The following is a 55,228-nucleotide window of genomic DNA, read 5'->3' as shown; positions in this document are numbered from 1 at the left end:
GATGAAGGGCGACGACGTGCTCTGGCAGCCGGGCACCGACCACGCCGGCATCGCGACGCAAATGGTCGTCGAGCGCCAGCTCATGGAGCGCCAGGAACATCGCCGCGAACTCGGACGCGAGAAATTCGTCGAGCGCGTGTGGGAATGGAAGGCGGAGTCCGGCGGCAAGATCGTCGAGCAGCTGAAGCGGCTCGGCGCCAGCTGCGACTGGTCGCGCGAACGCTTCACGCTCGATGAAGGACTCTCGCGCGCCGTCGTCAAGGTCTTCGTGCAGCTCTATCGCGACGGCCTGCTCTACAAGGATAAGCGTCTCGTCAATTGGGACCCGGCGTTGCACACTGCGATCTCCGATCTCGAAGTCCAGCAGGTCGAAGTGAAGGGCCACCTCTGGCGCTTCAAATATCCGATCGTCGACGACGCTGGGAACGAGACCGGCGAATATATCGTCGTCGCCACGACGCGCCCCGAGACGATGCTTGGCGACACGGCGGTCGCCGTGCATCCGGAAGACGAGCGCTATACGGCGCTCGTCGGCAAGCGGGTGCGTCTGCCATTGGTCGGCAGGCTGATCCCGATCGTCGCCGACGAATATTCCGATCCCGAGAAGGGCACCGGCGCGGTGAAAATCACCCCGGCGCACGACTTCAACGATTTCGAAGTCGGCAAGCGGCATGGCCTGCGGCTCGTCAATGTGCTCGACCCGCAGGCGCAGATGATGCTTGCGGCCAGCGCCGAGTTTCACGAAGGCGTCGACCCTTCTCCCGAACTTGCGGCGACGGTCTCCGCGCTCGACGGGCTCGACCGTTTCGCGGCGCGCAAGCGCGTCGTCGAAATGATGGAGGCGCGCGAGCTGCTCGAGGGCGTCGACGACCATAAGCACATGGTCCCGCACGGCGACCGCTCGGGCGCGGTGCTCGAGCCGCGCCTCACCGACCAGTGGTATGTCGACGCCAAGACTCTGGCGCAGCCGGCGCTCAAAGCCGTGCGCGAAGGCCGCACGGCTTTCGTGCCGAAGAATTGGGAAAAAACCTATTTCGAGTGGCTGGAGAATATCCAGCCCTGGTGCGTGTCGCGTCAGCTCTGGTGGGGTCATCGCATCCCCGCCTGGTATGACGAGGACGGCAACGCCTATGTCGAAGAGACGGAAGACGCGGCGCTTGCGGCGGCGCGCGCCAAACGCGGCGATGGCGTGACGCTCACGCGCGACGAAGACGTGCTCGACACCTGGTTTTCGTCCGCGCTCTGGCCCTTCTCGACTCTCGGCTGGCCGGAGAAGACGCCGGAGCTCGCGCGCTATTATCCGACGAGCGCCCTCGTCACCGGCTTCGACATCATCTTCTTCTGGGTCGCCCGCATGATGATGATGGGCCTCTATTTCATGGACGAGGTCCCCTTCCGCGACGTCTATATCCATGCGCTCGTTCGCGACGAGAAGGGCGCGAAGATGAGTAAGTCGAAGGGCAATGTCATCGATCCGCTGCGCCTCATCGACGAATATGGGGCCGACGCGCTGCGCTTCACGCTCGCGGCGATGGCGGCGCAGGGACGCGACATCAAGCTCTCGACGCAGCGCGTCGAAGGCTATCGCAATTTCGCGACGAAGCTGTGGAACGCCTCGCGCTTCGCCGAAATCAACGGCTGCGCGCGCGTGTCCAACTACGATCCGCGCGCCAATCAGATTACGCTCAACCGCTGGATTATCGGCGAAGCGGCGCGCACGGTCGCGGACGTTAGCGCGGCGATCGAAGCCTATCGCTTCAATGACGCGGCGAACGCCGTCTATCGCTTCGTCTGGAGCGTCTTCTGCGACTGGTATGTCGAACTCGCCAAGCCGCTGCTGCAAGGCGCCGATGGCGCGGAAAAGGACGAGACGCGCGCGACGACCGCCTTCGTTCTCGACCAGATTTATGCGCTGCTGCATCCCTTCATGCCCTTCCTCACCGAGGAGCTTTGGGCGATCAAGGGCGCGGAGGGTCCCAAGCGCGAGACGATGCTGGCGCTCGCCAGTTGGCCGTCGCTCGAAGGACTCGAAGATGCGGAAGCCGAAAGCGAGATCGGCTGGGTCGTCGACCTCATCTCCGAGGTGCGCTCGCTGCGTGCGGAAATGAATTTGACCAGCGAGACGGAGCTGCTGCTGATCGGCGCAGACGACGCGCTGAAAGCGCGCGCGACGCGCTGGGATGAGACGATCCGCAAGCTCGCGCGCCTCTCGCACATCGGCTTCGCCGAGGCGGCGCCAAAGAGCAGCGCCCAGATCATCGTGCGCGGCGGCGTCGCCGCCATGCCGCTCGAAGGCGTGATCGACCTTGGCGCCGAACGCGCGCGGCTGGCGAAAGAGATCGGCAAGCTCGAAGGGGAGGTGAAGAAGCTCGACGCCAAACTCGCCAATGAGGGCTTCCTCGCCAAGGCCGAAGAAGAGGTGATCGACGAGCACCGCGATCGGCGCGAAGAGACGGCGGCGCGCGTCGAAAAACTTAATGCGGCGCTTACGCGACTGAGCTAGCGGTTCGCCTTCTCGACCACCCCAAGGATCGGCCCCATGGTCGGCGCGAAACGGTCGTGACGCGAGAGCGACGGCGCATAGAGCGCCGACGCCGAGCCGCCATCGAGAAAGAGCGCGTCGGGGCAATGCAGGCGATCGCGAAAAAGCAGCGCGAATTGATGAAACGTCACGGGCTGGTTGGAGATCGCGAAGCGCGCGATATGGCCGTCCTCGACGCAGACGCCGTTGCGAAATTTCTGCGACATGCCGTTCCCATGAATGCGCGGATGAATGCGCCCGCCGATGACGAGCATCGGTCCCGATTGCGAGGCGAATTGCGCCCGCTGCGGGCTTTTTAAGAAGCGCGCGGTCTCGGTGACGCCGGCGCGCCCATCATTGACCCAGAACACGCCATTGGGCTTCAGATGGAAGTTGCCGGCGCCCGGGCGCGTATTGGCGCCGTTGAGCGTGCGGCCGTTTTCGACATAGAGGCCGACCGGCGTGCGGTCCTCCGCATACATGCCGGCGTTCATCGCGAAAACGAGCGTTTCGCCCTTATTCGCCAATCCGTCCGCCAGCCGTGCGAAAGAGCCATAGATTTCGCCTTTCTCGTCGCGCAGAAAGAGCCGAATGTCGCGCTTGCGCGCATCGAAGTCGCAAACTGTGTAGGCGGCGCCGCCCTCCTCGATATCGGCGCAAGGGCTTGCGCCCGCGCGCGCTGGCGGCGATAAGAACGCCAGCGCGGCCGCGACAGCCGACATCCCCAAGAAACTTGAGTTCACGCGCGTCTTCAATTTCGCGTCGAGCAACCGAGTCTCCTTTCTTCCTGGCCCTGGGCCATGTCATTCCCGGCAGACGACGGCCTGATCGAAACTCGAGCGCGCCGTCAGGAACGCTGGTCTTTATTCCGATCGCACGCCGCGCGTCGGGAATGACAATTGCGAAAGCTGCGCAGCCGCCCGTTTGAAACGTCGCTGCGGCAAGGCTAGATATGCGACGCAGGCGCCGCAAGCGGCGGGTTCCGGAGATCTCATTGTCCCATTCCATCACTGAAGCCGTCGAGGCCGTAGCCCGAGGCGAAATCGTCGTCGTCACCGATGACGACGATCGCGAGAACGAAGGCGACCTCGTCGTCGCCGCGTCGCTCTGCACGCCCGAGAAAATGGCCTTCATTATCCGCCATACGAGCGGCATCGTCTGCGCGCCGCTCACGCTCGAGGAGGCGCGCCGTCTGCATCTTGCGCCCATGGTCGCGGAAAACGACGCGCCGCTCGCCACGGCCTTCACCATTACCGTCGATGCGCGCCACGGGCTCACCACCGGCATTTCCGCCGAGCAGCGCTGCAATACGGTGCGCGCGCTCGCCAACGGCAATATGGGCGCGAGCGACTTCGTGCGGCCCGGCCATGTCTTCCCGCTGATCGCCAAGGACGGCGGGGTGCTGATGCGCTCCGGACATACGGAAGCCGCCGTCGATCTGTGCAAGCTCGCCGGCCTGCCGCCGGTCGGCGTCATCTGCGAGCTCGCCAATGACGACGGCACGGTGATGACCGGACGCCAGATCGAGGAATTCGCGCGCGCGCATAATCTCAAACTCGTGTCGGTTTCCGATCTTATCGCCTTTCGGCAGGCGCGCGAAAAGCTCGTCGAACGCGTCGCGACGTTTTCCGTCCAGACAGAGGCCGGGGAAATGATCGGCCACGCCTATGTGACGCCTTTCGACAGCGTGCAGCACTTCGCCTTCGTGCTGGGCGCGATCGGCGACGGACGCGACGTGCCGACGCGACTGCATCGCGCCGATATTCTCGCGGATGTGTTCGGTGGCGCCGACACGATCAAGAAGACGCTGCATCGCTTTGCGCGCGAAGGGCGCGGCGTGCTCGTCTATCTGCGCGACGGCGCGGCGGGTGTGCCGGCGAATATCGTCGGACGGGGCCAGGAGGAGAATGCCGAAGAGACGCGCAAGCGGCAGTGGCTCGACGTCGGCCTCGGCGCGCAGATCCTGAAGGACCTCGGCGTCTCGTCGATCCGGCTGCGCTCCTCGTCCTCTAAGCCCCGCGCTTTCGTCGGGCTCTCGGGCTTTGGAATCGAGATCAGCGCGGTGGAGCCAGTGGAGTGAGAGTTGCGCACGCTGCACAAAATTGAGCGGCGTCGACCGTGCCACCCTCCCCTTGAGGGGGAGGGTCGGCGTGAAGCGCCGGGGTGGGGTGAGGCGACGTCCCCAGTCTTTGTCGTTGAGGCCCTCCGCTCGACCATCTGCTGTCTCTCGCAAAACCACCCCACCCCGCATGGCTTTGCCATGCGACCCTCCCCCTCAAGGGGAGGGTGGGTTTGCTGCTCACCAATATCTTTAGGATTCCTCACTTCGCGCGCGGATGCGCCGAGCGATAAGCATCGAGCAGCCGCGTCTTATCGACGGCGGTATAGATCTGCGTCGTCGAGAGCGAGGCGTGGCCGAGCAATTCCTGGATCGTGCGCAGATCGCCGCCGCGACCCAGAAGATGCGTGGCAAAGGAATGACGCAGCGCATGCGGCGTCGCGCTCTCTGGCAGGCCGAGCGCCCCGCGCAGGCGCTGGACGGCGAGCTGGATGATGCGCGGCGAGAGCGGCCCGCCTCGCGCGCCCACAAACAGCGGCCCGCCGGCAAGATCATAGGGACAGAGCGCGAGATAGGCCTCGATCGCCGAGCGCACCGGCGCGATGACCGGCACGGTCCGGCTCTTGCCGCCCTTCCCCAGGATCGTGACCCGATCGGCGGCGCCAACCGGCGCCGCGTCGCTCCCGATCGACAGCGCCTCGGAAATTCGCAGGCCGGCGCCATAGAGCAGCGCCAGCACGGCGGCGTCGCGAGCGATCACCCAGGGCTCTCGCGCCTCGCCGGCTCTTTGTTCGGGGTCCACGACGTCGCGGGCGTCGGTCACGGTAAGCGCCTTGGGTAGGCTGTGCGGGCGCTTGGGCGGACGCACGGCGCCAAAGACGTCCGTGCGGGCGAGGCCCTTCTTCTCGATGGAGCGCAGAAAATTGCGCACCGCGGCGAGCGCCCGCAGCAGCGAACGGCTTTCCAAGCCATCGCGGCGACGCTTGGCCATGAAGGCGCGCAGATCGGCGGGTTGGAGAGACTTAAGCGCGGCCGCGTCAGGCCGCTCTCCGGTATGTTGCGCCAGAAAGCCCAAGAACGTGGCGAGGTCCCGGCCATAGGCCTCAACTGTGTGCCGGGAGGCGCGCCGCTCGCCGGCAAGATAGCGCAGCCATAGCGCCGCTTCCTCGGCGATCGTCGGCGCCGCCTGAAAATAGGAGGCGTCGGGAAGCGGCTTCTGTCGGGGCGCTCTTAAGGACGAATCGCGCATAAGCGACTATCGCCCGAGAAAATGAATAAAGGCCGGCTATTGGCCCGACTTGATCTCGGCTTTCGCCTTGGTCAGCATCTCGTCCATGGTGCGGCGGATTTGATGCTCGGACTGGTTCACGCCCGCCGCTTCAAAATCCTTCTTGACCAAGGCCACGACCCGCTCATCGGCGTCGGCGGTCACTTCCGCTGCGACCAAGGCGTCCGCGTAGGCCTGCGCCTCGGCGCCCGTCTTGCCGAGCTTTTCGGCCGCCCAGAGGCCAAGCAGCTTGTTGCGGCGCGCTTCGGCGCGAAACTGCAGCTCCTCTTCATGGACAAAGCGTTTTTCGAAGGAATCTTCGCGCTGGTCGAACGTGCTCATGTCCATCCTCGGCCGGGTTGTTCTTAAATCAGGACTCGGCGATCATGCGCCGCATCGGCGTGGGCTCGATATATGCGTATTTGCGCGCAAAGCCAATGCCGGAAAGCGTGATCCTGGCCGCGACGAAACCGCCCCCTACCCTGCCCGCCACGGTGCGAGGGCGAACAGAGCCGCGCGCCGCGCCGAATTGCAATAAGCGCGCCGGTGCGGCTATTTGTCGAGGCGTAATGTTTTCCGTCCGGCGATCGGACGAAACGGGGGCGCTTCATGAAGAAATTTGCATGCGTTATTTTGTCCGCCTTGGCGCTTACGAGCCCGGCCTTCGCCCAGAAAATGACGAGCGACGACCTCAAATGGATCAATCAGTGCATCAGCGATAACAAAGGCGAGGAAGGCGGGAAGCCCGACATTATCCGCGCCTATTGCATATGCATGAACGAGAAGATGGACGATAACGAAACCCGGTCCGTCACCCAATGGGAAAAGGCCAATCCTGAGGCCCAGCAGGACTGCGAGAAGAAGGCCGGCTGGAAGTAGCGAAAACGCCAAGGCCACGTCCGTTTGCGCCATGAGCGTCGCAGGGGCGAACTGGCGCGGCGGAAAATCGTCGACCAGATGCTCAAATTACGGGCGCCGGCGCGAGCGAGAGGAACCAACACGGCGACGGCGCCGCTGGGCCGCCGCCCTCTCAGTTTCATTGTATCGTCTTTCCCTTTGCGATAGAGTGTGGTGTCGGCTTGTCACTGGCCGCCAAAGACGCTAGGACCGCCGGTGCTCGCGGCAGGGCGCACGCCCGCCGCCGCTCCCTCAGAGCCGCCCAGAAGCCGGCATGCGTTCACACTTCGGAGGAGCGACGACCCGCCATATGGACTTCCTCAAGCCCCGGTTGATCCCAATGAACCGCCGACGCCGCATCTACGAGGGCAAGGCCAAGGTCCTCTATGAGGGCCCGGAGCCCGGCACTTTGATTCAGCACTTCAAGGACGACGCCACGGCCTTCAACGCGAAGAAACACGAGGTGATCGACGGGAAGGGCGTGCTCAACAACCGGATCTCCGAGTATATCTTCCAGCATTTGAACAGCATCGGCGTGCCGACCCACTTCATCCGCCGGCTGAACATGCGCGAGCAGCTCATCCGCGAGGTGGAAATCATTCCGCTCGAGGTCGTCGTGCGCAATGTCGCTGCCGGTTCGCTCGCCAAGCGCCTCGGGATGGAAGAGGGCACGCAGCTGCCCCGCTCGATCATCGAATTCTACTATAAGAACGACGCGCTCGACGACCCGATGGTGTCCGAGGAGCATATCACCGCCTTCGGCTGGGCGACTCCCCAGGAGATCGACGACGTCATGGCGCTCGCCATCCGCGTCAACGATTTTCTCTCCGGGCTCTTCCTCGGCGTCGGCATCCGCCTCGTCGACTTCAAGATGGAATGCGGTCGGCTCTGGGAAGGCGACATGATGCGAATCGTCGTCGCCGACGAGATTTCGCCCGACAGCTGCCGGCTGTGGGACATCAAGTCGAACGACAAACTCGACAAGGATCGCTTTCGCCGCGACTTGGGCGGGCTGGTCGAGGCTTATACCGAAGTCGCGCGCCGTCTCGGCATCATGCAAGAAAACGAGACGATCCGCACCGGCGCGCCGAAGCTCGTGCAGTAGGCAATCCCGAAGGGCCGCCATGGGCGTTCCTCATCTCGATTCAGGTCCGATGCGCGCGGAGGAATTCTTCGCGTTCACCGCGACGCGTCCCGACGACGAAAAATGGGAGCTGATCGAAGGGGAGCCGGTCTTGAACGCCACGGCCAGCCGTCTGCATCAGACGATCATTCGCAATCTCACGGTACTGCTAGATGCGCTGGCGCGCGAGACCAGCGCTCCTTGGGAGGTGCTGCCGGGGCTGGGCGTCCGCATTTCCGACATCAGCGTGCCAGTTCCTGACGTTCTGATTCGACCCGCGACGTTCACTGGCGTCGAATGCGACGATATGATCATCGCGTTTGAGGTTCTTTCTCCATCCACAGCGAACAAGGATCTGCGCTGGAAACGGAAAGCCTATGCGACGCTGCCGTCGCTCAGACAGTATGTGGTCATCGCGCAGGACGCGGTTGAAGTCGTGTCCTTCGATCGCGCCAACGACTTCGCCGAGCGCCGTTTCGAGACGGCGGAGAGCGTGCTCGACCTGCCCGTCATCGGCGCGTGCATGGACTTGCGCGAGATCTATCGCGGCACGGGTCTGCTCTAGCGCCGGCTTGCGCTTCGCGCGTCGAGCCAGTAACCGTTCCGCCATCTTCTGAACTTGGAACAGCGCATGAAAGCCCGCGTCGTCGTCACCCTCAAATCCGGCGTCCTCGATCCGCAAGGCAAGGCGATCGAAGGCGCGCTGAAATCGCTTGGCGTCGAAGGCGTCGCAAGCGTGCGGCAAGGCAAGGTGTTCGACGTGGAGCTCGCGGGCGCCGATGCCAGCGCCGCCAAGGCGCAGTTGCAGGCGGCCTGCGAGAAGCTGCTCGCCAATACCGTGATCGAAAACTATCAGATCGATCTGTGATGAAAGCCGCTGTCGTCGTTTTCCCCGGCTCCAATCGCGAAGGCGACATGGCCCGCGCGCTGACACAGGCGACGGGGCGTTCGCCGTCGATGCTGTGGCACGCCGACCACGAGCTCCCCGCCGGGACGGACCTTGTCGTATTGCCCGGAGGCTTTTCCTACGGCGATTATCTGCGCTGCGGCGCGATCGCCGGCCGCGCCGCCATCATGGACGCTGTGCGCGCGCATGCCGCGCGCGGCGGACTGGTGCTGGGCGTCTGCAACGGCTTCCAGATTCTCTGCGAAAGCGGGCTTCTGCCGGGCGTGCTGATGCGCAACGCCAATTTGCGCTTCGTCTGTCGGATGCAGCATCTCAAGGTCGAACGCAACGACACCGCCTTCACGCGACAATACGCAAAGGGCCAGACGATCGAAGTCTGCATTGCGCATGGCGAGGGCAATTACGAGGCCGACGATGCGACGATCGAGCGTCTGGAGGGCGAAGGCCTCGTCGCCTTCCGCTATTGCGACTCCGCCGGCAACGTCGGCGGCGAGGCTAATCCCAACGGCTCGCGCAACGATATCGCCGGCATTTATTCGGACAGGCGCAATGTGCTCGGCCTGATGCCGCATCCTGAAAATCTCATCGACGCGCTCGTCGGCGGAACCGACGGCCGCGGGCTTTTCGAGAGCCTCGCCAGCGCGGCGTGATCCTCACGCTTTTTGCGGCAGCGGAAAGAGCTTGGTGAAGCGTTCGGCGAGCGCGCGGTCGCCCTCGACCCAAAGCGCCTTCTCAGCCTCAAGCGCCTGAAGCGGCGCGCCGCCATAGACCACCGCGGCGATCGCCCTCGCCGGCCCGGCGAAGACGACGTCGGCTCCATCCAATGCTTGCCGCGCAGCCTCGCATGCGCCGCTATGGATCTGCACCAGGAACGTCTCGTCGCCGATGCGAAACCCGACGCGCACGTTCAGTCCCTTCGCCCTGCTCGCGTCGAACATCGTCTTGAACGACAGCATCAGCGAGGCCGCGCTCAAAGGCAGCGTCGGGTCGTGCAGCGGCGAGCGCGCCGCCCAGCGGCCGAGGACGCCCAAGACCGGCTCGATCTCATAGCCCCAGGGCGTCAATTCATAGACATGGCTCGCCGCCGGGGGCGGCAGCTTGCGCCGGCTCAGCGCGCCGATGTCCTCCAGCCGCTCCAGCCGCTGGGTCAGCACATTGGCGCTGATTCCGGGAAGATCGGCGCGCAGGTCGCTGAATCTTTTCGGGCCGAACATCAGTTCGCGCATCACCAGCAGCGCCCAGCGTTCGCCAATAAGATCGAGCGCATGGGCGGCGCCGCAGGCGTCATCATAGGTGCGCGTGGAAGGGCGACTCTTATCCTGGGTCTTTTTAGTTATTTTTACTAACTTCATTGTTGCATTTTATAACTTGTGCGGTAGGTTCGGCAACGTGCGGTTTGAGGAGCGTCCATGTCCAAGCTTGTTTTCATCAATCTTCCGGTCGCCGATCTGCCCAGGGCGACCGCTTTCTACGAGGCGGTCGGGGCCAGGAAGAACCCGCAGTTCTCCGACCATACCGGGTCCTGCCTGGTTTTCTCCGACACCATTCACGCGATGCTTTTGACCCATGAGAAATTCCGTCAGTTCACGACGAAAGAGATCGCCGATGCGCATAGGAGCGCAGAAGTTCTGATCTGTATTTCGGCCGACAGTCGCGCCGATGTTGACGCCGTCGTGGAAAAGGCGACGCGCGCCGGCGGCGCGGCAGATCCTACGCCGACCCAGGATTTCGGCTTCATGTATGGCCGCAGCTTCGAAGATCTCGACGGTCATATCTGGGAGATTATGTGGATGGACGCCGAGGCGGCATCGAAGGCATGCCAACAAGAAAAGACCTGTCAGAAGGAAGGAGCGGCGCAATGAGCTATGTCGACGGTTTCGTGATTCCCGTGCCGGCGGAAAACAAGGACGCCTACAGGAAAATGGCCGCACTCGCCTGGCCGATCTTCAAGGAATTCGGCGCGCTGGAACTGATGGAATGCTGGGGCGACGATTTGCCTGACGGCAAGCTCACCGACTTCAAACGCGCGGTTGCAGCGCAATCCGGCGAGCAGGTGGTTTTCTCATGGATCGTCTGGCCGTCGAAGGACATACGCGACGCGAGCCACAAGAAAATGTATGAGGATCCGCGCATGAAGGCGCTCGGCGATATGCCCTTCGACGGCAAGCGGATGATCTTTGGCGGCTTCGAGCCTCTGCTCGATGTGAAAGCGTGATGACGCCGAAGCTCTATGGGCATCCGTTTTCGTCCTATACGCAAAAGGCGCTGATTGCGCTTTACGAGAACGAGACGCCTTTTCAGTTTCGGTCGCTTGAGGACAAGCAGGCGGAAGCCGAATGGATCGGCCTTTGGCCGATCAAGCGCTTTCCGCTTCTGCTCGATGATGATCGCAGCGTCATGGAGGCCAGCGTCATCGTTGAATATCTCGACCTCCACTATCCGGGCCGGACGGCGCTCGTGCCGCGCGATGCGCATGCGGTCGAGGTCCGCTTCATGGATCGGTTCTTCGACAATTACGTCATGACGCCGATGCAAAAGATCGTGTTGGATCGTCTGCGGCCCGAAGAAAGTCGCGATTCATTTGGAGTCGCCGACGCGCGTCGGTCGCTCGACACCGCATACGGCTGGCTCAACGAAAAGATGGAAGGTCGGGAATGGGCGGCGGGAGAGGATTTCTCGCTCGCGGATTGCGCGGCGGCGCCGGCGCTTTTCTACGCCGACTGGGCGCACCCCATCGACAACGCGCTGGTCAATGTAAAGGCCTATCGCCAGCGGCTGCTCGCGCGTCCCTCCTTCGCGAGAGCCGTCGACGAAGCAAGACCATATCGCGCTTATTTTCCTCTCGGCGCGCCGGATCGGGACTGACGCCGCCCGCTCATCGCCGCGCCGCGCGCGCGACGTTCCACAGCGCGCGCTCGGCCTCCATCTGCGCCACGCCGGCGTTGGCGCGCGCCCGCATCTGTGCGGCGCGCAGCGGCTCTATCAGCGCGCCAAGCCGCGCGGATGACCAGCTCTTGAGCTGTTCATCCATCAGCGCGCGGTGCATGAAGCCAAAGCCCGCACGCATCAGCGCCGAAACGCCGGCGTCAGGTCGCCCGCCCTCGCGCTCCATGGCGAGACGGGCGCGGTGAAGCGCCACGGCGTAGCGCAGAGCCCCGATGACAAGCTGCTGCGCGTCGCCGTCCTGCGCGAAATAGGCGTCGAGGGCAGCGCCGATATCGGCGGCGCCCGCGAAAGCCGCCGTCACCATGCGATCCGACGCGATGTTCGAGGCATGCGCGACGATCGCTTCAACGTCCTGTGCTTCGACATGCTCGCGGCCGTGCATATAGAGCGCGAGCTTTTCAAGCTCGGCGCGACTCATCAGCCGGTCTTCTCCAAGCGCGCCGAGCAGCAGGCTGCGGGCCTCGGGACTGACGACAAGGCCGGCGTCGCGCAGGCTGCGATCGATCAGCGCCTGCAAATCCGCTTCCGCGTCGGGCTGGCACTCGATCGCCGCGCCCTGCTTGGCGCCCTCGACCAGCTTGCGTAGCGGCGCGTCACGCCTTAGCGCGCCAGCGGTCAGCACGACCGTGCAATGCGCGGGCGGGGCGCCGATAAGCGAGGTCAGCGCCGGAATGACGGATTTGGCGCCGGTCTCGACGAGGATGGCGCGCCGTCCGCCAAAGAGCGGCGTGGTGTTGGCCTCGTCGAGCAGCGCAAGCGGGTCGGAGGCGACGCCATCGCCGCTCATCTCGACGAATTGGAAGGGATCGCGGCGATCGTCGACGCGTTTTGAGACGAGCGCGAGCGCGCGCTCACGCACCATGCCCGCGTCGGAGCCGAAGACCAGGAAAAGAAAGACGCCCTCGGGCGGCGCGGCGATGAAGCGTTCGGCGTCGCGACTCTTGACCGCCGTCATGAGGCGCTATCGTCCGCCTCCGCCGTCAATAGCGAACGACGGCGGGAGCCGGGACAGGCGACAGGCGCGTAGCGAGCACGGTGGCGATTCTGGTGCGGATCGAATCGGCGATGACCCGCGCGTTACGGATCTCTGCGTCGCGTGCGGCGCGCACATTGGAGAAACGGTTCGAGAAACGATCGTAGCTCGCGACGTTGAAAGCGATGCCCTTCGTGACCTCCACCTCATCAGGGATGGTGACGAGCCGATATTCGGCGTCGACGATCACCGTCGCCGATGTGGCGCGGCCGGTCACAGTGTCGAGAATCGGCGTCTGCACGCGCTCGCGGAGCACGACCATCAGCCGGTAGCGCGGCGGCGGCTGCGAGCCGGTGCCGTTCAGGCCGAAGATCAGCTCATTGCGGACATAGTGGCCGAGCCGCTGCGGAATTTCGTCGACCGCGATCGAATGCAGCTCGGCCGCGAGCGGCGCGGAGTCGAGCCCAAATCCTGCCGGCGCATAAAGCGGCTGGATGCAGCCGGCGAGCGGCAAGGCGGCGGAAAAGGCGGCCATCACGACCAGGAGCCTCATCCTGAGGAGCCCGCGCAGCGGGCGTCTCGAAGGATGCTCCAGAAGGCGCAGCGAGGAGCCCTCGACCCTTCGAGACGCGCCTTTCAGGCGCTCCTCAGGGTGAGGGCTTTGTGGGTCGCTCGAAACGCGGAAAGCCTGGGACGCGCGACATGCGGTTTCAAACCACCACATTGACGATCCTTTTCGGAACGAGAATGAACTTCCTCAGCGGCTTGCCTTCCATGGCGCGCTGAACGCCATCTTGCGCCAAAGCCTCTTTGCGAATCGTTTCCTCGTCGGCGTCATGGGCGACAAGAATTTCGGCGCGCTTTTTGCCGTTGACCTGCACCGGCAGGCTTATCATCTCCTGGGCCAACAGGGTAGGATCGGCCGCCGGCCAAGGCGCTTCAGCAACCAGACCTTTGTGGCCCAAATCGGCCCAGCACTCCTCGGCGACATGCGGCGTCATCGGCGCGACAAGCCGAACGAGCGCGTCCGCCGCCTCGCGGAAGGCGAAGGCAAGATCGGCCGGAACCGGCGTTTCGGTCACGGCGTCGAGCGCGCTGGTCAGCTCATTGGCGAATTCGCGGATGCGGGCGATGGCGCTGTTGAAGCGCAACCGCTCGATATTTTCGCTCGCCTGGGCGATCGAACGATGCGTCGCCTTGCGCACGGCGAGCGCGAGATCGTGAAACGCCGCCGGCGGCTCAGCCCCGACGGGCGCGGCCACCCGTCCCAGTTCACCGGTCAAGCGCCACAGGCGCTGCACAAAGCGCCATGCGCCCTGCGCGCCCTCGTCCGACCAGATGACGTCGCGATCGGGCGGGCTGTCGGACAGGACGAAGAGGCGCGCCGTATCGGCGCCATAGCTCGCCACGATATCGTCGGGATCGACCGTGTTCTTCTTCGACTTCGACATTTTCTCGATCGCACCAATTTCGAGCCGCTCACCGGTGCTTACAAGATTTGCAACGCGAATATTGGCAGTCGAAATCTTCAGACCGCCCTCTGGCGGCGGCTCATTGGGGGTAGAGCTGGTTGCCGTTTGAATGGCTGTGCCCGCACTCGGAACACTCGACGCCGGCACGAATTCAAGTCGAACGTCGGAGGGAGACACCCATTCCCCAGTCTGCCTCTTATAGGTTTCATGCACGACCATGCCCTGGGTGAAGAGTCCGGCGAAGGGCTCCGCCACCGCGGCGTGGCCGCTGTCGCGCATGGCGCGCGCGAAGAAGCGCGAATAGAGAAGATGCAGAATCGCGTGTTCGATGCCGCCGATATATTGATCGACCGGCAGCCAGCGCGCGAGCGCCTCGGCGCTCGCCGGCGCCGTCTCATTATGCGGATCGGCGAAGCGGGCGTAATACCAGGACGAGTCGACGAAAGTGTCCATCGTGTCGGTCTCGCGCCGCGCCGGCGCGCCGCAAGAGGGACAGGGGACATTCTTCCAGCTTGCGTGGCGATCGAGCGGATTGCCGGGCTGATCGAAGGAGACGTCTTCGGGCAGCCGCACCGGCAGATCGGCTTCGGGAACCGGCACCGGCCCGCAGGTCTCGCAATGGATGATCGGGATTGGGCAACCCCAGTAGCGCTGGCGCGAAATCCCCCAGTCGCGCAGCTTGAAATTGACTTTCCGCTCGCCCTGGGGATGGCCAAAAAGCGCCGTCGTCGTCAGACGGTTCGCGACCTCGTCCTTGGCCTGCGGCACGGCGAGGCCGTCGAGAAAACCGGAATTGACCAGCCTGCCCTCGGCCTCGAAGGCTTCGCCGCTTGTCGCAATCTGCGTTTCGAGCTCTTGGGGATCGCCGCTTTCCGGGCAGACCACGACCTTGAAGCCGAGCCGATATTTCGTCGCGAAATCCAAGTCGCGCTGGTCATGCGCCGGGCAGCCGAAGATCGCGCCCGTGCCGTAGTCCATCAGAATGAAGTTCGCGACATAGACCGGCAGCGTCCAGCTCGGATCGAAGGGATGAACGACGCGCAGCCCCGTGTCGTAGCCCATCTTTTCCGCGGTCTCGATCGCTTCAGCGGACGTCGCGCCGCGCCGGCACTCCTCGGCGAAGGCGGCAAGCGCCGGGTCCTTCTCGGCGGCGGCCTTCGCCAGCGGGTGGTCCGCGGCGAGCGCGACGAATTTCGCGCCAAACAGCGTGTCGGCGCGGGTGGTAAAGACCTCGATCTCGCGCGCTTCGCCAAGCGGCTCAGCCAGCGCGAAGCGCACGAGCATGCCTTCCGAGCGCCCGATCCAGTTGCGCTGCATCAGCCGCACCTTGTCGGGCCAGCGCTCGAGATCGTCGAGCGCAGCGAGCAGCTCTTCGGAATAGTCGGTGATCTTGAAGAACCACTGCGTCAGCTCGCGCTGCTCGACGAGCGCGCCTGAGCGCCAGCCGCGGCCGTCGATGACCTGCTCATTGGCGAGCACGGTCATGTCAACGGGGTCCCAGTTCACCTTGGACTTCTTACGGTCGACGATGCCGGCTTTCAGGAAATCGAGGAAAAGCTTCTGCTGGCGCCCGTAATATTCGGGATCGCAAGTCGCGATCTCACGCGACCAGTCGAGCGACAGCCCCAGCGTTTTGAGCTGCGCGCGCATCGCGGCGATATTCGCGTAGGTCCATTGGGCAGGATGCGCGCCGGTCTGCGCCGCGGCGTTTTCGGCGGGAAGGCCGAAGGCGTCCCACCCCATCGGATGCAGGACGTCGAAGCCCCTGGCGCGCATGAAGCGCGCGATGACGTCGCCCATCGAGTAATTGCGCACATGCCCCATGTGCAGCCGGCCCGAAGGATAGGGAAACATCTCGAGCACGTAATATTTGGGCGCGCCGGCGCTGTCGCCTGCCTTAAAAGACTGTTTTTCTTCCCAAATCTTTTGCCAGCGGGGCTCCGCCTCGGCAAAATTATAGCGTTCGGGTCTCATTTTGCTGGCGAGTCCGGTCAAAGGCTTGCGGGATTGCGCCTCTAATGCCGGTCGGTCGGAGGGATGTCAAAGGGCGCTCGTGACCGGACCGTCCCGCATTCGAGTTGATGCGCTGTCGCGCGCCGGCCTACTTTGGCGCATGATTCACACGAGCGCGACCTGCTCCATTTGCGGCGGCGGCAGCTTCACATCCCACAAGGTTCTGTGGCCTGCGCTGATCGCCGAATGGCAGCTCTCTGAAACCGAAGCGGCCTATATCGACGAGCAGCAGGGATGCGCGTGCGATGGCTGCGGGGCTAATTTGCGGATCGTGGCGCTCGGCGACGCCGTTCGCTGCGCGACGGGCTTCGATAAGACCATCCGCGCATTCGGCGAAACGCCAGAAGCGGCGCGTCTGCGCATTCTCGACCTCAATGGCGCGCCCGCGATCTCCCCCGCCCTAGCCGCGCTACCCGAATATGTGCGCGCCGATTATCCGAAGGTCGACATGTTAGCGATGCCCTTCGCAGATGGCGTTTTCGACCTCGTGATACATTCTGACACGCTTGAGCACGTGCCGCATCCGGTTCGCGCACTGCAGGAATGCCGGCGCGTTTTAGCTCCCGGAGGAAGCCTCTGCTTCACGGTTCCTATCGTTGTTGGACGTCTCACCCGCACTCGAGACGGCTTGCCCAAGAGCTATCACGGCGATCCCGCGACCAGCACGGAAGACCTCCTTGTCCGAACCGAATTCGGCGCTGACGCGTGGCGTTTTCTTTTTGAAGCAGGATTTCGCGAAATAGCGATGCATGCAGTCAAATATCCTGCCGCTATCGCCTTTCGCGCGATTCAAATCTCAATGGACTGATATGAGCGTTTATCATCAAGATGGATTGCACAGCATCCATAATCATGAATTTATGGAGGATCCCGACTTCGTTCGCGCCTATGCGCGCGGCGTGAAAGCGGCAGGCTGCGATTACAACTGGCACTGGCGCGTCCATGTGGGGCTCTGGGCAGCCGCCACCGCAGCAAAGCTTCCCGGTGATTTCGTCGAGTGCGGCGTCAACCGAGGTTTTCTTTCCTCGGCGATCATGACGCTCCTCGATTGGAACGCCCTTGATCGTCGATTCTATCTTCTCGATACATTTTCCGGATTAGACGAACGGTATGTCTCGGAGGAGGAGAAGGCCGCGGGCGTTCTGGAGCGCAACAAGGCAGAGATCGAAAGAGGTTTCTACACTTTCGAACCCGAGGAGGTCCGCAAGAACTTTTCGGAGTGGAAGAACATCGAGATCATCGTCGGCTCTATCCCTGACACGCTGCCGCAAATTGGCGCCAAGCGCATCGCCTTCCTGCACATCGACCTCAACTGCTCCCCGCCCGAGGTGGCGGCGGCCGAGGCCTTGTGGGACCGGCTGACCCCAGGCGGGCTGATCCTGTTGGACGACTACGCCTATAGCGGCTACCGCTCCCAGAAGCTGGGCATGGACGGCTTCGCCAAGCGTCGCGACGTTCCCATTTTGTCGCTGCCCACCGGCCAAGGGCTCATGATCAAGCCGGCCATCTAATCTCCTTGGTTTGCGAAAGGTCGGAGGACTCAAAGGGCCGACGTCGGCTACTTGGCTCAAGGGGCCGGGCCGCCGGCCCCTTTTTGCTCTCTCAGGCGCTCAGGCCTTCGCCGAAAGCCCGACGGTGATCCAGCTGACGCCCTCGAAGATCAGATTGATCGCGAGGAAGAGGCCAAGGATGTAGAGGCCCGACATCGGCCACTGGGCCAGGACCATGCCGCCCAGCACGATGCTGATCACTCCAGAAAACGCCACGAGGCCCCAGGGGCCGACGTCGCGAATGTGCCAGGCGAGGATCAGCTTGAACAGGCCGGCGGCGATCAGCGCGACGCCGATGATCGCCGTCAACGACACCGCCGCGAGCAAAGGATCGCGGAAGACCAGAAAGCCCGCGACGATCGTGATGACCCCGATCGCGCCCCAGAGCAGCGCCCTGGTCCAGGGTCGGATCTGAACGGCCGTGACAATCTCCATCGCGCCGGCGACGAGCATCGCCGCGCCGACATAGAACACGGTCACGAGCGTGGCGGTCGTGACGTCGTAGAGTGCGAACAATCCGCCGATGAGCATGAGCGCGCCAAGCGCGACGATCCATCCCCATTTGCGGCGCAGATGATGCAGATGCATCGTGCGCCCGTCGTAAGTCAGGCTGTCATTGACCATTATCGGCCTCCAATTCGGTGGGAACAATCCTTGGTAGGCGGGACGCGTTTCTCAATAATGAACGTGTGCGACGATCCCGCCCTTCCGCCCGCCGGAAGCTTAACGCGCCGGACTGCACGAAGTTCCGCGCTGCGAAGGCGTAAAACATTCGGCGCTTGACCCGGCCGCCGAAATCGCGATTTTCGCGCCATGGGAGCCGCCGATCGCCTTGAATCGACTTGCGAAGCGATTCGCCGCGCTGCAGTGGACTGTGGCCGCGATCCTGGCGCCGTTCGCCTCGTCTGCGTCACCAAGACCTTTCCGGCCGAGGACGTGGCGCCGCTGCTGGAAGCGGGCCATCGCATTTTCGGGGAAAACCGCGTGCAGGAGGCTATGGGCAAGTGGCCCCAATTGCGCGAAAAATATCCGGACATCGAATTGCATCTCATCGGCCCGCTGCAGTCGAATAAGACGCGCGAGGCGGTCGAACTCTTCGATGTCATAGAGAGCGTCGACCGCGAAAAGATCGCCAGGGCGCTGTCCGAGGAAATCGCCAGGACCGGCAAGCGCCCGCGGCTGTTCGTGCAGGTCAACACCGGCGCCGAGCCGCAAAAGGCCGGCGTTCTTCCCGAAAGCGCCGACAATTTTGTGGCCGCCTGTCGCGACGCTTATGGATTGAACATCGAAGGGCTGATGTGCGTGCCGCCCCTGGGGGAACAGGCGTCTCCGCATTTCGCGCTGCTCGCCGACATCGCCGCGCGCAATGGCATCGCCGAACTCTCGATGGGCATGAGTTCGGATTTCGAACTCGCGATCCAGTTAGGGGCAACTTATGTCCGCGTCGGGTCGGCGATCATGGGCGAGCGCCACTATCCCGCGTGAGACGGCGGCCCCTCTTAGACTCGCGCGGATGATGGCGGGCGGTCAGCGGGCGCCTATCCGATCAACAGCGAGACCTTGCGTCCCAACCGCGGCAGAAGCCGCGCCATGTCGCGGGCGCGCAATGCGACGCAGCCGGCTGTGGGCGAAAGATCATCCGTGGCGATATGGAAGAAAATTGCGCTGCCGCGACCGCGCACGCGAGGACGAAGATTGTAGCCCATCACGCCGACGGCGTCATAGAGCGCGTCCTTGCGCCACATGTCCTCATGGCCGAGGCGCGACGGCGCCCGCAGCGGTTTGTTATAAAGAAAGGAGCGCGGATCGTCGCACCAGAGATCGTGCGGCCGCGCGCGCCGCCATGGCAGGCGCAGGGGCGCGGGCGCGCGCAGGTAAAAATAGAGGAGCGGCCAACGGCCGGCCGGACTCGCGCCGTCGCCTTCGCGCTTGTTGCGCACAACGCCGCTGCGGCCGAGCGCGCAAGGAAGAACGAGCGAGCCGGCGATCAACCTTCCCTCATGCGGACGGCCGCCCATGCGCCGCGCGACGCGCAGCAAGGCCAGTCCGGCAGGTTTCGCACGGTTCGTTCGGCGATGCATGATGTGTTCATATGCGCCGCTCGCCGGCGCGTCTGAGCGCTATAGCAGGAATATCCTTTTTGACGCGAGGAGCGCCACCAGCCGATGTCCCTTTCGCGCACTTTGAACATCGCCGCCAACGCCCCGTTGCGGGCGATGCTCGTCGAGCAATTCGCCGCGCTCGGCCGCTATGCGCTGCGCGACGGCCAGCTCGGCCCGCCCGGGGAAGATTGGCCGGATGCGGCGATCATGGACGAATCCCATTGCGATCCCAAAGCGCTTGCTGATGCGCGCGCGCGCGGCTGCAGGACGCGTGTCGTGCTCATCGCCGATGAGCCGAAATCGCCGCCGCTGGGGGTCGACGCCGTCGTTACCCGTCCCATCCGCTTTGCGGAATTGGTGGCGCTCATCGATTCCGCACCTGCGTGGACGGCTGTCGGCCCCTATCGTTTCGAGGCTGGCGAACTGCGGGCGCCTTCTGGCGCGCGCTTGAAGCTGACCGAAAAAGAGACGGCGATTCTCGCGAGGCTGGCGCGCGCCCATGGCGCGACGGTGTCGCGCGCGGCGCTGCTGCGCGACGTGTGGGGCTACGGTCCGAATATGTCGACCCGTACGCTCGAGACGCACATTCACCGTCTGAGACGGAAACTCGAGCCATCGCCCGAACAGCCGCGCTGGCTCAAAACGGAACGCGACGGATACCGGCTCGCCGCCAACGAAAAAGACCCCGCGTCTTAACGCTTACGCCACGCTTACGCCGCGCCGCTGGCGCATATAGAGATAGCGTGGGGGACGCCGAACAAAAATGACATGACGCTGGACGACGATATCGACAATCTCGCGCGCATCCCTCTCTTTTCGATCTTCGAGCCGAACGCCCTGCGTATGCTCGCGCTTTCCGCAGAAACGCGCCTGCTGCGAGCCGGCGACGTCCTGTTCCGACGCGGCGAAATCTCGGACGGCGGCTATGTGCTCACCTTGGGATCGATCGCGCTGACCGCCGCAAACGACGGACGTCCTCGGTCGAAGATCGTCCGGCCCTGGACGCTGATCGGCGAAACCGCCCTCCTCGCGCCATCGACGCGCCCCGCCGGCGCGATCGCCCAGGAGCCGGCCACGGTGCTCAAGATTCTGCGGCCATTGTTTCATTTAATTTTGGAGCAGCATCCGGCGACCGCCGCTCGCGTGCGCGATTTCTTTCGTTGCAGGCTTTTGGATTTCATCCACGATATCGGCGCCGAGGCGTCGGCGTCTGACCGCGACGTTGGGCGCTTAACGTAAACGCCAAAAAAAGTCACGTTTCAGCCTCTCGCAGCGGATCAATTTCCGCCTAAGTAAGTTGTTAGTGCGGCGTGAGCTCTAGGGGAGTTTGCGGTGCAGCGCGGCGGACGCCGCGCCAGGAGGAGGAAGAACGATGCGAAAAGGCCTGAAATTGGCGCTGTCCGGCGCGCTCTGCAGCGCGACATTGGCGACCGCCGTTCCAGAAGCGATCGCCGGGCCGATGAGCGCGCCCGATCGGTCAATTGTCGCACCTTCGAGCCCGGTCGAAAATGTCTGGTATCGTCGCGGCTGGGGCTATCGCGGCGGCTGGGGCCGGCGCTACGGCTACCGGCGCGGCTATTACAATCCCGGCGGCGCCATCGCCGCGGGCGTGGGCCTCGGCCTGCTTGGCGCCGGCCTCGCCGCGGCTTCGAGCGGTTATGGCGGCTATGGCTACCCCTATGGCTATGGCTATTACCCGGCCGCCTACAGCGGATGGGGAGATCCCTGGGGCGGCTGGGGCGGCGGCTGGGGCGGTGGCTGGGGCGGCGGCGGCTGGGGCGGCGGCTGGGGTGGTGGCTGGGGCGGCGGCGGCTGGGGCGGCGGCTGGGGCTGGTAAGCTCAACATATTCTCCAGGCAGTCTGAACGGCGGCGCGGGACTCGCGCCGCCTTTTTGCCGTTGCCAAAGACGAATTGTAGAAACGGACGCCGCGCCCCCGCGGCGCCGACAAACACGCGAGGCCTCCGCTCCAAAATGGGGAATTCACAGGCGACCATCATCGCAACGACGCCCTTCGACGACCAACGCCCGGGCACATCCGGCCTGCGCAAGAAAGTCGACGTCTTCAAGCAGCGCCACTATCTTGAAAACTTCATTCAATCGATATTCGACAGTCTGGAGGGCTATCAGGGCGCAACGCTCGTCGTCGGCGGCGACGGCCGCTATTACAACCGCGAGGCGATTCAAAAGATCCTGAAGATCGCCGCGGCCAACGGCGTCGGCCGCGTCGTCATCGGACAAAGCGGCATATTATCGACGCCCGCAGCCTCGGCGCTCATTCGCGCGCTTATGGCCTTCGGCGGAATCGTGCTGTCCGCCAGCCACAATCCCGGCGGCCCGCACGGCGACTTCGGCGTCAAATATAATGTGGCGAATGGCGGTCCGGCGCCCGAGAAGGTGACTGACGCGATCTACGCCCGCACGCGCGAGATTACGTCGTTCAGGATCGTCGAAGCCGAAGACGTCGATATCGACAGGCTCGGCGAAACGCGCGTCGGCGACATGCGCGTCGATGTCGTCGACAGCGTCGCGAATTACAAAGCGCTGATGCAGTCGCTCTTTGATTTCGATCGCATCCGTGACGCTTTTCGGTCGGGCTTCACCTTCACCTTCGACGCCATGTCGGCCGTCACCGGCCCCTACGCGCGCGTGCTGTTCGAAGAGGATCTCGGGGCGCGGCCGGGCAGCGTCATCAACGCGACGCCCCTGCCCGATTTCGGCGGCCATCATCCCGATCCCAATCTCGTCCACGCGAGACATCTTTATGATCTCGCCATGTCCGACCGTTCGCCCGATCTTTGCGCCGCGTCGGATGGCGACGGCGACCGCAATCTGATCATCGGCCGCGGCCGTTTCGTCACGCCCTCGGACAGTCTCGCGATCCTCGCCGCCAACGCCACGATTGCGCCGGGCTATCGCAAAGGCGTCACAGGAATTGCGCGATCGATGCCGACAAGCGCCGCCGCCGACCGCGTCGCGGAAAGGCTTGGCGTCCCGCTGTATGAGACGCCAACGGGGTGGAAATATTTCGGCAATCTGCTCGACGCCGGCCTCGTGACGATCTGCGGCGAGGAAAGCGCCGGCGCCGGCTCCGATCATGTGCGCGAGAAGGATGGGCTATGGGCGGTGCTGTTCTGGCTCGACATCCTCGCGGCGCGCAAGGAGAGCGTCGACGCCATCGTCCGACAACATTGGACGACCTATGGACGCAATTATTATTCGCGTCACGATTATGAGGAAGTCGCGAGCGACGGCGCCCATGCGCTGATCGACGCGCTGCGCCAACGTCTGCCGACTCTCAAGGGCCAATATTTCGGCGGCCTTGAAGTCGCGACGGCCGACGACTTCGCCTATCACGATCCGGTCGACGGCTCGGACTCGCAGCATCAGGGCCTGCGGGTGATCTTCGCCGACGGATCGCGGATCGTTTACCGGCTGTCGGGCACCGGCACGGCCGGCGCGACGCTGCGGGTCTATATCGAGCGCTACGAACCCGATCCTGCGCGGCAGCATATGGAGACTCAGGCGGCGCTCGCCGATCTCGTGAGCCTATCGCGCGAACTCGCCGCCATCGAACGCTTTACGCAGCGCGCTGCGCCGAGCGTCATCACCTGAGCCCCAGGCCGGTGAATGGGATTCAGTCGCGTGAATGACGCAGCCCGCCAATGCGAGCCAAGAGACGCAATGGAAATCAGCGAAAACGAACCCATGACTCTCCGCGAGCATCCATTTCGCGAGGCGGTTCTCGCGGAGCTGCACGCGCGGCCGTTCCTGCCGCTCGACGCGCCGCGGCGCATCTATCACTACGCCTTCGCCACGGACCACGAAGCGGCGGCCGCCGATCGTGAGGCGGTCGGCGCGCTCGCGCTCGCGCATGGCGTGCTGGCGCCGGATCCGGGCGCGCGATTCCACTACTTTATCTTCGGCGACTGGCGGCTTCGCTGGGAGCAACATAGCGAATTCACCACCTACAGCTGGTCGACGGGCGTCGGCGCCGATATCCCCTTCGCGCATGCCGACCCGTTCAAAGCGGGCGAAATCTCCTTTAAGCCGCCGGGAGTGCTCATCGTCGCGACGCAGCTCTGCGTCGTCGACGGCGCGCGATCGGTCGAAGAGCTTGCATCCTATTTCAATTCGCAGAGTCTGTGCGTCGTCGGCGTCGAAGATCGCGACGCGCAGGTTCTGACCGACTTCGCCGTCGACGCCTACGGCTTTACGCGCATGCTGATCCGCAGCAAGGCGCTGCCGCGTTTCGAAGCCGGCCGTCTCGCGCAGCGCGTCCTCGAGATCGAAACCTATCGTACGATGGCGCTGCTCGGGCTGCCGCTCGCGCGGCAAGTGTCGCCCCAGCTCGCCAACATGGAGCGAGAGCTTTCGGGCATCACCGAAGCGCTGAACGAAGCGCATGACAGCCGCGTCAATTACCTTTTGCTGAAGCGGCTCTCGGACCTGCTCGCGAGCAGTCAGGCGCTATCGACGCGCACGGCCTTCCGTTTTGACGCGAGCCGCGCCTATCGCGCGCTGGTGAAGAACCGCCTCTCCCAGCTGCAGGAGAGGCGCGAAGGACAATATGTGACGATTTCAGATTTCCTCAATGCGCGCCTTGATCCGGCGATCGAAACCTGCAACGCCGTCGAGGCGCGCCAAACCCGCTTCTCGGCGCAGGTCGAGCGCGCGACCGATCTGATGCGCACCGGCATCACGCTGGAGATGGAGCGGCAGAACGGCGCTCTGCTTGAAGAGATGAACCGCCGCACGCGGTTGCAGATGCGGCTCAACCGCATCGTGCAGGGAATCACGATCGCCGGACTCGCCTATTTTCTCACCGGACTCTTCAGCTTTGTCGCCAAGGGGCTCAAGGCCGCTGGCGCTTTGCCGCCGCAGGTTTCCGCCGATCTCGTCGCCGCTCTCGCGATGCCGATCGCCGTGCTCATCGCGATCGCGTTCATGGCCCGCGTCCTCAGATTGTCGCGAGAGGCGGCGGAGGAGGAACACTTGGATTAACACTTGGATTAGCACTTGGATTAGCACTTGGATTAACGTCTATTCGACGTCGAAGGGCGCGACTCCTGTCGGCTGGCCGTTTTCGCCAAGGGTGATCTTTTCGATACGGGCTTCGGCCTCGGCCAGAAGAGCCTCGCAGCGCGCCTGCAGCGCCTTGCCGCGCGCATAGAGCTTCACCGACTCGTCGAGCGAGACGGCGCCCTTCTCAAGATCGCCGACGATACGCTCGAGCTCCTGCATCGCCTGTTCGAAGGGCAATGATGCGATGTCAGCGGCGGCGTCCGACTGCTGTGTCATGGCGTCTCTCATAGACGAAGCGGGCATCCTTGGCTATGCGGCGGCTGAGCGATCGCCCGGCTCGGCGCGGCCGACAATGCGCAGAATCGCCGGAAATTCTTCGCGCGTGCGACGCTCGATCTCGTCAAGCGCGTCATGCGCGCTTTGCACGGACACGGCCGCGTCGAGACGGCAGCGGAAGTTGACGACGATTCCTCCGGCCGTTTCGCGGACTCGCACGTCCCGCACTTGCGCCGGCGGTCGCGTCTGAGCGGCGACGCGCGTAAGCGCCGCCTCGATGGCCCCAGCAGTTGCGGGATCGGCGACCTGCGCCGCGAGCAATTGCAGCTCGAGCGGCTCGATATGGGTGTCGACTTCGGCGTCGGCGCCGAATTCGTCGCGTAGCGCGCTCTCGAAGTCGGCGGCGATCGCATGCGCGCGGCCGAGCGGCATGGCGCCATCGAGTTCGACGTCGACGCCGATCGATAGCCTGCCCTCGATTTGCTGGGCGATGACGTGATGGGCGTGAATGTGGCGACGCGCCCCAACCAGCAGGATGCGTTCCGCGATCGTCTCGTCGTCAAGCGCCTGCGGCTCGATCGACAGCGTGACCCGGGCGCGCGGCGTGACTGTGGCGATCGCGTCGGCGACGGCCGATTTGATGCGCGCCGCCTGCTCGACGCGCAAGCCGCGCGAAACGCCAATCGTCGCTTCGCCGACGATGTCAGGGCCAATCGTGCGCAACCGCAGCGACTCGATCGCGATGACGCCCGGCACGTCGGCGATCGCCCTCTCGAGATGCGGCGCCATTTCGCGTGGCGCGGCGTCGAGCAAGGTGTCGATCGTGCGACGGCCCAGCCGAAAGCCAGCGATGCCGATGAAGAGGGCGACGCCCAAGGCGGCGAGCGCGTCGCCGCGCTCGAACCCGTAATGCGCCGCAACGAGACCGAGCAGCACCAGCGCCGATGACACCAGATCGCTCGAAAAATGCAGCGCGTCAGCGGCCAGAGCGTCGCTGCCCTCTTCCTTTGCGATCCGCCGCAACTGCCGCGAGCGCACGAAATCGACGATGATCGAGACGACCAGAACGCCATAGATCGGCCAGCCGGCGTCGATCACGACATCCGTCTCCTGCAGCCGTCTCCAGGCTTCGCCGACGATGAATAAGGCGAGGCCGAAGAGGAAGCCGGTTTGGATCAGCGCGGCCAGCGCCTCATATTTGCCATGGCCATAATGATGTTCCTCGTCCGCCGGCTTCTCCGCTTCGCGCACCGCGAAGAATGTCAGCACTGTCGCGCCGGTGTCGACGAAGGCGTGCCCCGACTCGGACAGCAGCGCCAGCGAGCCAGACCACAGACCGGCCGCGAGTTTCGCCGCCGCGAGCAAAGCGCTGGCGGCGATCGACGCCTTGGCGGCCGCCAGCTTGACGCTGGTCGCCGCTCGCGGAAGAGCCTTCGTCTCGGTCACGTCGATACGCACCTTGTTTGGGGAGCGCCAGCGCTCTAGCAGGCGCTCGGCGTGGGCGCAAATCCACGCCGTGGCACGCTATTATTATGGCGGACGCATCAGATAGGAGCCCGCATATGAGATTTCTGCACACCATGATCCGAGTCGGCGACCTCGACCGCGCGCTGGAGTTTTTTTGCGGCACGCTTGGTCTGCAGGAGGTGCGCCGCACCCAGAACGAGAAGGCGCGCTATACGCTCGTCTATCTCGCCGCGCCCGAAGACGCCGCGCAAGCCAAGGAAAACGGAGCGCCGACGATCGAACTCACCCATAACTGGGACGAACATGCGTATGCCGGCGGGCGGAATTTCGGTCACCTCGCCTTCGCCGTTGAGAATATTTACGACGTCTGCGCGCGACTGCAAGCGGCGGGCGTGACGATCAATCGGCCGCCGCGCGACGGCCATATGGCCTTCGTGCAATCGCCGGATTTGATCTCCATCGAGTTGTTGCAGAAGGGCGCGCCGCTGCCGCCAACGGAACCCTGGGTTTCGGCGCCCAACATCGGCGCTTGGTAGAGGCAAGGCTACTGCGGCGCCACACGATCTTTTGCGCCGCAGCTACGAATTTTTCAGCTGCTCGGAACTATTGCTCTAGCCACGAGTTGAGTCCGGAGTCGTGCTGCGGCCTCAGCTCGGCTGATCACTATGTTATTGATATACTGGCGAACTTCGTCGTGAAGCTGTCACGGCCTTCAGTTAGAAGGCAGCAGCGCACGGCATGGGAGCAAAAGGCTCTAGGCTCTTGCGCCGACAGCCTTGTTCGCCGGGCTTGAGAGATCCCGTCCGCTCGTCGGACGCGGAATTTTTTCAGCATTCATACAGATAACGTTCAGCTTGACTGGATAGCTTGGAACGAACGCCCCCAACGGGCGAGGAAACTGATGTCGCGGAAATAAAGCAACCGTGGCCAACAAAGGGTTCCGAAACATGGAACGTTCAAGGGCGGAGGTCGTCATGGTCATCGTGGATCTGATCAATTCCTGCTCGAACGACAAGGTGGCGCATGCCGCCCTGGCTTGCATTGGCGGCGGCTTCGCCGAGCGCGTACGCGCCGCGGCTGAAGAGAAAGGCGTCAGCGTTGGCAAGTTCGTCGCGATGGCGGTGCGCGATTTCGCGAGCCGGTCGGACGAAGCCGCGCAGGAGGCGCTTCGCGCCAAGGTTGTCCGCGACGACCAGCCTTTGCTCCGAGGATTGCGGGAGGTCCTTCAAGTGGCGCTGGAGCGCGGCCCCTTCGTCTTCGACAGCGAGGCTATGGCGGCGACGCCGCCCTACGCCTTCAGCGCCGCACGAGAGAATGCGCTGCAATATCACTGACCCTTTCGATTGACGCCCTTAAAATGGCGGCCTCGCTTCGGCGACGTCGCCATTTGCGCATTTAGGCCTACATGAGAGTATCGTAGGACACTTTCCGGGCCAGGGATGACGCATTTTCTCGATCAGTCGCAGATCGCCGCCATTCTTTCGACCTACGGCTATTGGGCGATCTTTATCGTCGTGGCCCTGGAAAGCGCCGGCATTCCGCTGCCCGGCGAAACCATGCTCGTCGGCGCGGCAATTTACGCGCGGCTCTCCGGAGCGATCGCCATCGAGAACATCGTCGTGGCGGCCGCCGCAGGCGCGATCGTCGGAGACAATGTCGGTTATTGGCTGGGACGGGAGTACGGAACGAAGCTTCTCGAGCGCTACGGCCACCATGTCGGGCTCGGGCCGGAGAAGCTGCGCCTGGGCCAATATCTCTTCTATCGGTGGGGCGGCGCGATCGTCTTTTTCGGCCGCTTCGTCGCGCTGCTGCGCATTCTCGCGGCCTCGCTCGCGGGCGCAAACCATCTGCCGCCAGGCCGTTTCTTCATCTATAACGCGACGGGCGGCGTCGTTTGGGCGTGCGTGTTCGGCTTTGGCGCTTATTACCTCACCGCCGGCTTCGAAAAAATCGAGGGCCCGATCGCCATGGCCCTCGTCGGCGGGCTCGTCATCGGGCTGTTTGTGCTTTGGCGCTACTATAAGCGGCACGAGGCGCGGCTGATGCGGGAAGCCGACGCCATGCTGAGCCAGCGACGCTAGATCACGCTGAATACGCGTTCTAGCCGAAACGGGCGCCCATGCGCGCGTCGATGAGCGCGCGGTTCAGGTCGCGCGCCAGCTCCGCTTTCTGATCCGGCCCTAAAAAGGCGCCGATCTCGATACATTCGCCGCGCGAGATCAGGGCCACCCGCTCCGTCCCGAATTCTTCGTGGACTGTCTGTTCAAGCCGCACCCAGGAAGGGTTGAAGCGCCATTCCTTTCGTTGTCCGCGCGCGCCGATCTGCGCGAAAACGAGTTCCAGCGGCGTGAGGTCGAGCGTCTCATGACCGCGGGCGGCGCGGAAGCTGATGCGGAAGGCGAGATAGAGACCGACCGCATCGAGGCCCATGAAGCCGGCGACGGGCCAGGCGCCCATGAAGAAGAAGGGCAACGCAAACAGGGCCTGTCCGAAACAGAAAATCATGATGAAAAGGTAGAAGGCGTGCGGCGTCATCGACCGATGCGGCGTCAGCCGCGCTTCGTAAATTTTCCGCTCGAAGGGGTCGGACATTTCTCCTGCCGGCTTTGTCCTCCAGATTCTAAAAGTTATAACGCGCCCATGGCGGAAACAATCAGTCAGCGCGCGCGCGTCGCTAAAAAACCGCGAGCCGGTCGGCGGCCGGCCGCCGCTGAAGCTGCGCGCATCGAAGAGATTTTCGCGCGTCTCGCAGCCGCGAATCCTGAACCCAAGACCGAACTCGGTTACAAAAACCCGTTTACGCTGCTCGTCGCCGTCGTGCTATCCGCGCAAGCGACCGATGCAGGGGTCAACAAGGCGACTCCGGCGCTCTTCGCGCAGGCCGACACGCCCGCCAAGATGGCGGCCCTCGGCGAGGAGCGCGTGCGCGACCTGATCAAAACGATCGGCCTCTACCGCGCCAAGGCGAAAAATATCGTCGCCCTGTCGCGATTGCTGATCGAACGGCATGGCGGAGACGTGCCGCGCACGCGCGAGGAATTGACCGCGCTCCCAGGCGTCGGCGGCAAGACCGCGAATGTCGTGCTCAATGTCGCCTTCGGCGAGCCGGTGATCGCGGTCGACACGCATATCTTTCGAGTCTCCAACCGGCTGCCGCTCGCCAGCGGCAAGACGCCCGAAGAAGTCGAAGCGGGACTCGCGAGGATCACCCCAGAGAAATATCTCCTGCACGCGCATCACTGGCTCATTTTGCACGGACGCTATGTGTGCAAGGCGCGCACGCCAGAATGCCCGCGCTGCCTGATCGCCGATCTCTGCCGGTTCAAAGCCAAGACGCTCTGATCTTCCGATCCTTGCAGCCCCACGTGGCGATAAGGACAAAGTCACAGACGCTCGGCGAGCGACGTGGGATTTTTTCAAAATCAAACGCAAGGGCCGAACGCCGTCGGAGAGGAACCGCGATGAATTACAAAATGGCGATCATCGTTATGGGCGGGTTGCTGCTTGTCGCCGCCATGATCCCTTACGCCTACAAACCGCGATGCGCGACGGCGGAATGCACGCCGGAGCGTCCGTATTAATCCACCAGACGGCGATCCGAGACGCCTGCCATGCAGGCGTCTCGCAATGTTCTCGCGTCAATTGACCTGGCAGGTCGACTCATATCTTCCGCAAGCCCGGGCGTCGCCGTTGTCGCAGCTCTGCTTCCAGGTCCGGCAACCCGGCTTTTTCCACGGCTGGCTTTCAAATTCGCTCGTTCGTTTACGTACAGGCACGCAATTATCCGTTTCCGGAACGGGCCGCGTTCCGGGCGGGCAGCCATGCATCGAATGGCCTTCCTCGCCGCGACCCGGCCGCTGTCGCTGGCCGCTGTCGACGCAGAACTTCTGCGAGATGAAGCACGTCACCCTCCCGCCGTCTCGGCAAGAAGACGTGGCGGTTTGATAATGAACATTACTGCTGCCGTAATTGCCTTCGAGCCTTCGAACCTCCACCAGTCCCTTGTTGTTGGCCTTTGAAAGCGCTTCGTCTCTGGAATAGCCGCTGGCCGAAGCCTGCAACACGCCGCAGAAAGCAAAGGCGCTTCCCGAAAGAGAAACCAGCGAGAGAAACATTGTGGTCGAGATAAGCGCCATACGTCTGAAGTTCATTCTGCCCCCCTTTTTCGCCCCAGTTCAGGCTAAGCCTGATGCGGGACGAAAGCTAGCAAGCGCGAAAAAAAACCGGGGCGAAGTCAGGCGGGACGCGTCAACACCGGACGATGCTAGGACAAATCCTTCCCCAGTCGCCCCGCGAGATCCTGCACGAACTGCCAAGCGACACGGCCAGAGCGCGCGCCGCGGGTGATCGACCATTCCAGCGCCTCGGCGCGGATCGTCGCTTCTGGCGCGCTGAGGCCAAAATGACCCGCGTAGCCGAAGACCATCGCCAGATAGTCGTCCTGGCTGCAATTGTGAAAGCCGATCCAAAGTCCGAAACGGTCCGAGAGCGAGATTTTCTCCTCGATCACCTCGCCGGGATGGATGGCGGTGGCGCTCTCATTTTCCATCATGTCGCGCGGCAACAGATGGCGGCGGTTCGACGTGGCGTAAAACAGCACATTGTCTGGCCGCCCTTCGACGCCGCCTTCGAGAGCGGTCTTGAGCGCCTTGTAGCTCGTCTCCGCGCCGTCAAACGACAGGTCGTCGCAAAAGACGATGAAGCGGAAGGGCGCCTGCGCCAGCGCGCCGAGCAGCGCGGGCAGCGCTTCAATATCTTCGCGATGGATTTCGATGAGTTTCAGCCCCTTCTCGGCCAGCGCGCCGTGAACCGACTTCACCAGCGAGGATTTGCCCATGCCCCGCGCGCCCCACATCAGCGCGTTATTGGCTGGCAGGCCCTGCGCGAAGCGGCTGGTGTTGGCGAGAAGCATGTCGCGCTGACGGTCGACGCCCTTGAGCAGCGCCAGATCGACGCGATTGACCCGGCTGACGGGATGGAACGCCCCTCCCGCCGCGCGCCAGACGAACGCCTCGGCGACGGAGAAATCCGGCGCGGACGGCGGCGGCGGGGCCAAGCGCTCCAACGCCCCGGCGATGCGGGCGAGCAGCTGCGCGACATCCTCTTGCGACATGAATTTCCCCGCAGTTGCTTTGAAATTTGAGACGCCTCAGGGCCTTTGGCACGCCGGGGCTGATTTGCGCGACGCGCGGGATTATACCGAAGGGCCAGCGCCGCATCGACGGCTCAGCCGGGAAAAGATTTTGACGCCGACCGAACATTCGCTCATCGACCGCGCCACGGTCGTCATTCAGCCTCTCGACGCGAAGAGGGCCGAAGAGGCGCTCGCCCGCGTGTTGGAGAAGGACGTAGCGGCCAATGGCGCGCTCGCGGCGCTTTTGCTGGAGCGGCCGCAAGCGCGCGATCTGCTGCTCGGCGTATTGGGTTCCTCTCCCTATCTGACCGACCTTGCTATGCGCGATGCGGCTAGGCTCGTAAGAGCATTTGAGAGCGATCCCGCGCAGCGCATTGAAGCGCTCATCGAAGAAACGCGAAACATCGAAACCCAAGACGAGGCCGAGCTGATGCGCCTGCTGCGCCTCACAAAGCAGGACGCCGCGCTCGTCATCGCCCTCGCCGATCTTGCCAAAGTCTGGGACATGCCGGAGGCGACGCAGGCGCTGACGCGGATCGCCGACGCTACGCTTTCGGCCGCTATCCGCTTCACCCTGCGCGCCGCTGCGCTCGCCGGCAAGATCGAACTCGCCGATCAGCGCGACCCCGAACGCGGATCGGGTTGGATTTTTCTCGGCATGGGCAAGGGGGGCGCCTTTGAGCTGAACTACTCCTCCGACATCGATCTCATCGTGTTCTTCGACCGCTCGCGGGCGCGCCTCGCCGAACCGTCCGAGGACGTCGATTTCTTCGTCAAACTGACGAAGCGGATCGTGCGGATCATGAGCGAGCGCACCGTCGACGGCTATGTGTTTCGCACCGATTTGCGGCTGCGTCCTGATCCGGGCGCGACGCCGATCGCCATCCCGCTCGAAGCGGCGCTGAGCTATTATGAGAGCATGGGCCAGAACTGGGAACGCGCCGCCTATATCAAGGCGCGGCCGGTCGCGGGCGACATCTTCGCTGGCGAACAATTTCTGCAAGAGCTCGCGCCCTTCGTCTGGCGCAAATATTTCGACTTCGCCGCGATCGCCGACGTCCATTCCATCAAGCGGCAAATTCATGCGCATAAGGGACATGGCAAGATCGCCGTCGCCGGTCACAACATCAAGCTCGGACGCGGCGGCATTCGCGAAATCGAATTCTTCGTGCAGACGCAGCAGCTCATCACCGGCGGCCGCGATCGGCGCCTGCGCGGGCGCTCGACTCTGGCGATGCTCGACCAGCTCGTCGAGAGCGGCTGGGTGGCGCCGCAAGCACGCGACGATCTGCGCGAAGCCTATCTCTTTCTTCGCGACGTCGAGCATCGCATTCAGATGGTTGCCGACGAGCAGAAGCACACGCTGCCCGAGACTGAAGACGGAGTCGCCGTCATCGGCCGCATGATGGGTTTCGCCACCTACGGCGACTTCGCCGAGGCGCTGCTGAAGCGGCTCGACGTGGTGCAGAGCCATTATGCGAAGCTTTTCGAAAGCGCGCCGCAGCTCACCTCGTCGGCCGGCAATCTCGTCTTCACCGGCGATGACGACGATCCGGGCACCATCGAGACGCTCGCCAATATGGGCTTCGCCAACCCCAAGACGGTGACGGCGACCATTCGCGGCTGGCATTTCGGCCGCTATGCCGCGACCCGCTCGACCATCGCGCGCGAACGGCTGACGGAGCTGACGCCCATCCTGCTCGAAGCCATCGCCGCGACGGAAAACGCCGACGCCGCCTTTCTCGCCTTCGACAGGCTCATCGCAAAACTGCCGGCAGGGGTGCAGCTCTTTTCCCTGCTCGTCTCGCAGCCGCGACTTCTCAAACTGCTTGCCGCAATTACGGGCGCGGCGCCCAAGCTCGCCGAAACAATCTCCCGGCGCCCGCGCGTGCTCGACGCGCTCATGGAGCCGGCGTTTTTCGAGACGGTGCCGACGCAAAGCGAATTGGAGGAGCGCCTCGCCTCGCAATTCGCCGAGGCGCGCTCCTATGAAGACGCGCTCGACCGCGCCCGCATCTTCGGACAGGAGCAGAAATTCCTCATCGGCGTACGCATTCTGACCGGATCCGTGTCGGTCGCTGAGGCCGGCTTCGCCTATACACGCCTCGCCGAAACGCTGATCGCCCGGCTCTTCGCGCGCGTCTGCGAGGAATTCGCCAAAACGCATGGAACGATCGATGGCGGCGCCTGCGCGGTCGTCGCCATGGGCAAGCTTGGCGGATGCGAGATGACGGCCGCGTCCGATCTCGATCTGATGCTGCTCTACGACGCCGACCCACTGGCGGAGTCACAGGGCGGCGGACGGCCGATTTCAACGCAGCAATATTACGGCCGTCTCACGCAGAGGCTGATCAGCGCCCTTTCCGCTCCCACGGCCGAAGGCCTGCTCTATGAGGCAGATTTTCGTTTGCGCCCTTCCGGCAACAGCGGACCGCTCGCAGTAAGTCTCGCCGCTTTTTCGGATTATCAGGCCCATGAAGCGTGGACATGGGAGCACATGGCCTTGACCCGCGCCCGCGTCGTCGCGGGTCCCGAGGCGTTCACACAAAGCGTCGAAGCGGCGATCCGCGTGGCGCTGACGCGTCCGCGCGACGCGCAAAACCTCAAGGACGACGTGTTGTCCATGCGCCGGCGGATCGAAAAGGAAAAGGGCGCGACGAGCCCTTGGGAGGTCAAGCAGGTCCCCGGCGGATTGATCGACGTCGAGTTTGTCGCGCAATATTTGATGCTGCTGCATGGCCCGCTGCATCCTGAGCTTTTTGCAACGAACACAACGGTCGCCCTGCAGCGTGTAAAAGACGCCGGGTTTCTCGACGCCGGCGCGGCGGACGCGCTGGCGGAGGCCTCAAAGCTCTACCAAGGGCTGACGCAATTGCTGCGGCTTGCCATCGACGACGCTTTCCGTCCCGCCGACGCCCCGCGCGGATTGACGGAGCTGTTGCTGCGGATCGGCGACGCGCCAGATCTTTCCAATCTGGAAGCGCTGCTCGCCGATACGCAGAAGAGAACCCGGGAAATTTTCACGAGCGTCGTCGGAGAGGTCGCCGAGCGCCCGGTTTCGGCGTAGCCGGGAGTTGTCAGAACCGGCTCCTCGGGCATAGATACGCCGGATTCCTCGCGCAGGAGCATTTTCCGCCGGCGGCGACGGCCGCTTTTGTTCAGGGCCGCCCTGGCCTCTTTTTGGAGCACATCATGTCTCACGCCCGCAAGAATGCGCGTTCTCTCGCCCGCGCCGCGCTCGGAGCGACCGCGCTCGCCGCCCTGCTGGCGATGAGCGCCGGCGGCGCGACATCTGCGGTCGCGAAAACCCTCGCCAAGGTCAATGGCGTCGAGATCACCGACGAGGACCTGAAGCTCGCGATGGAGGATCTTGGCGCCGCCATTCCGCGTCAGCTCGAAGGCAAGGCGCGTGAAACCTACGTGCTCGACTTCCTGATCGACGAGCAGCTCGTCGTGCAGAAGGCGCAGGCCGACAAGCTCGCCGAAACGCCGGAATTCGCCAAAAAGCTCGCCTATTTGCGCGACAAGGCGCTTATGGAGACGCTGCTCGGCGACGTCGCCAAGAATGCGGCGACTGACGCGGCGGTCAAGCAGACCTATGACGAAGCGGCGAAGAACCAGAAGCCCGAAACCGAATATCACGCGCACCACATTCTGGTGCCGACCGAAGAAGAGGCGAAGGCCGCGCTGAAGCGCATCAAGGCCGGCGAGGATTTCGGCAAGGTCGCGACCGAACTTTCCAAGGACCCCGGCGCCAAGGGCGGCGACCTCGGCTGGTTCACCAAGGACCGCATGGTGCCGGAGTTCGGCGACGCGGCGGCGAAGATGGAGCCGGGTCAGGTCTCCGATCCGATTAAGACGCAGTTCGGCTGGCACGTCATTAAGCTCGACGAGAAACGCCCGAAAGTCTTCCCGCCGCTCGACGAGGTGAAGGATCAGGTCGCCCGCTACGTCGTGCAGAAGGCGCAGAGCGAACTCGTCATGAAGTTGCGCGACGGCGCCAAGATCGAACGCGCCGACGCGCCGGCCGAGGGTTCTCCGGGCGCCAAGCCCGCTCCGGCGCAAAAGCCCGCCGAAGCGCCGAAGAAGAAGTAAAGCGCCCAGGCGTCCTCACCCTTTCTGAGGGCAGGCCACTTGGACGGACAGAGCAGCAGATCCTGAATATGGGCTGGCCCACGCAGCAGCGAGGCCGGTCCCTCCCCCACTTACGGCCCATCTCGTGCGACATGATTCCTCGATGGGCGAGGTGACAAAGCAGGTCCGCCGCCAGTCACAGCCTTGACGCGCGACTCGCGCAGGGTCCAAACCGCGCAGATCAACTCCGACTCTCAGGGCTGAAAATGGCTCACGACGCTCCCGTTTCGCCGCTCGCGCCGACATCCGCGCCCGAAATCCCGCCGCTCGAAGGCGTTCGCTTCGCCGTCGGCGCCGCGGGCGTGCGCTACGCCGGACGCACCGATGTGATGCTGGCGTTGCTCGATTCGGGAACGACGGTCGCGGGCGTCTTCACCAAATCCAAATGTCCCTCGGCGCCAGTGGACTGGTGCCGCGACCGGCTCAAAGGCGGCAAGGCGCGCGCGCTGCTCGTCAATTCCGGAAACGCCAACGCCTTCACCGGCAAGACCGGCGCACAGGCGGTCAAATTCTCGGCGAAGCTCGCCGCCGCGGCGACCGGCGCGCCCGAACGGCAGATTTTTCTGGCGTCCACGGGGGTCATCGGCGAACCGCTCGACGCCCATAAATTCGACGGCGTGCTGGAGAGCCTCGCGCAGGAGGCGCGGCCCGACGGCTGGCTGGACGCCGCGCGCGCCATCATGACGACCGACACCTATCCGAAGCTCTCCACTCGGACGACGACGATCGCCGGCGTCGAAGTGACGATCGGCGGCTTCGCCAAGGGCGCGGGCATGATCGCGCCGGATATGGCGACGATGCTCGCCTTCGTCTTCACCGACGCCGTCATCGGCGCCGAGGCGCTGCAGGCGCTGCTTGAGAGCGGCGTAAAGGGCAGTTTCAACGCCATCACGGTCGACGGCGACACGTCGACGTCCGACACGCTGCTGCTCTTTGCGACAGGCGCGGCGAAGACGCGAGGCGCGCCGAAGATCGAAAAGGCGCGCGACAAGCGGCTCATTGAGTTCAAGCGCGCGCTCGACGCCGTGCTGCTCGATCTCGCCCATCAAGTGGTGAAGGACGGCGAAGGCGCGCGCAAATTCGTTGAAGTGACGGTGACGGGCGCCGATAGCGCCAAGGCGGCGAAGCGCGTCGCCTTCTCCATCGCCAATTCGCCGCTTGTGAAGACGGCGATCGCCGGCGAGGACGCCAATTGGGGCCGCATCGTCATGGCCGTCGGCAAGGCTGGCGAGAAGGCCGATCGCGACAGGCTCGCGATCTGGTTCGGCGGCGTGCGCGTCGCCCACAAGGGGGTGCGCGACCCCGACTATGACGAAGCGGAAGTTTCGCAGATCATGAAACGCGATGACATCGTCATCAACGTCGATCTTGGACTCGGCAAAGGCGCTGCGACCGTGTGGACCTGCGATCTCACCAAGGACTATGTCGCGATCAACGGCGATTACAGGAGCTGATCCGTCAGATCGGGGCGCCATGACCATCATGGCGCCCGATCAGCGCCAGCGACGGCGGCCGAGCGGTCGCTGGGCGTCGCAGTCGTCAGAACGATGCATGACGTGCTAGACTATTTGATCGCCGCCGAAGCCGCCTCGCCGGTCTGATCCGGGGGCGTGCCTCGTCGGCGCCGGTCAAAGTGTGCGATCTGCGTTCTCGTGGAGCGTTATTGTCATGCGTTGCGTCAAGCTTCTCTTCGTGGCGCCGCTCGCCCTGCTTTCAGCCTGCAACGCCGCGCGCGGTCCGTCGCCGGGCGTCGGCTTCGATCCGTCGCAGGCCAATTACATCAGAGCGCCCGGCAGGGGCGTCATCGCCGGACAGGCCTTTCTGCGCGATGGCTCGGGGCAATCGAATGTGCGCTACGCCGCCGGCGAAACCGTGAGGCTGATACCGGCCACGACCTATGCGCAGACCCGCATCAAGAATTTTTACGGCTCGGTGAAATTCCTGCCGGCCGCGTCAATCCCGAAAGTCGAGCCAGACACGCAATACGCCTCTTTGACCCGCACGACGACGACGGAGTCGAATGGGCGATTCACCTTCGAAAATGTCGCCCCCGGACGCTATTATCTCACCACTCAGCTCATCTGGAAGCCGAAGGATGCGCCCACGCCTGAAGGCGGCGCGATGTATGAAGAAGTGACGCTCACCGGCAAGGAAAACGGCCCGGTGAAAGTCGTTCTCTCCGGCAATTGAGCGCGCCTGTGACTCTATTGCTCGTCGTGGCGGCGGCGCTCATTGACGCCGACAATCGCGTGCTGATCGCGCAACGTCCCGAAGGCAAGCAGCTCGCCGGTCTGTGGGAGTTTCCCGGCGGCAAGCTAGATCCCGGCGAGCGGCCGGAAGACGCTCTCGCGCGCGAACTCGAAGAAGAACTCGGCGTGCGGGTCTGCACGCCCTGCCTCGCGCCGCTAACTTTCGCGAGCCACGCCTACGACGACTTCCATCTTCTGATGCCGCTTTACGTCTGCCGTAAGTGGGAGGGCATTATTTCGCCGACGGAAGGCCAAGCGGTGAAATGGGCGCGCGCCCGCGATCTGCGCAACTATCCGATGCCGCCCGCCGACGCGCCGCTGATTGGACCGCTGATCGATCTGCTGGGCTGAGCTGGATAGACCCGCAGCCGATCAGCCCTGCTCGTCCCTGACGGTCGCGTAGCTCGCCGGGATCGACAAAGTCCAGATCAATCCGTCGGGCGGAAAGTTGAGCGTCGCCGTCCCATCCAGCGCCTGCGCGACGAGTCGCTTGATGACCTTATGGCCGAAGCCTTCGCGCGGTGGCATCGCCACCGCCGGGCCGCCGCTCTCGCGCCATTCGATATTGAGCCGCCCGTCTTCGAAGCGCCATGTCAGCGAGACGGCGCCGTCCGGCCGTGACAGGCCGCCAAAGCTTAGCGCGTTCGTGGCGAGTTCATGCAAAGCGAGGCCGATGTTCTGCGCCGCCTCCGGCTTCAGCATGATTTTCGGGCCATCGATCGTCGCGCGCGACGACACGTCGCCCTGCGGCACGTCCATGCAATAGGCAAGCTGAGCGCGCACCAATTCGCGCATCGAGGCGCCGCGCCAATCCTGCGACACGAGCAGATCATGCGCCATCGACAGCGCCTGCAGGCGGGCGCCGAATTTGCGCTGAAAATCTTCGACCGAGGGCGAACCGGCGGCCGTCTGCCGCGACATCGCCTGCACCACGGCGAGCAGGTTCTTCGAGCGATGCACGAGTTCGCGCAAGAGCACGCGCACATGCTGCTCGCGCTGCTTGCGCGGCGTGATGTCGCGCGCGGTGCCGAGAATGCGGACCGCGCGGCCTTCGTCGAAAAAAGTGCGGCCGCGCACCGAGACCCAGCGTTCGATGCGGTCGGTCTGACCGATGACGCGATATTCGATCTCGTAATCGCCCTCGTGCGTGGGATCGAGCGCGACGCCGACAGCCTCTTTCGTACGCTTCTTGTCCTGCGGATGCAGCGCGCTGCGGAAAATCTCGAAACTCGCCGGAACGCCTTCTGGAAGGCCCCACAAGCGGCGCACGCGCTCGTCGATATGGACTTCGCCCGTCAGGAGGTTCCAGTCCCAGATGCCGGTGCGCCCGGCGTCGAGCGCAAGCTGCATCCGCTCCAGGGCGAAGGCCTGCTCGTCGCAGAAGGACCGCGGGTCGCGCGCATCCTCGTTCGTGGGGCGAATTTCCGTGTCGGTCACGCGGCGCCTGTCTGTTGGGAGGCCGGCAGCATACTCCCAGACGCGTCCGGGCGCGAGGGGCTTGGCAAAGGGTTTCCTCATCCTGAGAAGGCCTCATAGAGGCCGTCTCGAAGGACGAGGAAACAATTCTTCACCCGATCGCCCTGAGCTAGATGTCCACGAGTTCCGTCGCGAACGCGGCGCGCTCCTGGATGAAGGCGAAGCGCGCTTCCGGCCTGTTGCCCATCAGCCGCTCAACGCAGTCCGCTGTCTCCTCGCGATCTTCCGGCTCGACGACGACTTTGAGGAGCGTGCGCTTGCTCGGGTCCATCGTCGTTTCCTTGAGCTGAGCCGCGCTCATCTCGCCAAGCCCCTTGAAGCGGCCGGTCTCGATTTTTCCCTTCCCGGTCAGCTCCTTGCTGATCAACTCGTCGCGATGTTCATTGTCGCGCGCATAGACGGTCTTCGCGCCCTGCGTCAGCTTATAGAGCGGCGGCTGCGCCAGATAGAGATGGCCGTTCTCGATGAGGCGCGGCATCTGCCGATAGAAGAAGGTGATGAGCAGCGAGGCGATGTGCGCGCCGTCGACGTCGGCGTCGGTCATCACGATCACTTTCTCGTAGCGCAGATCCTCATCGCGGTAATGCGCCCCCAGTCCGCAGCCGAGCGCCTGGGTCAGATCGGCGAGCTGCTGATTGGCGAGGAGCTTGTCCTTCGTGGCCGAGGCGACGTTCAAAATCTTGCCACGCAGCGGCAAAATGGCTTGCGTCGTGCGGTTGCGCGCCTCCTTCGCCGAGCCGCCGGCGGAGTCGCCTTCGACGATGAACAGCTCAGAGCCCTGCGCCGAATTATTGGTGCAGTCGACGAGCTTGCCGGGCAGCCGGAGCTTGCGGGTCGCGGTCTTGCGGGCGATGTCCTTCTCGGCGCGGCGGCGCAGGCGCTCCTCGGCGCGCTCCACGGCGAAATCCAAGAGCTTATTGGCCTGCGAGGGGGCGCCGGCAAGCCAATGGTCGAAGGCGTCGCGCACCGCGCTTTCGACGATGCGGGCCGCCTCGGCGCTCATCAGCCGGCTTTTGTTCTGGCCCTGAAACTCCGGCTCGCGAATGAAGACGGAGATCATCGCGGCCGACTGGCCCATGAGATCATCGGCGCCGATGTCCTTGGCGCGCTTCGCCTGTCCGACCCGCTCGGCGTGATCCTTGAGCGCCTTCAGGAGCGCGGCGCGAAACCCAGCCTCATGCGTGCCGCCGTCCGGCGTCGGAATCGTGTTGCAATAGGAGTGGACGAAGCCGTCATCCTCGGCGAGCCAGGAGACCGCCCATTCCAGCGAGCCATGGCCGCCTTCGCGGGTGATCTTGCCGACGAAGGGCTGATCGGCGACGAGTTCCTTCCCATGGATTTCGCGCGCCAGATAATCCTTCAGGCCGCCGGGAAAGCGCAGCACCGCCTCAGGCGGCGTATCGGCGCCGGGGTCGATCAGCGAAGGATCGCAGCGCCAGCGGATTTCGACCCCGCCGAAGAGATAGGCCTTGGAGCGCGACATGCGGAAGAGCCGCGCCGGCTTCCAATGCGCGTCGGCGCCGAAAATCCGCGCGTCGGGCTTGAAGCGCACCTTGGTGCCGCGCCGATTGTTGACGCGGCCAAGCGTCTTGAGCTTGCCGAGCGGCAGGCCCCGTGAAAACTCCTGTCCGTAAAGCTGGCCGGCGATCGCCACTTCGACTTCAAGCTTTTCGGACAGCGCATTGACGACCGAGACGCCGACCCCGTGCAGGCCGCCGGAGGTCTGATAGGCGCCGGAATCGAACTTGCCGCCCGCGTGGAGCGTGGTCATCACAACTTCCAACGCCGACTTCTTGGGAAATTTCGGATGGGACTCGACCGGAATGCCGCGGCCGTTGTCGATCACCGTGAGCCAGCCCTCTGTTTCCAGCGTCACTTCGATGAAGGTCGCATGGCCGGCCACGGCCTCGTCCATGGCGTTGTCCAGCACCTCGGCGAAGAGGTGATGCATCGCCGCCTCGTCGGTGCCGCCGATATACATGCCGGGGCGCCGGCGGACGGGCTCGAGCCCCTCCAGCACTTCGATCGAGGCGGCGGAATATTCCGCCGGCCCGCGCTTTGGGGCGGGTTTCGACGCGGGCGCCTTGCGCGGCGCGCCGCTGAAAAGATCGGGTTTTGATGCCATGAGCGATCTTAGCGCGATTCGGGACAGGGTGGGTCGGTTCGGCGCACGCGCATTCGCGTGGCCGACACAGGGAATTCACAAAAAAGGCAGACGAGGCTTGCGCTTGTCGCACAGGCGACGCTGAGGCATGCTCGCGCCCCGGCTAAATACTCACTTAAGGATTTTTGCTCAACCGAAAAAATTGGAGCTCATCCATGGCGCACGACAAACAATTAGCGGTGTACGAGGTCGCCCCTCCACCTGCCGCCAGAGCTTTCACGCCCGCTTTCTTCGTCGAAAGCACAGCGCCCGATAATATCGACGACAAGGAAAGTGCGCCCTCAACTCCTGAAAATTGCGAGCCTTCGGACATCGAAAAGATCGTCAATGTATTGGCCAAACAGGAGAACCCTAAACTCCTGATTACCGTCCACGGCTTCAACACGCCTCGAAAGAAAGTTCTCGAAACTTTCAAAGAATCGTTCATCGCGTTGAACGACGACGACGAGCTCAAGAATCGCGGCCTCGTTTGCATCGGTTATCGTTGGCCGTCGGAAGCGATGGGAACCCCTTGGCGAAGCGGTTTGAACGCCGCGCCATTATTTCTCCTCGGCATTCTCTTCGTCTCGCTCGCCGCCGTATATCTCGTGAACTTCTCTTTCGAGATTTGCGACTGGTGGAAGCTCACGCGCGTTGTCGTAACGGCTGTGACTGCGGCGATGGCCGTCATTCCCCTTACCCTTTTTGGCTTGCGGCTAATCGTCTATTTTCGTGACGGCTTTCGAGCGACGAATTACGGCGTGCCCGACCTCGTCAATCTTATTCGCGAGATCGACGACAGGCTTCCCAAACGGCCGAACGATGAGCCCGAGGATCTTCGCGGAAGGGTCGAACTGTCCTTTATCGGCCACAGCATGGGCGGCTTCGTCGTCACCAACGCCGTGCGCATTCTCTCCGACGTGTTTTCCCCACTCGCGATCGCCGCCATGCGCCACGGCCCGGAGACGCTCGGAAGCGAAGAGGAGCGCAGGCGGCGCGAGCTCAGATCGAAGATTGGAAAGAATTTTATATTGCGCCGCCTGGTTCTCGTCTCGCCCGATATTCCCTCGGAAGTGCTGCTGTTGGGCCGCAGCAATGCGCTGCATTCGTCGTTGATCCGCTTTCAGGAAGCCCATCTTTTCTCCAATGAAGGCGACGAAGTCCTGCGCAACATTTCGACGACGGCGAATTTTTTCTCGTTGCCGACGAAGAGCCGCAGCTTCGGCTATCGCCTAGGCAATGTCGGCGTGCTGACCGGCTGGGGACTTTCCGAACAACTGACGCTCGGCAATCTGCGCGTCGGCGCGCGCACCCTTTACGAGCTTTACGCTGAACTCGACGCCGTGCAGTCGGAGGAGTCATTCGCGCAGAGGCTGACCTATTTCGACTGCACCGACAGCATCGACGCCGAGGGGCGCGGGGTGGTGACGAACGCTGCGCCCGGCGCGCCGCCGAATCTGTCCTGGCTTGGACATCTGCGCCTGCTGTGGGTCTATGTCAGAGGCGAGGTTGACGTTCACTCCGGCTATTTCCTGAAGCCTAGCCTGGTGCGCGAGCTGATTTATCGTTTCGCCGCGATTGGTTATGGCGACGCGGAAAAGCTCTATGGCGGTCTCGGCGCATTGAGCGCCATGTGTGAAGAGTATCAGATCAAGGCGCTGAAGCCGGGCGAGCGCAGCGTCGCCGTCGCTGCGGCGGAAGACGCGAAAGCAGCCGCTTCGCCATGAGCGTCAGGGGGTGAAATGGAAACGAAGGTCGATGAAATCGCCGAGCGCATCTACCGCTTTTCCACCTTCGCGCCGGAGATCGCGGCGCCGGCAGGTTTCACCTTCAACCAGTTCCTCATCGACGCCGACGAGCCGCTGTTGTTTCACTGCGGGCCGCGTTCGCTGTTTCCATGCGTATCGAAGGCCTTGGCCGCGATCATGCCGATCGAACGGCTGCGCTGGATTTCCTTCGGCCATGTCGAAGCCGACGAATGCGGCGCGATGAACCTTTGGCTCGCCGCGGCGCCGCAGGCGCAAGTGGTTCATGGACAGACGGCCTGCATGGTGTCGCTGAACGATCTCGCCGACCGGCCGCCGCGCGCCCTCGCCGACGGCGAAATCTTGGACATCGGCGGAAGGCGCGTGCGCTACATCGATACGCCGCATGTGCCGCATGCGTGGGAATCGGGTCTGATCTATGAGGAGACGACCCGCACCCTCTTTTGCGGCGATCTCCTCACGCAAATCGGTCAAGGGCCGGCCATCACGACCGAGCGCGTGCTTGAAGCCGCGATGACGGCGGAGAACGCCTTTCAGGCCACGTCGCTGACGCCGATGACAGGCCCGACGATTCGCATGCTCGCGGCGCTCGAACCGCGTCGCCTCGCCGTGATGCATGGCTCGAGTTTTGAAGGCGACTGCGCCGCCCTGCTCTCGCAGCTGGCGGATTTCTATGACGCGGCGCTTGCAGCGAAGAGCGGGCATCCGCGTTCCCCTTGATGGCGAAGGGCGTAACTTCACCCTCCCCTTGAGGGGGAGGGTCGCATTGCGCAGCAATGCGGGGTGGGGTGATAACCGGGATGAATCCGTCAACAGGCGTGCGTCGAGCCGTCCGCTTAACGACGATCCTTTACGATGCGTCTCCACCCCACCCCGGCGCTGCGCGCCGACCCTCCCCCTCAAGGGGAGGGTCGGTAAAGCGCCGCATGGATCGTCTCCAACACGCCATCGATATTGTCGAAAACGTCTGCGTTCCAGAATCGAAGAACACGGTAGCCCTCGTTCTCCAGCCAAGCCGTGCGGCGCGCGTCTTTCGCCGCTGCGCCTGGTTCCGTATGCGACGGTCCGTCGAGTTCGATCACAAGCCGGGCGCGCAGCGAGACGAAATCGACGACATACGGACCGACCGGCGCCTGACGCCGAAAATGAGTCTTGTCGAGCGGCACACGGTCGAGCGCGCGCCACAGGCGATCTTCGGCGCTGGTCGCATTGGCGCGAAGTCGTTTGGCGTTGGCGCGACGAAAGCCGCTAAGCCCGTCATTAATTTTCATCGAGCCTCATTCTACGCCTGTTCGCCGCATCGCCCACCCTCCCCTTTGAGGGGGAGGGTCGCATTGCGCAGCAATGCGGGGTGGGGTGACGGGGCAAATAAGCGGCAAACAAAGGCGGGTTTGATGGCCCGACTCAACGACAATGATCTGCGTAGTTGCTCCACCCCACCCCGGCGCTCCGCGCCGACCCTCCCCCTCAAGGGGAGGGTGAACCTCGCGGCGCATCGACGCCATATAGATCCTGCGGTAAGACATTCAGCCAAACCTCAGGAAAACATGCAACGCTTCTTCGTCGCTTTCGCCGCCGGTCTCGCCAGCGTCTTTCTCCTCGCCGCGCCGGCGCAGGCGGAAAAACTACGTATCGCGCTGCAGAAGACCGGCACGCTTGGCTGGGAACTTGCCGTCGCCAAGGCGTTCGGCCTCGACACGGAAGCGAAGCTCGATATCGACGGCACCGAGCTCGCCTCGACCGACGCCGGCAAGATCGCCATCCAGGGCGGCGGCGCCGACCTCATCATCTCCGATTGGCTGTGGGTGGCGCGTCAGCGCGCGCAGGGCGCGAAGCTGACCTTCTATCCGCACTCATCGGCGATCGGCGCGGTGATGACCAAGAATCCCGCGATCAAGAGCGTCAAGGATCTCGCCGGCAAGACGCTCGGCGTCGCCGGCGGGCCGCTCGACAAGAGCTGGCTCATGCTCAAAGCCTATGCGCTCAAGAACGGCGTTGATCTCGACAAATCCGCGACCGTGCTCTACGGCGCGCCGCCGCTCATCGCCGAAAAGGCGCTACAGGGCGAGATCGACGCGGCGCTCGAATTCTGGAATTTCGCCGCCGATCTTGAGGCGCAAGGCTTCACGCGCGCTGTCGAACTCACCGATGTCGAAAAGGCGCTTGGCGCCAAGGGCGACGTCGTCGTCACCGGCTATGTCTTCGACGAAGATTTCGCGGCGAAGAACAGGGACGCGCTGGCGCGCTTCTTCGCGATGAGCAGGAAAGCCAAGGAGCTGATCGCGACTTCGGACAAGGCTTGGGGCGTGGTCAAGACGCAGCGCCTTCGCGGCAAGGACGCCAGGACCATCGAGATTTACCGCAAGCGCTATGTCGCCGGCGCGCCGAAACGCTCGATCGCGCAGGAAGAGGCCGACGCGCGCGCGCTCTATGGCGCGCTCGCAGCCCTCGGCGGCGAAAAGCTCGTCGGCCCCAGCAAGACGATTGATCCGGGAACCTTCTACAAGGGCGCCGAGGTCAAGCCGCATTGATCCGGTTCATCTCGCTTGCCGCTCTGCTCCTGCTTTGGCAAATCGGCGCGTGGCTTTCCGATCCGCGCCGACTTCCGGGACCGATGGCCGTTTTCGAGAAGATTTATGAAGAGGCGGTCTCCGGGGGGCTGTTCTTCAATCTCACGATCACGCTGGCGCGCGTCGTCGCCGCCTTCGCGCTCGCCATGAGTTTCGGCGCGGCGATCGGCTATGTCATGGGTCGCAACAGGCTCGCCGACCGGCTGCTCGATCCATGGCTGGTCGCGCTGCTCAATCTGCCGGCGCTGGTCGTCATCGTGCTCGCCTATGTCTGGGCGGGCCTCACGGAAGTCGCCGCGATCGGCGCCGTCGCGCTGAACAAGCTGCCCAACGCCATCGTCGTCGTGCGCGAAGGCACCCGCGCGCTTGATCCGCATCTTGAGGACATGGCGCATGTGTTTCGCTTTTCTCCCGCCGCGCGCTTCAGGCATCTCGTCCTGCCGCAGCTCGCGCCCTATCTTGTGGCGGCGACGCGCTCCGGCCTGTCGCTCGTCTGGAAGATCGTCCTCGTCGTCGAGCTGCTGGGGCGCTCGAACGGCGTCGGATTCGAAATCAACATGGCCTTTCAGCTCTTTGACATGAGGCTTCTGCTTGCGTACGCGCTTCCCTTCGTCGCGGTGATGCTCGGCGTCGAAACCTTTCTGGTGCAGCCTCTTGAAAGACACGTCTCCCGCTGGCGGCGCGGCGTCTCTCGACGTCTCGATCGCGTCTAAGGATTATCATTCCGCCAGCTGGCCGCTTCGGGCGCTGGAGGGGCTGCGGCTGACGCTGCCCGCGGGACAGGCGGGCGCTGTCGTCGGCCCTTCCGGCTGCGGCAAGACGACTCTGTTGCGCCTCATCGCCGGCCTCGACAAGGACTATGTCGGAACGATCGTCCTGCCCGAACACGGCCGGCTCGGCATGGTCTTCCAGGAGCCGCGATTGCTGCCCTGGCGCAGCGTCATCGACAATATCCGCATCGCCGCGCCGCATGCGCACGAAGAAGAGATCGCCGCGCTCCTCGACGAACTCGGTCTCGCCGAGCACGCGGCGCATTTCCCGCGCGAACTTTCGCTCGGCCTCGCGCGGCGGGTCGCGCTTGCGCGGGCGCTCGCCGTCAAGCCGGACCTCCTGCTGCTGGACGAACCGCTTGTTTCGCTTGACGCCGCGCTTGCCCGAGATCTGCGCGAGATGATCGCAAGGCTCATCGACGAGCGGCGCATCACGACGCTCATCGTGACTCACGATCTGCGCGAGGCGATTGCGCTTGGAGACAGACTGTTCCTGTTGTCGGCGCGTCCCGCCCATGTCGTCGCCACGATCGATGTGCCGTCGCCGCGAAGAGCGTTGGAGAGAGAGACGGCGGAAAGGCTTGAAGCGCAGGCGAGAGACGCGTTTGCCGCGGCGCGCGCCGGGTCATCGCAGCCGAGACATCCTAGCGCTTGAGCGTGTCCTGCTTCACCAGGGAATGTCTTGGCCGCGGTAGTCGAGATAGCGGCGCGTATCGGCGAGGGTCAGCGACTCGGCGACACGAATGATTCCGGCCACGCTGTCGCGCACGTCGAGCGTGGCGTCCGCCCCGCCCATGTCGGTGCGCACCCAGCCGGGATGCATCGCGACGACGATGACGCCTTCCGCCTTCAGATCGGCGGCGAGACATTGCGCGATCTTGTTCAGCCCCGCTTTAGATACGCGGTAAGCGACATTGAATGTCCCCTCGAGCGACATTGAGCCGAGTATGCTCGACATCATGACGATGCGGGGACGCGCGCCGCGTTTTATAAGCGGAAGAAAGGCCTGGACGACGCGCAGCGGACCCAGCGTATTGACCGAGAGAAGATCGAGCGCGCCTTCGAAATCCATGTCGGTGGAGGATTGGCGCTGCGGCCCATAGGCGCCGGCGTTGACGATGAGCACGTCGACAGGATCGGAAACCCGTGCGGCGGCGGCCTTGATCTGGGCCTCGTCGCGCACGTCGAACTGCAATGTCGTCGCCTCAGGCGCGGCCGCTTTCAGCGCCGCCATGCCCGCCGCGCTGCGCGCGCTCGCGGTCACGCGCTCCCCTCGCGCTGAAAGCTGACGCGCAGCCTCCAATCCAATGCCGCGGCTCGCGCCGGCGATGAGCCAATGGGACATGTCTTATCCACCCGCGTTCTGAAATTGATCTCTTATTGCTGGTTCTTAATATAGCGTCGATGCGGCGCGGGACAGGCTTGCTCAAGGTCATGTCGCGGTGCAGTATTCGCCCTGTTCAAGGGGGCTTTTTTCATGAACGACATGACAGTAGACGCGGCGCAGCGCGCGCCGGAGTCGAGCGACATTGTTTTCACGGGCGACAACGACGAATTTCGCGACCTTCTGCGCAAAGGCGCGCTCCTTGAGATCGTCACCTTTGGCTTCTACCGCTTTTGGCTGGCGACCAAAATCCGCCAGCATCTGTGGTCGCATACGGTGCTAGACGGCGACGCCTTCGCCTATCTTGGCACGGCGCGCGAACTGCTCATCGGCTTTCTCTTCGCTATCGCGATCCTCGCCCCACTCTATCTCGCGTCTTTTCTGCTCGGCGTCGAAGCGGAACGCGCACAATCGTTCGCGTCGTCCCTGTTCGGCGTGTTCTTTTTGACCTTTTGGCAGTTTGCGGTCTATCGGGCGCGGCGTTACCGCTTGCATCGCACCGCCTGGCGAGGGCTGCGCTTTCACATGGATGGCTCCGGCGTTTCCTATGCGCTGCGCGCCATGGGCTGGGGTTTTGTCAGCGTCGTCACGCTCGGGTTAGCGCTGCCGTGGATGCAGGCGGCATTGGAACGCTACAAGATGCGGCACACCTACTACGGCGATCTTCGTGGCGACTTCATTGCAACCGGCGGCAGTTTCTTCAAACAGGGCTGGATGCTTTGGATCGGCGCCGCCTTCACGGCGGCGGCTTATTTGGTGGGTCCTGTCCTCTATGAACTCACGAAGCAAGGCGCTTGGTTCCTGTTGATACTGCCGACCCTTCCAGCCTGGGTCTTCATATATGCGCGGTTTAAGGCCCTGCAGTGGAAGTGGTGGCTGGAAGGCGTGCGCATCGGCGACGTGCGGGCGGCCTCGACCCTGGAGCGCCACGCGCTGACTAGAAATTATTGGATCTTCGTCGGCCTTTTTTTCGCTTCGCTGCTGGCGGCGGGGATCGGCGCGGCGCTCGCCATCGCCTTCCTGCCCAAAATCCTCGGCGTCGTCTTGGCTGTATTCTTCTATCTTGCGCTGATCGTGCAATATTCGATTCTATGGCGAACCTACTTCGTCCAGCGGGTGTGGCGGATCGTCGTCAATTCGCTGACGATTCATAATCTGCACACGGCGCAAGAAGTCGCGATGCGGCTCGACGCGTCGTCGCCCACCGCGCTCGGCGAAGGCTTCGCCGACAGTCTCGACGTCGCAGGATTCTGACGGCGTGAACGAAAAATTCGAGGCGATCTATTTCGACGGTGTCGTGAACAAGAAGCGCCGCGTCTCGCTCGCTTTCGGTCCGACGCTGGAAATATGCGAGGACGGCGCGGCTCTCTCGGCATGGTCGTACACAGACGTGCGCCGCATCCCCGCGCCAGCCGACCTGATGCGGCTGCGGTCGATAAGCGCCGCGCAATTGGCGCATCTCGACATCCGCGATGGCGACGCTCAGCGCGAGGTCGAACGCCATTGTCCGAAGCTCGCGGATGACGCGGCGCACGAAGGTTCGACGCTCAAAATCGTAACGTGGTCGCTCGCCGCGACCGCTTCGATCGTCGGCCTCGTTTGGTTCGGCGTTCCCTTCGCCGCGGACCGCTTGGCGCCGCTCGTGCCCATTTCATGGGAAAACCGTATTGGCGAAGTGGCCGAACGCCAGATGCGCCAGATGTTCGACGGCAAGAACTGCACAACGCCGAAGGGTTCGGCCGCGCTCGCGAAGCTCTCCAAACGCTTGCAGGACGCGTCCGGCCTTCGCGTGACGGCGACCATCGAGGCGCTCTCCGAAAAAACGCCGAACGCCTTCGCGCTTCCAGGAGGCAAGGTGTTCGTCCTTGCGGGACTATTGGAGAAGGCGCAGTCGCAGGATGAAATCCTGGGCGTGTTGGCGCATGAACTCGGTCATTTGCAGAACCGCGATCACCTGCGCCGCATCATCGCCGATGGCGGAACCGCCTATCTCTTCGGCCTGCTGTTTGGCGACGTGGCCGGCGGCGGCGCCGTGGTTTTCGCCGGCAAGACTTTGCTCAACGCCGCCAATTCGCGGGAAGCCGAGGCGCGGGCCGACGCATTCGCGGCGCAAACGCTCGCCCGCCTCGGCCGGCCCGCGAAACCGATGGGCGAATTGCTGCTGCGCGTGACGGGCAAGGAAAAAGACGGCTTCCTCACCATCCTCCACGATCACCCCTTGAGCGAAGACAGACTCGCCAAGCTCTCGGCCGCGGACAAAGCCACGGCCGATCCGGTGCTCACAGACGACGAATGGAAGGCGCTGAAGACGATCTGCGACTAGCCCTGTCTACGGCGCCGCCGGCGCGGGCGCAGCTTCGATCCGCGCGACGCCGTCGCGCACCGCCGCCTGCACCTTCTCGAAGGCGCGCACCTCGATCTGGCGCACGCGCTCACGCGACACGCCGAATTCCTCGGAGAGCGTTTCGAGCGTGACAGGATCGTCGGACAGTCGGCGCGCCTCGAAGATGCGCCGCTCGCGCGGATTGAGCACGTCAAGCGCGCCGCGCAGCGCCTTCAGGCGATTGTCGCTTTCTTCGTGGGCGACGAGCAGATGCTCCTGGTCGACGCTGTCGTCGACAAGCCAGTCCTGCCATTCGCCTTCGCCCTCCTCGCGCAAAGGCGTGTTGAGCGAAGCGTCGCCGCCCATGCGGCGATTCATGTCGATGACGTCCTGCTTGGACACGCCAAGCCGATGCGCGATCTTTTCGACGTTCTCGGGCTTCAGGTCGCCTTCCTCGAAGGCCGAGATGCGGCTCTTGGCCTTGCGAAGATTGAAGAAGAGCTTCTTCTGACTCGCGGTGGTGCCCATTTTGACGAGCGACCAGGAGCGCAAAATATACTCTTGGATGGAGGCGCGGATCCACCACATTGCATAGGTCGCAAGGCGGAAGCCGCGCTCGGGCTCGAAGCGCTTGACGGCCTGCATGAGGCCGACATTGCCTTCGGAAACGATTTCCCCGATCGGCAAGCCGTAGCCGCGATAGCCCATGGCGATCTTCGCCACGAGCCGCAGATGCGACGTGATCAATTCCTGCGCGGCTTTTGCGTCTTCATGCTCGCGCCAGCGCTTGGCAAGCATATATTCCTGCTGCGGCTCCAACATTGGAAACCGCCTGATTTCAGATAGATAGCGGGCTAGGCCGTCTTCTGAGACGATTGGCAAGGCATTCGCCATAAGTCCCTCCTGACGAACCCCCTGAGTAAGGCGGGTCCGCAAAGCGCGGCCACGAAACGCCGGCCGCGACAGGGGGTCATTATAGGGCGCCCCTAGTGGGCTGGAAAATGACAATTGCGTGAAGGGAGGCTAAAGCACGGATTAAGATTCAGCAATGTGAATGACGCGCTTTCGAAGGCTCGGCCGCGCAGGTTTGGCGCGCAAGACTGGCGAAGATTCTGCCTGTTATGATTTCGCGATCTTCTGGCGAGAATTCACTTCGACATGCCGCCCAGCACGCCGCGCAGAATTTGGCGCGCGATCTGTGTCCCGGCGGAACGCGCCGCCGATTGAATTGCGGCGCGCGCCGCGAGTTCGGCCGGCGACATGCGATTCTTGTCGCCCTTGCCGAAAATGCCGCCCAATATGCCGCCGAGCGCGCCGAGCAGACCGCCGCCCGCGCCGCTTTCGGCCTCGGCCTTGCCCTTGGCGCGCGCCTGCAGCATTTCGAATGCGGATTCACGATCGACCATCGTGTCGTATTTTCCCCCGGAGGCGCTCGCGGCCATGACGGCTTTCCGTTCCTCCGGCGATATCGGTCCTACGCGGGCGGACGGCGGCGCGATCAACGTGCGTTCGACGACTTCCGGCGTTCCCTTGGCGTCGAGCATCGACACCAGCGCTTCGCCGACGCCAAGCTGCATGATCGCCTCGGCTTCCTCGAGGGCGCGATTGTCGCGAAAGGTCTCGGCGGCGGCGCGCACCGCCTTCTGATCGCGGGGCGTGAATGCGCGCAGCACATGTTGAATGCGGTTGCCGAGCTGGCCTAGAACCGTGTCCGGCACGTCGAGCGGATTTTGCGTGATGAAATAGACGCCGACGCCTTTCGAGCGGATGAGACGCACGACCTGTTCGATCGCGGACAGCAGCGCCTTCGGCGCGTCGCTAAAGAGAAGATGCGCCTCGTCGAAGAAGAAGACGAGCTTCGGCTTGTCGAGATCGCCGACTTCCGGCAGGGCTTCGAACAGCTCGGAAAGCATCCAAAGAAGGAAGGTGGCGTAGAGCCGCGGCGCGCGCATCAACTTGTCTGCCGCGAGAATATTGATGACCCCGCGTCCGTCGCGATCGACTCGCAGGAAGTCCATGATGTCGAGCGCCGGCTCGCCGAAGAAATTTGCGCCGCCCTGCGTCTCCAGCACCAACAGCTGCCGCTGAATGGCGCCGACGCTCGCGGGCGCCACATTTCCGTATTTCTGTTTGTAGGCTGCGGCGTTCTCCGCAACATGCGCGAGCATCGCCCGCAGATCCTTCAAATCGAGCAGCAACATGCCTTGCTCGTCCGCAACCTTGAAAACGACATTCAGAACGCCCTCTTGGACGTCGTTCAAATCGAGCAGGCGCGAAAGAAGCAGCGGCCCCATTTCCGAGATCGAAGCCCGAACCGCGTGTCCCTGTTCGCCAAAAACGTCCCAGAAAGCGACGGGAAACCGGTCGGGCTCGTAGAGAACGCCAATCTCCTTGGCGCGAGCGACGAAGGCCGGCTTGCCTTCGCCCGGCTGCGACAGGCCCGCAAGATCGCCTTTGACGTCGGCGAGAAAGACGCAGGTTCCGGCGTTAGAGAAGCCTTCCGCGAGCCGCTGCAGCGAAACGGTTTTGCCGCCGCCGGTTGCGCCAGCGATCAAGCCATGGCGATTGCCAAGCGCGAGCAGAAGGTAGTGGTAAGCGTGCGGCTTCCCTTCCTTCATGCTTGCGCCGACGAGGATTTTGCCGGGAACGGCGCTCGGAGTTTCGCTCATGGTTAAAGCGCCTTCACAGTCAGGAATCGCAATTGCGCGAAGCTACACCATCGGCGCAGGACGCGCATGTCCGCCCCGTTCGGCGCGGTCTGGGCGCGACAGCGCTTGGCGAATGCAAAAGGGCGCGATAAGTTCCCGCCGGGAGAAAGTCCGATGAAGCTACGCTTGGCGATGATCGGCGTCGTCGCCGCCGCCGGCGTCGCGCAGGCGATCGGCGCGACGAAGCCGCGAACGGCGCCGGCGAAGCTGGCGCAAACCATCGATCTGGAGAACCAGCGTCCCGTGCCGCTGAAAAGCTTCGAGATCGTCATGGCGGCAAAAAGCAAAACGGCGCCGGAAGCCATCGTCGGCAAGCTCGATAAGCCGCTGGCCGCCGGAGGCCGCACGCGGTTTCCCATCACCGGCGCCAGAGGCTGCCGCTTTGAGGCGCGTTGGGCGTTCGACGACGCGAAAGATTCAGGCGACGTGGACTTATGCAATGACGCCCATATAGTTTTCGCGGATTAATCCTATTCGCGGTCCGCTCAGCGACCCGCTGCGGCGCGCGCCGCCCATGACAACAATCAGGAAACGCACGATGGCCAACGGATCGAAGGGTGGCGCAAAGGGAGTCAAGCGCGGCGCAAAGGGCGCGCAATCCGCCAGCGGACCAGGCATCTCGAGGCCGCTGCTGATCGGCGTCGGCGCTGTCTTCGCGCTCATGTTCGTCGCCTTTGTTTACTTCACCAGCGGCAAGCCCACGACGTCGACGGAAACCATCGGGGGACCTTTTCAGCTCACCGCACATACCGGGCAGCAGGTGACAGAGCAGGATTTCCTCGGGCGCCCCTTCCTCGTTTTCTTCGGCTATACGCACTGTCCCGATATTTGTCACACCACGCTCTTCGAGATGTCGGAAATCTTGCGGGCGATGGGCCCGGATGCGAAAGTCGGCGCGCTGTTCGTCACTGTCGATCCGGAGCGAGACACGCCCGAGGCTCTCAAAGACTATCTCTCCAATTTCGATCCGCGCATCATCGGCGTCACCGGTCCGCGCGCTTCGCTCGATCCCGTGTTGCGCGAATATCGCATCTTCTCTAAGCGCGCGCCCGGCAAGGACGAGGACTATTCCGTCGACCACACCACTGTCGTGTATCTGATGGACAAGAACGGCCGCTTTGTGAGCCCGTTCAACGTGGCGCGACGCCCTGCCGAAGCCGCGCGTGAGCTTGAACGCCATCTGTAGCGCGCGCAGTCGCCTGCATCGGAGCGCGCGCAAAAAGGCAACGCAAGGGAAATATTTTCATCAAGCTGCAATTTTGGAACTCGCGACTCATATGGCCTTTGCGCTAGCATGAGGGCTATGCTTCGACTCCTGCGCCAAGGACCGACGCCAACTGGCGGCGCGTCAATTCTCACATTGGTCCACGCCGGCGAAACAATTCTCGTCGCTTTGCGTCGGTCACAGAATGCGCGGCGATTCACTTTGCGTGTGCGCTTCGCCGCACGCGATGCGGTGTTGACGATGCCGAAGCGGGCGTCATTGCGCGATGCGCGAGATTTTGCCCAGCGCCACGCTGCCTGGATCGCTTCGCGTCTCGACAGGCTTCCTGCAACCATTCCTTTCGCGCATGGTTCGGTCGCGCCTCTTCGCGGCGTCGATCATATGATCGCCCATCATCCGGACCGTCGGGGGGTCACCTGGATCGAGCCAAGAGACGACGCCGAGGCTCCCTTCACGCTTTGCGTCGCTGGTCAGACCGAACATGTGCACCGCCGCGTTCAGGATCACCTGAAGCGGGAGGCGCGACGCGACCTCGAAGAGGCGGTCGCCCGCCACACTGGCGCACTCAGTCTCCCGCCGCGCGGCGTCGGCCTGCGCGATCCGATCAGCCGATGGGGATCATGTTCGGCCTCCGGCTCGTTGAACTTTTCCTGGCGGCTGATTATGGCGCCGCCATTCGTCCTCGATTACCTCGCCGCCCACGAGGTCGCGCATCTCGTGCATCTCGACCATTCGCCGCGATTCTGGAA

The 55,228-nt window shown here is 63.7% G+C and carries 57 protein-coding genes (2 of these 57 only partly in view); 37 read left to right on the top strand and 20 right to left on the bottom strand.

The window, feature by feature from the left end; genetic code table 11:
- Positions 1-2,503: the 3' portion of a valine--tRNA ligase gene (locus EHO51_RS02620; protein ID WP_124740012.1), read on the top strand. It extends 206 nt beyond the left edge of the window; only the last 2,503 of its 2,709 coding nucleotides appear in the window; the start codon falls outside the window, past its left edge; its stop codon occupies positions 2,501-2,503.
- Here EHO51_RS02620 and EHO51_RS02615 read toward each other — a convergent pair.
- Entirely contained in the window at positions 2,500-3,243 is a 744-nt protein-coding gene (locus tag EHO51_RS02615) for a phosphodiester glycosidase family protein (protein ID WP_124740011.1), read from the bottom strand. The genes EHO51_RS02620 and EHO51_RS02615 overlap by 4 nt on opposite strands.
- A gap of 230 nt (positions 3,244-3,473) precedes the next feature.
- On the opposite strand from EHO51_RS02615, the gene ribB reads away from it, so the two are divergent.
- Positions 3,474-4,601: a 3,4-dihydroxy-2-butanone-4-phosphate synthase gene (gene ribB / locus EHO51_RS02610; protein WP_432431919.1), complete on the top strand. Its 1,128-nt coding sequence runs from the start codon at positions 3,474-3,476 to the stop codon at positions 4,599-4,601.
- 241 nt (positions 4,602-4,842) lie between these two features.
- On the opposite strand, the gene EHO51_RS02605 is transcribed toward ribB, so the two are convergent.
- Together EHO51_RS02605 and EHO51_RS02600 are read right to left on the bottom strand one after the other, a co-directional pair.
- The gene (locus EHO51_RS02605) at positions 4,843-5,829 is read right to left on the bottom strand and encodes a tyrosine recombinase XerC (RefSeq protein ID WP_124737579.1); all 987 of its coding nucleotides are present in this window, start codon (positions 5,827-5,829) and stop codon (positions 4,843-4,845) included.
- Positions 5,830-5,865: 36 nt separating this feature from the next.
- The gene (locus EHO51_RS02600; protein WP_026222812.1) at positions 5,866-6,189 is read right to left on the bottom strand and encodes a DUF1476 domain-containing protein; all 324 of its coding nucleotides are present in this window, start codon (positions 6,187-6,189) and stop codon (positions 5,866-5,868) included.
- Between the two features lie 267 nt (positions 6,190-6,456).
- Between EHO51_RS02600 and EHO51_RS02595 the strand changes: the two genes are divergently transcribed.
- From EHO51_RS02595 to purQ, 5 genes are all read left to right on the top strand, one after another.
- Positions 6,457-6,726 (top strand): hypothetical protein, encoded by a 270-nt coding sequence (locus EHO51_RS02595; RefSeq protein WP_164479332.1) that lies wholly within the window; start codon positions 6,457-6,459, stop codon positions 6,724-6,726.
- 328 nt (positions 6,727-7,054) lie between these two features.
- Positions 7,055-7,849 (top strand): phosphoribosylaminoimidazolesuccinocarboxamide synthase, encoded by a 795-nt coding sequence (gene purC / locus EHO51_RS02590; RefSeq protein WP_014892432.1) that lies wholly within the window; start codon positions 7,055-7,057, stop codon positions 7,847-7,849.
- Between the two features lie 19 nt (positions 7,850-7,868).
- A complete protein-coding gene (locus EHO51_RS02585; protein ID WP_124737578.1) occupies positions 7,869-8,432 on the top strand; it encodes a Uma2 family endonuclease in 564 nt (187 codons plus the stop codon).
- A gap of 66 nt (positions 8,433-8,498) precedes the next feature.
- Positions 8,499-8,735, top strand: a complete 237-nt coding sequence (gene purS / locus EHO51_RS02580) for a phosphoribosylformylglycinamidine synthase subunit PurS (protein WP_018407422.1) — start codon at positions 8,499-8,501, stop codon at positions 8,733-8,735.
- Positions 8,735-9,424: a phosphoribosylformylglycinamidine synthase subunit PurQ gene (purQ, locus tag EHO51_RS02575; RefSeq protein WP_124737577.1), complete on the top strand. Its 690-nt coding sequence runs from the start codon at positions 8,735-8,737 to the stop codon at positions 9,422-9,424. Before purS ends, purQ begins: the two co-directional genes overlap by 1 nt.
- A gap of 3 nt (positions 9,425-9,427) precedes the next feature.
- Here the strand turns inward: purQ and EHO51_RS02570 are convergent, their stop codons facing one another.
- Entirely contained in the window at positions 9,428-10,126 is a 699-nt protein-coding gene (locus tag EHO51_RS02570) for a winged helix-turn-helix transcriptional regulator (protein WP_124737576.1), read from the bottom strand.
- 57 nt (positions 10,127-10,183) lie between these two features.
- Between EHO51_RS02570 and EHO51_RS02565 the strand changes: the two genes are divergently transcribed.
- From EHO51_RS02565 to EHO51_RS02555, 3 genes are read left to right on the top strand one after another with little or no spacing between them, the layout of a single operon-like run.
- Entirely contained in the window at positions 10,184-10,636 is a 453-nt protein-coding gene (locus EHO51_RS02565) for a VOC family protein (protein ID WP_124737575.1), read from the top strand.
- Complete coding sequence (locus tag EHO51_RS02560) at positions 10,633-10,989, top strand: DUF1428 domain-containing protein (protein ID WP_124737574.1); 357 nt, start codon at positions 10,633-10,635, stop codon at positions 10,987-10,989. Before EHO51_RS02565 ends, EHO51_RS02560 begins: the two co-directional genes overlap by 4 nt.
- A complete protein-coding gene (locus tag EHO51_RS02555) occupies positions 10,989-11,639 on the top strand; it encodes a glutathione S-transferase family protein (protein WP_124737573.1) in 651 nt (216 codons plus the stop codon). The genes EHO51_RS02560 and EHO51_RS02555 overlap by 1 nt, the downstream gene beginning before the upstream one ends.
- 10 nt (positions 11,640-11,649) lie before the next feature.
- Here the strand turns inward: EHO51_RS02555 and holA are convergent, their stop codons facing one another.
- From holA to leuS, 3 genes are all read right to left on the bottom strand, one after another.
- Positions 11,650-12,675 carry a DNA polymerase III subunit delta gene (holA, locus tag EHO51_RS02550; RefSeq protein ID WP_124737572.1) on the bottom strand — a complete coding sequence of 342 codons (1,026 nt, stop codon included), beginning with the start codon at positions 12,673-12,675 and terminating at the stop codon, positions 11,650-11,652.
- A 25-nt stretch (positions 12,676-12,700) separates the two neighbouring features.
- The gene (locus EHO51_RS02545) at positions 12,701-13,246 is read right to left on the bottom strand and encodes an LPS assembly lipoprotein LptE (protein ID WP_124737571.1); all 546 of its coding nucleotides are present in this window, start codon (positions 13,244-13,246) and stop codon (positions 12,701-12,703) included.
- 157 nt (positions 13,247-13,403) lie between these two features.
- Entirely contained in the window at positions 13,404-16,139 is a 2,736-nt protein-coding gene (leuS, locus tag EHO51_RS02540; RefSeq protein WP_124737570.1) for a leucine--tRNA ligase, read from the bottom strand.
- A gap of 79 nt (positions 16,140-16,218) precedes the next feature.
- Here leuS and EHO51_RS02535 point away from each other — a divergent pair, with 79 nt between their 5' ends.
- Together EHO51_RS02535 and EHO51_RS02530 are read left to right on the top strand one after the other, a co-directional pair.
- Complete coding sequence (locus EHO51_RS02535) at positions 16,219-16,986, top strand: class I SAM-dependent methyltransferase (protein ID WP_245434714.1); 768 nt, start codon at positions 16,219-16,221, stop codon at positions 16,984-16,986.
- A gap of 91 nt (positions 16,987-17,077) precedes the next feature.
- Positions 17,078-17,689 (top strand): TylF/MycF/NovP-related O-methyltransferase, encoded by a 612-nt coding sequence (locus tag EHO51_RS02530; protein WP_205788992.1) that lies wholly within the window; start codon positions 17,078-17,080, stop codon positions 17,687-17,689.
- 99 nt (positions 17,690-17,788) lie between these two features.
- On the opposite strand, the gene EHO51_RS02525 is transcribed toward EHO51_RS02530, so the two are convergent.
- A complete protein-coding gene (locus EHO51_RS02525; RefSeq protein WP_124737568.1) occupies positions 17,789-18,352 on the bottom strand; it encodes an HdeD family acid-resistance protein in 564 nt (187 codons plus the stop codon).
- A 189-nt stretch (positions 18,353-18,541) separates the two neighbouring features.
- On the opposite strand from EHO51_RS02525, the gene EHO51_RS02520 reads away from it, so the two are divergent.
- Entirely contained in the window at positions 18,542-19,213 is a 672-nt protein-coding gene (locus tag EHO51_RS02520) for a YggS family pyridoxal phosphate-dependent enzyme (protein WP_124737567.1), read from the top strand.
- Positions 19,214-19,266: 53 nt separating this feature from the next.
- Here the strand turns inward: EHO51_RS02520 and EHO51_RS02515 are convergent, their stop codons facing one another.
- Positions 19,267-19,809, bottom strand: a complete 543-nt coding sequence (locus EHO51_RS02515) for a L,D-transpeptidase family protein (protein ID WP_124737566.1) — start codon at positions 19,807-19,809, stop codon at positions 19,267-19,269.
- An 84-nt stretch (positions 19,810-19,893) separates the two neighbouring features.
- Between EHO51_RS02515 and EHO51_RS02510 the strand changes: the two genes are divergently transcribed.
- The 5 genes from EHO51_RS02510 (at position 19,894) to EHO51_RS02490 (ending at position 24,833) form a co-directional block, all read left to right on the top strand.
- Complete coding sequence (locus EHO51_RS02510) at positions 19,894-20,526, top strand: winged helix-turn-helix domain-containing protein (RefSeq protein WP_124737565.1); 633 nt, start codon at positions 19,894-19,896, stop codon at positions 20,524-20,526.
- A 72-nt stretch (positions 20,527-20,598) separates the two neighbouring features.
- Entirely contained in the window at positions 20,599-21,069 is a 471-nt protein-coding gene (locus EHO51_RS02505; protein WP_124737564.1) for a cyclic nucleotide-binding domain-containing protein, read from the top strand.
- Between the two features lie 133 nt (positions 21,070-21,202).
- Entirely contained in the window at positions 21,203-21,667 is a 465-nt protein-coding gene (locus EHO51_RS20435) for a hypothetical protein (RefSeq protein ID WP_164479331.1), read from the top strand.
- A gap of 136 nt (positions 21,668-21,803) precedes the next feature.
- Positions 21,804-23,444 (top strand): alpha-D-glucose phosphate-specific phosphoglucomutase, encoded by a 1,641-nt coding sequence (locus EHO51_RS02495; RefSeq protein WP_124737563.1) that lies wholly within the window; start codon positions 21,804-21,806, stop codon positions 23,442-23,444.
- Positions 23,445-23,513: 69 nt separating this feature from the next.
- Positions 23,514-24,833: a DUF3422 family protein gene (locus EHO51_RS02490; RefSeq protein WP_124737562.1), complete on the top strand. Its 1,320-nt coding sequence runs from the start codon at positions 23,514-23,516 to the stop codon at positions 24,831-24,833.
- A 39-nt stretch (positions 24,834-24,872) separates the two neighbouring features.
- Here EHO51_RS02490 and EHO51_RS02485 read toward each other — a convergent pair whose 3' ends face one another.
- Complete coding sequence (locus EHO51_RS02485; RefSeq protein ID WP_124737561.1) at positions 24,873-25,130, bottom strand: exodeoxyribonuclease VII small subunit; 258 nt, start codon at positions 25,128-25,130, stop codon at positions 24,873-24,875.
- Positions 25,131-25,163: 33 nt separating this feature from the next.
- A complete protein-coding gene (locus tag EHO51_RS02480; protein WP_124737560.1) occupies positions 25,164-26,576 on the bottom strand; it encodes a cation diffusion facilitator family transporter in 1,413 nt (470 codons plus the stop codon).
- 116 nt (positions 26,577-26,692) lie between these two features.
- On the opposite strand from EHO51_RS02480, the gene EHO51_RS02475 reads away from it, so the two are divergent.
- The 3 genes from EHO51_RS02475 (at position 26,693) to EHO51_RS02465 (ending at position 28,678) form a co-directional block, all read left to right on the top strand.
- Entirely contained in the window at positions 26,693-27,133 is a 441-nt protein-coding gene (locus EHO51_RS02475; protein WP_124737559.1) for a VOC family protein, read from the top strand.
- 411 nt (positions 27,134-27,544) lie between these two features.
- The gene (locus tag EHO51_RS02470; protein ID WP_124737558.1) at positions 27,545-27,931 is read left to right on the top strand and encodes a hypothetical protein; all 387 of its coding nucleotides are present in this window, start codon (positions 27,545-27,547) and stop codon (positions 27,929-27,931) included.
- A 105-nt stretch (positions 27,932-28,036) separates the two neighbouring features.
- A complete protein-coding gene (locus tag EHO51_RS02465; RefSeq protein ID WP_124737557.1) occupies positions 28,037-28,678 on the top strand; it encodes a DedA family protein in 642 nt (213 codons plus the stop codon).
- Between the two features lie 19 nt (positions 28,679-28,697).
- Here EHO51_RS02465 and EHO51_RS02460 read toward each other — a convergent pair whose 3' ends face one another.
- On the bottom strand, positions 28,698-29,189 hold the full coding sequence (locus EHO51_RS02460; RefSeq protein ID WP_124737556.1) for a DUF2244 domain-containing protein: 492 nt from the start codon (positions 29,187-29,189) through the stop codon (positions 28,698-28,700).
- Between the two features lie 48 nt (positions 29,190-29,237).
- Here EHO51_RS02460 and nth point away from each other — a divergent pair, with 48 nt between their 5' ends.
- The gene (nth, locus tag EHO51_RS02455) at positions 29,238-29,939 is read left to right on the top strand and encodes an endonuclease III (RefSeq protein WP_124737555.1); all 702 of its coding nucleotides are present in this window, start codon (positions 29,238-29,240) and stop codon (positions 29,937-29,939) included.
- A gap of 296 nt (positions 29,940-30,235) precedes the next feature.
- Here nth and EHO51_RS02450 read toward each other — a convergent pair whose 3' ends face one another.
- Positions 30,236-30,733, bottom strand: coding sequence for a hypothetical protein (locus EHO51_RS02450; protein WP_245434713.1), 498 nt, complete (start codon positions 30,731-30,733; stop codon positions 30,236-30,238).
- Between the two features lie 128 nt (positions 30,734-30,861).
- Positions 30,862-31,710 carry an ATP-binding protein gene (locus EHO51_RS02445; RefSeq protein WP_124737554.1) on the bottom strand — a complete coding sequence of 283 codons (849 nt, stop codon included), beginning with the start codon at positions 31,708-31,710 and terminating at the stop codon, positions 30,862-30,864.
- Positions 31,711-31,840: 130 nt separating this feature from the next.
- Between EHO51_RS02445 and EHO51_RS02440 the strand changes: the two genes are divergently transcribed.
- The 5 genes from EHO51_RS02440 to EHO51_RS02420 all read left to right on the top strand — a co-directional run bounded on the left by EHO51_RS02440 (position 31,841) and on the right by EHO51_RS02420 (position 38,465).
- Positions 31,841-34,798: a bifunctional [glutamine synthetase] adenylyltransferase/[glutamine synthetase]-adenylyl-L-tyrosine phosphorylase gene (locus EHO51_RS02440; protein WP_124737553.1), complete on the top strand. Its 2,958-nt coding sequence runs from the start codon at positions 31,841-31,843 to the stop codon at positions 34,796-34,798.
- Between the two features lie 125 nt (positions 34,799-34,923).
- Positions 34,924-35,826, top strand: a complete 903-nt coding sequence (locus tag EHO51_RS02435) for a peptidylprolyl isomerase (protein WP_029648668.1) — start codon at positions 34,924-34,926, stop codon at positions 35,824-35,826.
- 245 nt (positions 35,827-36,071) lie between these two features.
- Complete coding sequence (gene argJ / locus EHO51_RS02430; RefSeq protein ID WP_124737552.1) at positions 36,072-37,319, top strand: bifunctional glutamate N-acetyltransferase/amino-acid acetyltransferase ArgJ; 1,248 nt, start codon at positions 36,072-36,074, stop codon at positions 37,317-37,319.
- 214 nt (positions 37,320-37,533) lie between these two features.
- Complete coding sequence (locus EHO51_RS02425) at positions 37,534-38,055, top strand: carboxypeptidase-like regulatory domain-containing protein (protein ID WP_124737551.1); 522 nt, start codon at positions 37,534-37,536, stop codon at positions 38,053-38,055.
- 8 nt (positions 38,056-38,063) lie between these two features.
- Positions 38,064-38,465 (top strand): (deoxy)nucleoside triphosphate pyrophosphohydrolase, encoded by a 402-nt coding sequence (locus tag EHO51_RS02420; RefSeq protein WP_205788991.1) that lies wholly within the window; start codon positions 38,064-38,066, stop codon positions 38,463-38,465.
- A 21-nt stretch (positions 38,466-38,486) separates the two neighbouring features.
- Here the strand turns inward: EHO51_RS02420 and EHO51_RS02415 are convergent, their stop codons facing one another.
- Positions 38,487-39,551, bottom strand: coding sequence for a sensor histidine kinase (locus tag EHO51_RS02415; RefSeq protein ID WP_124737550.1), 1,065 nt, complete (start codon positions 39,549-39,551; stop codon positions 38,487-38,489).
- 148 nt (positions 39,552-39,699) lie between these two features.
- Positions 39,700-41,715 carry a DNA topoisomerase IV subunit B gene (parE, locus tag EHO51_RS02410; protein ID WP_124737549.1) on the bottom strand — a complete coding sequence of 672 codons (2,016 nt, stop codon included), beginning with the start codon at positions 41,713-41,715 and terminating at the stop codon, positions 39,700-39,702.
- A 194-nt stretch (positions 41,716-41,909) separates the two neighbouring features.
- Here parE and EHO51_RS02405 point away from each other — a divergent pair, with 194 nt between their 5' ends.
- Both EHO51_RS02405 and EHO51_RS02400 read left to right on the top strand, forming a co-directional pair.
- The gene (locus tag EHO51_RS02405) at positions 41,910-43,460 is read left to right on the top strand and encodes an alpha/beta hydrolase (RefSeq protein ID WP_124737548.1); all 1,551 of its coding nucleotides are present in this window, start codon (positions 41,910-41,912) and stop codon (positions 43,458-43,460) included.
- 15 nt (positions 43,461-43,475) lie between these two features.
- On the top strand, positions 43,476-44,219 hold the full coding sequence (locus EHO51_RS02400) for an MBL fold metallo-hydrolase (RefSeq protein WP_124737547.1): 744 nt from the start codon (positions 43,476-43,478) through the stop codon (positions 44,217-44,219).
- 179 nt (positions 44,220-44,398) lie between these two features.
- Here the strand turns inward: EHO51_RS02400 and EHO51_RS02395 are convergent, their stop codons facing one another.
- A complete protein-coding gene (locus EHO51_RS02395) occupies positions 44,399-44,770 on the bottom strand; it encodes an endonuclease domain-containing protein (protein ID WP_124737546.1) in 372 nt (123 codons plus the stop codon).
- 276 nt (positions 44,771-45,046) lie between these two features.
- On the opposite strand from EHO51_RS02395, the gene EHO51_RS02390 reads away from it, so the two are divergent.
- The 3 genes from EHO51_RS02390 to EHO51_RS02380 are packed head-to-tail and all read left to right on the top strand — an operon-like array spanning position 45,047 to position 47,494.
- Positions 45,047-46,030 (top strand): ABC transporter substrate-binding protein, encoded by a 984-nt coding sequence (locus tag EHO51_RS02390; RefSeq protein WP_124737545.1) that lies wholly within the window; start codon positions 45,047-45,049, stop codon positions 46,028-46,030.
- Complete coding sequence (locus tag EHO51_RS02385; protein ID WP_124737544.1) at positions 46,027-46,782, top strand: ABC transporter permease; 756 nt, start codon at positions 46,027-46,029, stop codon at positions 46,780-46,782. Before EHO51_RS02390 ends, EHO51_RS02385 begins: the two co-directional genes overlap by 4 nt.
- Complete coding sequence (locus tag EHO51_RS02380) at positions 46,724-47,494, top strand: ABC transporter ATP-binding protein (RefSeq protein ID WP_124737543.1); 771 nt, start codon at positions 46,724-46,726, stop codon at positions 47,492-47,494. The genes EHO51_RS02385 and EHO51_RS02380 overlap by 59 nt, the downstream gene beginning before the upstream one ends.
- 12 nt (positions 47,495-47,506) lie before the next feature.
- On the opposite strand, the gene EHO51_RS02375 is transcribed toward EHO51_RS02380, so the two are convergent.
- Positions 47,507-48,184 (bottom strand): SDR family oxidoreductase, encoded by a 678-nt coding sequence (locus EHO51_RS02375; protein ID WP_124737542.1) that lies wholly within the window; start codon positions 48,182-48,184, stop codon positions 47,507-47,509.
- A 132-nt stretch (positions 48,185-48,316) separates the two neighbouring features.
- Between EHO51_RS02375 and EHO51_RS02370 the strand changes: the two genes are divergently transcribed.
- Together EHO51_RS02370 and EHO51_RS02365 are read left to right on the top strand one after the other, a co-directional pair.
- Complete coding sequence (locus EHO51_RS02370; RefSeq protein ID WP_124737541.1) at positions 48,317-49,477, top strand: YjgN family protein; 1,161 nt, start codon at positions 48,317-48,319, stop codon at positions 49,475-49,477.
- A 4-nt stretch (positions 49,478-49,481) separates the two neighbouring features.
- Positions 49,482-50,546, top strand: a complete 1,065-nt coding sequence (locus EHO51_RS02365) for a M48 family metallopeptidase (RefSeq protein WP_124737540.1) — start codon at positions 49,482-49,484, stop codon at positions 50,544-50,546.
- 6 nt (positions 50,547-50,552) lie between these two features.
- Here EHO51_RS02365 and rpoH read toward each other — a convergent pair whose 3' ends face one another.
- Together rpoH and EHO51_RS02355 are read right to left on the bottom strand one after the other, a co-directional pair.
- A complete protein-coding gene (rpoH, locus tag EHO51_RS02360) occupies positions 50,553-51,440 on the bottom strand; it encodes an RNA polymerase sigma factor RpoH (RefSeq protein WP_124737539.1) in 888 nt (295 codons plus the stop codon).
- 254 nt (positions 51,441-51,694) lie between these two features.
- Positions 51,695-53,215, bottom strand: coding sequence for a helicase HerA-like domain-containing protein (locus EHO51_RS02355; RefSeq protein WP_205788990.1), 1,521 nt, complete (start codon positions 53,213-53,215; stop codon positions 51,695-51,697).
- Between the two features lie 153 nt (positions 53,216-53,368).
- Between EHO51_RS02355 and EHO51_RS02350 the strand changes: the two genes are divergently transcribed.
- The 3 genes from EHO51_RS02350 to EHO51_RS02340 all read left to right on the top strand — a co-directional run.
- Entirely contained in the window at positions 53,369-53,722 is a 354-nt protein-coding gene (locus EHO51_RS02350) for a hypothetical protein (protein ID WP_124737538.1), read from the top strand.
- A 70-nt stretch (positions 53,723-53,792) separates the two neighbouring features.
- The gene (locus EHO51_RS02345) at positions 53,793-54,440 is read left to right on the top strand and encodes an SCO family protein (protein WP_124737537.1); all 648 of its coding nucleotides are present in this window, start codon (positions 53,793-53,795) and stop codon (positions 54,438-54,440) included.
- Positions 54,441-54,557: 117 nt separating this feature from the next.
- Positions 54,558-55,228 carry the 5' portion of a M48 family metallopeptidase gene (locus tag EHO51_RS02340; RefSeq protein ID WP_124737536.1) on the top strand. The gene runs 97 nt beyond the window's last position, so only the first 671 of its 768 coding nucleotides appear in the window; the start codon lies at positions 54,558-54,560; its stop codon lies off the right edge, out of view.

It is taken from the genome of Methylocystis rosea, assembly GCF_003855495.1.
In the GTDB taxonomy this organism is placed as follows: domain Bacteria; phylum Pseudomonadota; class Alphaproteobacteria; order Rhizobiales; family Beijerinckiaceae; genus Methylocystis; species Methylocystis rosea_A.
Note: the sequence above shows the minus strand (reverse complement) of the source record. Positions and strands in the feature narration are given on the sequence as shown.

Bases quoted from the DNA above. Each gene is read 5' to 3' on its own strand.
- EHO51_RS02615 (WP_124740011.1), bottom strand. From the start codon at position 3,243: ATGTCGGCTGTCGCGGCCGCGCTGGCGTTCTTATCGCCGCCAGCGCGC.
- ribB (WP_432431919.1), top strand. From the start codon at position 3,474: ATGCGACGCAGGCGCCGCAAGCGGCGGGTTCCGGAGATCTCATTGTCC.
- EHO51_RS02605 (WP_124737579.1), bottom strand. From the start codon at position 5,829: ATGCGCGATTCGTCCTTAAGAGCGCCCCGACAGAAGCCGCTTCCCGAC.
- EHO51_RS02600 (WP_026222812.1), bottom strand. From the start codon at position 6,189: ATGAGCACGTTCGACCAGCGCGAAGATTCCTTCGAAAAACGCTTTGTC.
- EHO51_RS02595 (WP_164479332.1), top strand. From the start codon at position 6,457: ATGAAGAAATTTGCATGCGTTATTTTGTCCGCCTTGGCGCTTACGAGC.
- purC (WP_014892432.1), top strand. From the start codon at position 7,055: ATGGACTTCCTCAAGCCCCGGTTGATCCCAATGAACCGCCGACGCCGC.
- EHO51_RS02585 (WP_124737578.1), top strand. From the start codon at position 7,869: ATGGGCGTTCCTCATCTCGATTCAGGTCCGATGCGCGCGGAGGAATTC.
- purS (WP_018407422.1), top strand. From the start codon at position 8,499: ATGAAAGCCCGCGTCGTCGTCACCCTCAAATCCGGCGTCCTCGATCCG.
- purQ (WP_124737577.1), top strand. From the start codon at position 8,735: ATGAAAGCCGCTGTCGTCGTTTTCCCCGGCTCCAATCGCGAAGGCGAC.
- EHO51_RS02570 (WP_124737576.1), bottom strand. From the start codon at position 10,126: ATGAAGTTAGTAAAAATAACTAAAAAGACCCAGGATAAGAGTCGCCCT.
- EHO51_RS02565 (WP_124737575.1), top strand. From the start codon at position 10,184: ATGTCCAAGCTTGTTTTCATCAATCTTCCGGTCGCCGATCTGCCCAGG.
- EHO51_RS02560 (WP_124737574.1), top strand. From the start codon at position 10,633: ATGAGCTATGTCGACGGTTTCGTGATTCCCGTGCCGGCGGAAAACAAG.
- EHO51_RS02555 (WP_124737573.1), top strand. From the start codon at position 10,989: ATGACGCCGAAGCTCTATGGGCATCCGTTTTCGTCCTATACGCAAAAG.
- holA (WP_124737572.1), bottom strand. From the start codon at position 12,675: ATGACGGCGGTCAAGAGTCGCGACGCCGAACGCTTCATCGCCGCGCCG.
- EHO51_RS02545 (WP_124737571.1), bottom strand. From the start codon at position 13,246: ATGAGGCTCCTGGTCGTGATGGCCGCCTTTTCCGCCGCCTTGCCGCTC.
- leuS (WP_124737570.1), bottom strand. From the start codon at position 16,139: ATGAGACCCGAACGCTATAATTTTGCCGAGGCGGAGCCCCGCTGGCAA.
- EHO51_RS02525 (WP_124737568.1), bottom strand. From the start codon at position 18,352: ATGGTCAATGACAGCCTGACTTACGACGGGCGCACGATGCATCTGCAT.
- EHO51_RS02520 (WP_124737567.1), top strand. From the start codon at position 18,542: ATGGGAGCCGCCGATCGCCTTGAATCGACTTGCGAAGCGATTCGCCGC.
- EHO51_RS02515 (WP_124737566.1), bottom strand. From the start codon at position 19,809: ATGCATCGCCGAACGAACCGTGCGAAACCTGCCGGACTGGCCTTGCTG.
- EHO51_RS02510 (WP_124737565.1), top strand. From the start codon at position 19,894: ATGTCCCTTTCGCGCACTTTGAACATCGCCGCCAACGCCCCGTTGCGG.
- EHO51_RS02505 (WP_124737564.1), top strand. From the start codon at position 20,599: ATGACGCTGGACGACGATATCGACAATCTCGCGCGCATCCCTCTCTTT.
- EHO51_RS20435 (WP_164479331.1), top strand. From the start codon at position 21,203: ATGCGAAAAGGCCTGAAATTGGCGCTGTCCGGCGCGCTCTGCAGCGCG.
- EHO51_RS02495 (WP_124737563.1), top strand. From the start codon at position 21,804: ATGGGGAATTCACAGGCGACCATCATCGCAACGACGCCCTTCGACGAC.
- EHO51_RS02490 (WP_124737562.1), top strand. From the start codon at position 23,514: ATGGAAATCAGCGAAAACGAACCCATGACTCTCCGCGAGCATCCATTT.
- EHO51_RS02485 (WP_124737561.1), bottom strand. From the start codon at position 25,130: ATGACACAGCAGTCGGACGCCGCCGCTGACATCGCATCATTGCCCTTC.
- EHO51_RS02475 (WP_124737559.1), top strand. From the start codon at position 26,693: ATGAGATTTCTGCACACCATGATCCGAGTCGGCGACCTCGACCGCGCG.
- EHO51_RS02470 (WP_124737558.1), top strand. From the start codon at position 27,545: ATGGAACGTTCAAGGGCGGAGGTCGTCATGGTCATCGTGGATCTGATC.
- EHO51_RS02465 (WP_124737557.1), top strand. From the start codon at position 28,037: ATGACGCATTTTCTCGATCAGTCGCAGATCGCCGCCATTCTTTCGACC.
- EHO51_RS02460 (WP_124737556.1), bottom strand. From the start codon at position 29,189: ATGTCCGACCCCTTCGAGCGGAAAATTTACGAAGCGCGGCTGACGCCG.
- nth (WP_124737555.1), top strand. From the start codon at position 29,238: ATGGCGGAAACAATCAGTCAGCGCGCGCGCGTCGCTAAAAAACCGCGA.
- EHO51_RS02450 (WP_245434713.1), bottom strand. From the start codon at position 30,733: ATGGCGCTTATCTCGACCACAATGTTTCTCTCGCTGGTTTCTCTTTCG.
- EHO51_RS02445 (WP_124737554.1), bottom strand. From the start codon at position 31,710: ATGTCGCAAGAGGATGTCGCGCAGCTGCTCGCCCGCATCGCCGGGGCG.
- EHO51_RS02435 (WP_029648668.1), top strand. From the start codon at position 34,924: ATGTCTCACGCCCGCAAGAATGCGCGTTCTCTCGCCCGCGCCGCGCTC.
- argJ (WP_124737552.1), top strand. From the start codon at position 36,072: ATGGCTCACGACGCTCCCGTTTCGCCGCTCGCGCCGACATCCGCGCCC.
- EHO51_RS02425 (WP_124737551.1), top strand. From the start codon at position 37,534: ATGCGTTGCGTCAAGCTTCTCTTCGTGGCGCCGCTCGCCCTGCTTTCA.
- parE (WP_124737549.1), bottom strand. From the start codon at position 41,715: ATGGCATCAAAACCCGATCTTTTCAGCGGCGCGCCGCGCAAGGCGCCC.
- EHO51_RS02405 (WP_124737548.1), top strand. From the start codon at position 41,910: ATGGCGCACGACAAACAATTAGCGGTGTACGAGGTCGCCCCTCCACCT.
- EHO51_RS02400 (WP_124737547.1), top strand. From the start codon at position 43,476: ATGGAAACGAAGGTCGATGAAATCGCCGAGCGCATCTACCGCTTTTCC.
- EHO51_RS02395 (WP_124737546.1), bottom strand. From the start codon at position 44,770: ATGAAAATTAATGACGGGCTTAGCGGCTTTCGTCGCGCCAACGCCAAA.
- EHO51_RS02390 (WP_124737545.1), top strand. From the start codon at position 45,047: ATGCAACGCTTCTTCGTCGCTTTCGCCGCCGGTCTCGCCAGCGTCTTT.
- EHO51_RS02375 (WP_124737542.1), bottom strand. From the start codon at position 48,184: ATGTCCCATTGGCTCATCGCCGGCGCGAGCCGCGGCATTGGATTGGAG.
- EHO51_RS02370 (WP_124737541.1), top strand. From the start codon at position 48,317: ATGAACGACATGACAGTAGACGCGGCGCAGCGCGCGCCGGAGTCGAGC.
- rpoH (WP_124737539.1), bottom strand. From the start codon at position 51,440: ATGGCGAATGCCTTGCCAATCGTCTCAGAAGACGGCCTAGCCCGCTAT.
- EHO51_RS02355 (WP_205788990.1), bottom strand. From the start codon at position 53,215: ATGAGCGAAACTCCGAGCGCCGTTCCCGGCAAAATCCTCGTCGGCGCA.
- EHO51_RS02350 (WP_124737538.1), top strand. From the start codon at position 53,369: ATGAAGCTACGCTTGGCGATGATCGGCGTCGTCGCCGCCGCCGGCGTC.
- EHO51_RS02345 (WP_124737537.1), top strand. From the start codon at position 53,793: ATGGCCAACGGATCGAAGGGTGGCGCAAAGGGAGTCAAGCGCGGCGCA.